The 54,812-nt window shown below is 62.9% G+C and carries 57 protein-coding genes and 1 tRNA gene (1 of these 58 running past the window's edge); 24 read left to right on the top strand and 34 right to left on the bottom strand.

Annotated elements, in window-relative coordinates; all coding sequences use genetic code 11:
* Positions 1-1,403: the 3' portion of a type I restriction endonuclease subunit R gene (locus DC366_RS11140; protein ID WP_108692273.1), read on the top strand. The gene continues 1,690 nt to the left of window position 1, outside the view; the window shows 1,403 of its 3,093 coding nt (coding positions 1,691-3,093); its start codon lies off the left edge, out of view; its stop codon occupies positions 1,401-1,403.
* Positions 1,404-1,649: 246 nt separating this feature from the next.
* On the opposite strand, the gene DC366_RS11135 is transcribed toward DC366_RS11140, so the two are convergent.
* From DC366_RS11135 to DC366_RS11130, 3 genes are all read right to left on the bottom strand, one after another.
* Positions 1,650-2,243: a recombinase family protein gene (locus DC366_RS11135; RefSeq protein WP_108692272.1), complete on the bottom strand. Its 594-nt coding sequence runs from the start codon at positions 2,241-2,243 to the stop codon at positions 1,650-1,652.
* The gene (locus DC366_RS19660) at positions 2,243-2,536 is read right to left on the bottom strand and encodes a hypothetical protein (protein ID WP_133176200.1); all 294 of its coding nucleotides are present in this window, start codon (positions 2,534-2,536) and stop codon (positions 2,243-2,245) included. Before DC366_RS19660 ends, DC366_RS11135 begins: the two co-directional genes overlap by 1 nt.
* A 276-nt stretch (positions 2,537-2,812) precedes the next feature.
* Entirely contained in the window at positions 2,813-3,877 is a 1,065-nt protein-coding gene (locus DC366_RS11130) for an AAA family ATPase (RefSeq protein ID WP_165802886.1), read from the bottom strand.
* Positions 3,878-4,402: 525 nt separating this feature from the next.
* Here DC366_RS11130 and DC366_RS11125 point away from each other — a divergent pair.
* Positions 4,403-5,632 (top strand): DUF5677 domain-containing protein, encoded by a 1,230-nt coding sequence (locus DC366_RS11125; RefSeq protein WP_133176199.1) that lies wholly within the window; start codon positions 4,403-4,405, stop codon positions 5,630-5,632.
* Between the two features lie 379 nt (positions 5,633-6,011).
* Here the strand turns inward: DC366_RS11125 and DC366_RS19655 are convergent, their stop codons facing one another.
* Positions 6,012-7,535: a hypothetical protein gene (locus tag DC366_RS19655; protein ID WP_133176198.1), complete on the bottom strand. Its 1,524-nt coding sequence runs from the start codon at positions 7,533-7,535 to the stop codon at positions 6,012-6,014.
* A 213-nt stretch (positions 7,536-7,748) separates the two neighbouring features.
* Positions 7,749-7,937 carry a hypothetical protein gene (locus DC366_RS19650; protein WP_133176197.1) on the bottom strand — a complete coding sequence of 63 codons (189 nt, stop codon included), beginning with the start codon at positions 7,935-7,937 and terminating at the stop codon, positions 7,749-7,751.
* 122 nt (positions 7,938-8,059) lie between these two features.
* On the opposite strand from DC366_RS19650, the gene DC366_RS20470 reads away from it, so the two are divergent.
* Positions 8,060-8,191 carry a hypothetical protein gene (locus DC366_RS20470; protein WP_279305759.1) on the top strand — a complete coding sequence of 44 codons (132 nt, stop codon included), beginning with the start codon at positions 8,060-8,062 and terminating at the stop codon, positions 8,189-8,191.
* A 364-nt stretch (positions 8,192-8,555) separates the two neighbouring features.
* Positions 8,556-9,590: a tyrosine-type recombinase/integrase gene (locus tag DC366_RS11115; RefSeq protein ID WP_108692268.1), complete on the top strand. Its 1,035-nt coding sequence runs from the start codon at positions 8,556-8,558 to the stop codon at positions 9,588-9,590.
* Between the two features lie 83 nt (positions 9,591-9,673).
* On the opposite strand, the gene DC366_RS11110 is transcribed toward DC366_RS11115, so the two are convergent.
* From DC366_RS11110 to DC366_RS11095, 4 genes are all read right to left on the bottom strand, one after another.
* A tRNA-Arg gene (locus DC366_RS11110) sits at positions 9,674-9,750 on the bottom strand.
* A gap of 63 nt (positions 9,751-9,813) precedes the next feature.
* Positions 9,814-11,193: a sensor histidine kinase gene (locus DC366_RS11105; RefSeq protein WP_108692267.1), complete on the bottom strand. Its 1,380-nt coding sequence runs from the start codon at positions 11,191-11,193 to the stop codon at positions 9,814-9,816.
* 19 nt (positions 11,194-11,212) lie between these two features.
* Positions 11,213-12,631, bottom strand: a complete 1,419-nt coding sequence (locus DC366_RS11100) for a dihydrolipoyl dehydrogenase family protein (RefSeq protein ID WP_108692266.1) — start codon at positions 12,629-12,631, stop codon at positions 11,213-11,215.
* A 4-nt stretch (positions 12,632-12,635) separates the two neighbouring features.
* Positions 12,636-13,367, bottom strand: coding sequence for a TVP38/TMEM64 family protein (locus DC366_RS11095; protein ID WP_243405104.1), 732 nt, complete (start codon positions 13,365-13,367; stop codon positions 12,636-12,638).
* Positions 13,368-13,647: 280 nt separating this feature from the next.
* On the opposite strand from DC366_RS11095, the gene rpmH reads away from it, so the two are divergent.
* From rpmH to yidD, 3 genes are read left to right on the top strand one after another with little or no spacing between them, the layout of a single operon-like run.
* The gene (rpmH, locus tag DC366_RS11090) at positions 13,648-13,782 is read left to right on the top strand and encodes a 50S ribosomal protein L34 (RefSeq protein ID WP_012177012.1); all 135 of its coding nucleotides are present in this window, start codon (positions 13,648-13,650) and stop codon (positions 13,780-13,782) included.
* Between the two features lie 23 nt (positions 13,783-13,805).
* Entirely contained in the window at positions 13,806-14,243 is a 438-nt protein-coding gene (gene rnpA / locus DC366_RS11085) for a ribonuclease P protein component (RefSeq protein ID WP_108692264.1), read from the top strand.
* Positions 14,240-14,461 (top strand): membrane protein insertion efficiency factor YidD, encoded by a 222-nt coding sequence (yidD, locus tag DC366_RS11080; protein ID WP_108692263.1) that lies wholly within the window; start codon positions 14,240-14,242, stop codon positions 14,459-14,461. The genes rnpA and yidD overlap by 4 nt, the downstream gene beginning before the upstream one ends.
* Positions 14,462-14,467: 6 nt before the next feature.
* Here the strand turns inward: yidD and DC366_RS11075 are convergent, their stop codons facing one another.
* Entirely contained in the window at positions 14,468-14,983 is a 516-nt protein-coding gene (locus DC366_RS11075; RefSeq protein WP_108692262.1) for a superoxide dismutase family protein, read from the bottom strand.
* A 94-nt stretch (positions 14,984-15,077) separates the two neighbouring features.
* On the opposite strand from DC366_RS11075, the gene ttcA reads away from it, so the two are divergent.
* From ttcA to DC366_RS11040, 7 genes are all read left to right on the top strand, one after another.
* The gene (gene ttcA, locus DC366_RS11070) at positions 15,078-15,956 is read left to right on the top strand and encodes a tRNA 2-thiocytidine(32) synthetase TtcA (RefSeq protein ID WP_108692314.1); all 879 of its coding nucleotides are present in this window, start codon (positions 15,078-15,080) and stop codon (positions 15,954-15,956) included.
* A 57-nt stretch (positions 15,957-16,013) separates the two neighbouring features.
* Entirely contained in the window at positions 16,014-17,564 is a 1,551-nt protein-coding gene (locus DC366_RS11065) for a putative bifunctional diguanylate cyclase/phosphodiesterase (RefSeq protein ID WP_243405103.1), read from the top strand.
* A gap of 113 nt (positions 17,565-17,677) precedes the next feature.
* Positions 17,678-19,510 carry a membrane protein insertase YidC gene (gene yidC, locus DC366_RS11060; RefSeq protein WP_108692261.1) on the top strand — a complete coding sequence of 611 codons (1,833 nt, stop codon included), beginning with the start codon at positions 17,678-17,680 and terminating at the stop codon, positions 19,508-19,510.
* Positions 19,507-20,253, top strand: coding sequence for an MOSC domain-containing protein (locus DC366_RS11055; protein WP_108692260.1), 747 nt, complete (start codon positions 19,507-19,509; stop codon positions 20,251-20,253). Before yidC ends, DC366_RS11055 begins: the two co-directional genes overlap by 4 nt.
* Entirely contained in the window at positions 20,253-20,906 is a 654-nt protein-coding gene (gene yihA / locus DC366_RS11050; protein WP_108692259.1) for a ribosome biogenesis GTP-binding protein YihA/YsxC, read from the top strand. The genes DC366_RS11055 and yihA overlap by 1 nt, the downstream gene beginning before the upstream one ends.
* A gap of 52 nt (positions 20,907-20,958) precedes the next feature.
* Entirely contained in the window at positions 20,959-21,819 is an 861-nt protein-coding gene (argB, locus tag DC366_RS11045) for an acetylglutamate kinase (protein ID WP_108692258.1), read from the top strand.
* Positions 21,816-22,451: a ferredoxin gene (locus tag DC366_RS11040; RefSeq protein ID WP_108692257.1), complete on the top strand. Its 636-nt coding sequence runs from the start codon at positions 21,816-21,818 to the stop codon at positions 22,449-22,451. Before argB ends, DC366_RS11040 begins: the two co-directional genes overlap by 4 nt.
* Positions 22,452-22,463: 12 nt before the next feature.
* Here DC366_RS11040 and DC366_RS11035 read toward each other — a convergent pair whose 3' ends face one another.
* The 8 genes from DC366_RS11035 to crcB form a co-directional block, all read right to left on the bottom strand.
* Positions 22,464-23,228: an amino acid ABC transporter ATP-binding protein gene (locus DC366_RS11035; RefSeq protein ID WP_108692256.1), complete on the bottom strand. Its 765-nt coding sequence runs from the start codon at positions 23,226-23,228 to the stop codon at positions 22,464-22,466.
* Positions 23,229-23,241: 13 nt separating this feature from the next.
* Positions 23,242-24,540: an amino acid ABC transporter permease gene (locus DC366_RS11030; protein WP_108692255.1), complete on the bottom strand. Its 1,299-nt coding sequence runs from the start codon at positions 24,538-24,540 to the stop codon at positions 23,242-23,244.
* Between the two features lies 1 nt (position 24,541).
* Entirely contained in the window at positions 24,542-25,762 is a 1,221-nt protein-coding gene (locus DC366_RS11025; protein WP_108692254.1) for an amino acid ABC transporter permease, read from the bottom strand.
* 138 nt (positions 25,763-25,900) lie between these two features.
* Complete coding sequence (locus tag DC366_RS11020; RefSeq protein WP_108692253.1) at positions 25,901-26,920, bottom strand: amino acid ABC transporter substrate-binding protein; 1,020 nt, start codon at positions 26,918-26,920, stop codon at positions 25,901-25,903.
* A gap of 197 nt (positions 26,921-27,117) precedes the next feature.
* Positions 27,118-27,834, bottom strand: a complete 717-nt coding sequence (locus tag DC366_RS11015; RefSeq protein WP_108692252.1) for an ATP12 family chaperone protein — start codon at positions 27,832-27,834, stop codon at positions 27,118-27,120.
* Positions 27,831-28,511 carry an HAD-IA family hydrolase gene (locus DC366_RS11010; RefSeq protein ID WP_108692251.1) on the bottom strand — a complete coding sequence of 227 codons (681 nt, stop codon included), beginning with the start codon at positions 28,509-28,511 and terminating at the stop codon, positions 27,831-27,833. Before DC366_RS11010 ends, DC366_RS11015 begins: the two co-directional genes overlap by 4 nt.
* The gene (locus DC366_RS11005; protein ID WP_108692250.1) at positions 28,508-29,551 is read right to left on the bottom strand and encodes an RluA family pseudouridine synthase; all 1,044 of its coding nucleotides are present in this window, start codon (positions 29,549-29,551) and stop codon (positions 28,508-28,510) included. Before DC366_RS11005 ends, DC366_RS11010 begins: the two co-directional genes overlap by 4 nt.
* A complete protein-coding gene (gene crcB / locus DC366_RS11000; RefSeq protein WP_108692312.1) occupies positions 29,548-29,925 on the bottom strand; it encodes a fluoride efflux transporter CrcB in 378 nt (125 codons plus the stop codon). The genes DC366_RS11005 and crcB overlap by 4 nt, the downstream gene beginning before the upstream one ends.
* A gap of 131 nt (positions 29,926-30,056) precedes the next feature.
* On the opposite strand from crcB, the gene DC366_RS10995 reads away from it, so the two are divergent.
* Together DC366_RS10995 and DC366_RS10990 are read left to right on the top strand one after the other, a co-directional pair.
* Entirely contained in the window at positions 30,057-31,334 is a 1,278-nt protein-coding gene (locus DC366_RS10995) for a glycerate kinase type-2 family protein (RefSeq protein ID WP_108692311.1), read from the top strand.
* A gap of 140 nt (positions 31,335-31,474) precedes the next feature.
* The gene (locus DC366_RS10990; RefSeq protein ID WP_108692249.1) at positions 31,475-31,864 is read left to right on the top strand and encodes a hypothetical protein; all 390 of its coding nucleotides are present in this window, start codon (positions 31,475-31,477) and stop codon (positions 31,862-31,864) included.
* A 3-nt stretch (positions 31,865-31,867) separates the two neighbouring features.
* Here DC366_RS10990 and rsmD read toward each other — a convergent pair whose 3' ends face one another.
* Both rsmD and DC366_RS10980 read right to left on the bottom strand, forming a co-directional pair.
* Positions 31,868-32,422 (bottom strand): 16S rRNA (guanine(966)-N(2))-methyltransferase RsmD, encoded by a 555-nt coding sequence (gene rsmD, locus DC366_RS10985; RefSeq protein WP_108692248.1) that lies wholly within the window; start codon positions 32,420-32,422, stop codon positions 31,868-31,870.
* Entirely contained in the window at positions 32,419-33,627 is a 1,209-nt protein-coding gene (locus tag DC366_RS10980; RefSeq protein ID WP_108692247.1) for an NAD(P)/FAD-dependent oxidoreductase, read from the bottom strand. Before DC366_RS10980 ends, rsmD begins: the two co-directional genes overlap by 4 nt.
* 105 nt (positions 33,628-33,732) lie before the next feature.
* Between DC366_RS10980 and DC366_RS10975 the strand changes: the two genes are divergently transcribed.
* Complete coding sequence (locus tag DC366_RS10975) at positions 33,733-34,221, top strand: peroxiredoxin (RefSeq protein ID WP_108692246.1); 489 nt, start codon at positions 33,733-33,735, stop codon at positions 34,219-34,221.
* A gap of 99 nt (positions 34,222-34,320) precedes the next feature.
* Here the strand turns inward: DC366_RS10975 and DC366_RS10970 are convergent, their stop codons facing one another.
* From DC366_RS10970 to DC366_RS10955, 4 genes are read right to left on the bottom strand one after another with little or no spacing between them, the layout of a single operon-like run.
* On the bottom strand, positions 34,321-34,617 hold the full coding sequence (locus tag DC366_RS10970) for a 4a-hydroxytetrahydrobiopterin dehydratase (RefSeq protein WP_108692245.1): 297 nt from the start codon (positions 34,615-34,617) through the stop codon (positions 34,321-34,323).
* Positions 34,614-35,804 (bottom strand): GNAT family N-acetyltransferase, encoded by a 1,191-nt coding sequence (locus tag DC366_RS10965; RefSeq protein WP_108692244.1) that lies wholly within the window; start codon positions 35,802-35,804, stop codon positions 34,614-34,616. Before DC366_RS10965 ends, DC366_RS10970 begins: the two co-directional genes overlap by 4 nt.
* Positions 35,805-35,855: 51 nt before the next feature.
* Entirely contained in the window at positions 35,856-36,623 is a 768-nt protein-coding gene (locus DC366_RS10960) for a glycerophosphodiester phosphodiesterase family protein (RefSeq protein ID WP_108692243.1), read from the bottom strand.
* Entirely contained in the window at positions 36,620-37,081 is a 462-nt protein-coding gene (locus DC366_RS10955) for a RidA family protein (RefSeq protein WP_108692242.1), read from the bottom strand. The genes DC366_RS10960 and DC366_RS10955 overlap by 4 nt, the downstream gene beginning before the upstream one ends.
* A 294-nt stretch (positions 37,082-37,375) precedes the next feature.
* Here DC366_RS10955 and DC366_RS10950 point away from each other — a divergent pair, with 294 nt between their 5' ends.
* Together DC366_RS10950 and DC366_RS10945 are read left to right on the top strand one after the other, a co-directional pair.
* Positions 37,376-38,209 carry an MlaA family lipoprotein gene (locus tag DC366_RS10950; protein ID WP_243405102.1) on the top strand — a complete coding sequence of 278 codons (834 nt, stop codon included), beginning with the start codon at positions 37,376-37,378 and terminating at the stop codon, positions 38,207-38,209.
* On the top strand, positions 38,199-38,804 hold the full coding sequence (locus tag DC366_RS10945; RefSeq protein ID WP_207768697.1) for an MlaC/ttg2D family ABC transporter substrate-binding protein: 606 nt from the start codon (positions 38,199-38,201) through the stop codon (positions 38,802-38,804). Before DC366_RS10950 ends, DC366_RS10945 begins: the two co-directional genes overlap by 11 nt.
* A gap of 103 nt (positions 38,805-38,907) precedes the next feature.
* Here DC366_RS10945 and DC366_RS10940 read toward each other — a convergent pair whose 3' ends face one another.
* Complete coding sequence (locus DC366_RS10940) at positions 38,908-41,142, bottom strand: transglycosylase domain-containing protein (protein ID WP_108692241.1); 2,235 nt, start codon at positions 41,140-41,142, stop codon at positions 38,908-38,910.
* A 193-nt stretch (positions 41,143-41,335) separates the two neighbouring features.
* On the opposite strand from DC366_RS10940, the gene mutL reads away from it, so the two are divergent.
* Positions 41,336-43,168, top strand: a complete 1,833-nt coding sequence (mutL, locus tag DC366_RS10935; RefSeq protein WP_108692240.1) for a DNA mismatch repair endonuclease MutL — start codon at positions 41,336-41,338, stop codon at positions 43,166-43,168.
* A 71-nt stretch (positions 43,169-43,239) separates the two neighbouring features.
* Positions 43,240-44,670 carry a DNA recombination protein RmuC gene (locus tag DC366_RS10930; protein ID WP_108692239.1) on the top strand — a complete coding sequence of 477 codons (1,431 nt, stop codon included), beginning with the start codon at positions 43,240-43,242 and terminating at the stop codon, positions 44,668-44,670.
* A gap of 39 nt (positions 44,671-44,709) precedes the next feature.
* Here the strand turns inward: DC366_RS10930 and DC366_RS10925 are convergent, their stop codons facing one another.
* The 4 genes from DC366_RS10925 to ilvD form a co-directional block, all read right to left on the bottom strand.
* The gene (locus DC366_RS10925; protein WP_108692238.1) at positions 44,710-45,087 is read right to left on the bottom strand and encodes a hypothetical protein; all 378 of its coding nucleotides are present in this window, start codon (positions 45,085-45,087) and stop codon (positions 44,710-44,712) included.
* 31 nt (positions 45,088-45,118) lie between these two features.
* Complete coding sequence (locus DC366_RS10920) at positions 45,119-45,889, bottom strand: DUF6478 family protein (protein WP_108692237.1); 771 nt, start codon at positions 45,887-45,889, stop codon at positions 45,119-45,121.
* A gap of 71 nt (positions 45,890-45,960) precedes the next feature.
* Positions 45,961-46,638 carry a hypothetical protein gene (locus DC366_RS10915; RefSeq protein WP_207768696.1) on the bottom strand — a complete coding sequence of 226 codons (678 nt, stop codon included), beginning with the start codon at positions 46,636-46,638 and terminating at the stop codon, positions 45,961-45,963.
* Positions 46,639-46,646: 8 nt separating this feature from the next.
* A complete protein-coding gene (gene ilvD / locus DC366_RS10910; RefSeq protein ID WP_108692236.1) occupies positions 46,647-48,404 on the bottom strand; it encodes a dihydroxy-acid dehydratase in 1,758 nt (585 codons plus the stop codon).
* 116 nt (positions 48,405-48,520) lie between these two features.
* Between ilvD and DC366_RS10905 the strand changes: the two genes are divergently transcribed.
* From DC366_RS10905 to DC366_RS10895, 3 genes are all read left to right on the top strand, one after another.
* On the top strand, positions 48,521-49,408 hold the full coding sequence (locus DC366_RS10905; RefSeq protein WP_108692235.1) for a CPBP family intramembrane glutamic endopeptidase: 888 nt from the start codon (positions 48,521-48,523) through the stop codon (positions 49,406-49,408).
* 63 nt (positions 49,409-49,471) lie between these two features.
* Positions 49,472-50,437 (top strand): acetyl-CoA carboxylase, carboxyltransferase subunit beta, encoded by a 966-nt coding sequence (accD, locus tag DC366_RS10900; RefSeq protein ID WP_108692234.1) that lies wholly within the window; start codon positions 49,472-49,474, stop codon positions 50,435-50,437.
* Positions 50,434-51,708: a bifunctional folylpolyglutamate synthase/dihydrofolate synthase gene (locus DC366_RS10895; protein ID WP_108692233.1), complete on the top strand. Its 1,275-nt coding sequence runs from the start codon at positions 50,434-50,436 to the stop codon at positions 51,706-51,708. The genes accD and DC366_RS10895 overlap by 4 nt, the downstream gene beginning before the upstream one ends.
* A 403-nt stretch (positions 51,709-52,111) precedes the next feature.
* Here DC366_RS10895 and DC366_RS10890 read toward each other — a convergent pair whose 3' ends face one another.
* From DC366_RS10890 to DC366_RS10870, 5 genes are all read right to left on the bottom strand, one after another.
* A complete protein-coding gene (locus DC366_RS10890; RefSeq protein WP_108692232.1) occupies positions 52,112-52,669 on the bottom strand; it encodes a F0F1 ATP synthase subunit B in 558 nt (185 codons plus the stop codon).
* Between the two features lie 4 nt (positions 52,670-52,673).
* Entirely contained in the window at positions 52,674-53,255 is a 582-nt protein-coding gene (locus tag DC366_RS10885; RefSeq protein WP_108692231.1) for a F0F1 ATP synthase subunit B', read from the bottom strand.
* A gap of 93 nt (positions 53,256-53,348) precedes the next feature.
* On the bottom strand, positions 53,349-53,585 hold the full coding sequence (locus tag DC366_RS10880) for a F0F1 ATP synthase subunit C (protein ID WP_076530926.1): 237 nt from the start codon (positions 53,583-53,585) through the stop codon (positions 53,349-53,351).
* 81 nt (positions 53,586-53,666) lie between these two features.
* The gene (locus DC366_RS10875) at positions 53,667-54,455 is read right to left on the bottom strand and encodes a F0F1 ATP synthase subunit A (RefSeq protein ID WP_108692230.1); all 789 of its coding nucleotides are present in this window, start codon (positions 54,453-54,455) and stop codon (positions 53,667-53,669) included.
* On the bottom strand, positions 54,445-54,807 hold the full coding sequence (locus DC366_RS10870; protein ID WP_108692229.1) for an AtpZ/AtpI family protein: 363 nt from the start codon (positions 54,805-54,807) through the stop codon (positions 54,445-54,447). Before DC366_RS10870 ends, DC366_RS10875 begins: the two co-directional genes overlap by 11 nt.
* Positions 54,808-54,812: the final 5 nt, after the last annotated feature.

Here is a 54,812-nt window from a genome sequence, read left to right as displayed (position 1 = left end):
GCGTGGATGTTTACGAGAGGATCATCGCTGCGCGCCCGGAATGGCATTCGGACACGGACGAGACCGGCGCGATAAAGGTGGTGATGACTGGCAGTGCCACAGACCCCCAGACTTTTCAGCGGCACATTCGAAGCAAGACGAAACTTGAGGCCCTCAGGAAGCGCTACAAGGACACCTCAGACCCTTTGAAGCTCGTGATTGTGCGGGACATGTGGCTGACCGGGTTCGACGCCCCCTGCATGCATACTCTTTATGTCGACAAACCCATGAAGAGCCACGGCCTCATGCAGGCAATTGCGCGCGTCAACCGAGTTTTCGCCGGTAAACCAGCCGGTCTGGTTGTTGACTACATTGGTCTTGCCGCAGACCTGAAAAAAGCATTAGCACATTATTCGCAGGGGGATCAGGCTCAGACCGGAGTTGATGAACGCGAGGCTGTTGCAGCATTCCTGAGTGCACTCGAGGTCGCTCGAGGACTTTTCCACGGGTTCGACTATTCGCGAGTTCTCAGGGGGTCAGCCGCAGATCGTATAGAAATTCTGCCCGCAGCGGCAGATCACGTTTTGCGAAAGACCCGTGAAGAGGGCACCGAATCCGACAAGGACTTCGGAAAACGTTTTCATGATGTTATCGCGGCACTGGCGAAGGCTTTCAAGCTTGCCGCTGGCTCTCCAGAGGCATCGGCTTCTGCCGAAGAGGTCGCCTTCTTCCTGGCGGTCCGCGCAGCCTTGCAGAAGCTGGATGTTAAAGGGGGACGAGGTCGAAATTCCTCACCTGATTTCGCCATCGAACAGCTGTTGAATAGGGCCGTCGCTTCGACGGAAGTTGTGGATATCTTGGAGGCCTGCGGCTTTGACCGGCCCGATATCAGCGTTCTATCGGAAGAATTCCTTTACGAAATACAGAACATGCAGCACAAGAACTTGGCCGTGGAGGCCCTGAAGAAGCTGCTGAATGGTGAGATCAAGGCACGCACTCGGGGCAACGTGGTCCAGAACCAAAAGTTCTCTGAGCGCCTTACGAATGCGATAGCACGCTACCACAACCGGAGCATTGACGCCCTTCAGGTCATCCAGGAGTTGATCGGAATGGCCAAGGATCTCAGCACCGAGCCTAAAGATGACATGTCAGAAGCCGAGCGTAGCTTCTACGACGCCCTTGCTCAGAACGAGAGCGCGGTAGAGGTCATGGACAACGACCAGCTCAAGGTGATCGCCGCAGAGTTGGTCAAATCCCTTCGAGAGAACTCTGGTGTCGATTGGTGGCAGCGCGATGATGTCCGCGCAAAAATGAGAGTGGCGGTCAAACGAATTCTGCGTCGATATGGATACCCACCTGATCTGCAAGCCGATGCGGTCAAACTGGTTATCAAACAGGCGGAAGCGATGGCGCGTATGATTTAAATTTAAGGACTGCTTATTTTCTAAGCTCTCGATGGTTTATAGCTTTGTGTGATATGTTTCTTATTTAGCAGTCAGCGTCCTGTCCCCATTACTCCTCCATCATGTATCAAATTTCCATCAAAAGGTAACAGAAATGTTGAGTTATTTTTTTCATACTTTTTTCAACAAATCTGTTACCCATCTGAGGATTTACGTTACCCAAGCCATGATAGATGGCATCTAAAGGTAGATTTCAGTCACAAAAATTCATAGATTTTTCAATTTAACTGGGGCGATCCCTAACTCGTCCCGAATCCGGTAAACTGATCTTCTACTAATTTTCATTTTCTTGGCGATCGCTGTGACGGTGGCACCAGATGTGAGGTAATCTCTAACTTTCTCACGATCAATCGACTGGCCCCTCCCTTGATAAACACCCCGCGCCTTTGCGCGGACAATGCCTTCCAACTGACGCTCACGGATTAAAATACGTTCAACCTCAGCGACCATTGAGAACACAGAAAATACAACGCCAGAGTATACATCCTTCCGAGGATCGCCTTCAGGATATAGCGACACATTCTCCTTCAAAAAATGCAGAGAAACACCGCGTCCCAGCAAGTCTTCAGAGATGGCCCCTAAATCTCGCATGGAGCGAGCAAGCCGGTCGATGGAGTGAACGTAGACCTCGTCTCCCTCGCGAACTGTCTGCAAAAGCTCATCGAGCGCCGGCCGAGCACGGGTTGCGCCAGAAATCTTGTCCTCAAAGCTTTTCCAAAGCCCCAAATCGTCGAAATTTTGGCGTTCTAGAGACTGGCCAACGCTGGAAACGCGACGATAACCAAATTTTTCACCAGGCATTACTGACCCTCCGGCATTGGTAGCTCAGCGACCTGCTCTCTAGTTAGACCAAGGTCATTAAGACCACTAAACGGAGCATTGAACATGAAACGCTGGAACAATATCACTACCGCCCAATCATGACCAATTTTAAGAGCATCATCCCAGCAGATTGGCGAAGACTGGCCGTGAAATGATCGTAGAAGGCGCCCCGCTCGGGGCGCAGTTCCACCACCACACTTGAATACCTTCCAAAGTGTTTCGACAGCTTCTTTGCAAATTTCATCACGCTCCAATTTTTCTTCTTTCGTCATTGTCATCATAAATCCTTTCCGGTGTAACTTGATGTATAGACTATCCGGCACATGTGAGACAAAAGGCCAATATAAGACCCATATGCCACACACATTTCTTATGCCGGATGGGTATACTCTAATGTCACATTATTTATTTGAGGTTTAACCACTTCAAACTTCATCACGAGCTGACGACATTACGACCCGCCTAAAGGTGCCCAGGGAGAGCGGATCCATGTATGCCAAAGTAGCTGGCGCAGTCCTAAAGGATGCTTGGGCACCAAACCCAGGTGATCAATGGACCATGGGCCGGGCTTGAACAGCCTCGAGACCCTCGATTAGACGCGTGACCGTTCGCAGATTTAGCGAATGATGTCCTTCGGGATAGGAAGCCAGAAGTCCTCTGAGCGGCTCGATTGCGGACTCTTCCAACTTCCGGTCGCATCCGATGTCGTGCGCAGCAAACATCAACTCGTCGACTGACATTCCAGACAGTCGGACAATCCTGCATCGCGTTCGCAGTGGTTCAGGAATTGTGTCCAAACGGTTTGCTGTCATGATCCACGAAATCCGGCTCATGTCGAACGCCAGCTTGTAGAATGGGCACTCCCAAGACCTCGCACTCATTGGCTCGATAAGGCCCAAAAGAGCATGCAGAACACTGGTCGTCGCTCCGTTCGTGCTCTCAATGATCCCTGACTTGCAAATCTCATCAACGGTAATGATTGGGTTGATAATCCGCGAGTCTAGAATGGTTTCGATAGGCCGACCAGGTTCGCTGCTTGACCATCCGCGGGTCATCCCAGCAATGCGGAAGCCATCCGTCGCCGCCCCTACATCTACCACACAGTTCGGCAATTTCGTGAGTTCCGCGAGGCGCGCCGCGAGATGAGATTTGCCGATGCCTGGTGGGCCCACAAGGATCATAGGCCGGAAGCCAATCCGGCCTTCTCTATCGTGAAACCTGTGGAGGTCGTTCATGAGCGGCTCAAGCGCTTCATCCATCCACGGCATCTCTTCGAACAACTGCGAGACGACTTCATCAATTTTATGGTGAGACGTGAATGAACGCACCTCACCACCGCCCACGACATTTTTCAGGCGATCCTTCTCCTGACGCTTAAGATGACCTGTCGATCGAGTATTTACCGGCTTCGGGCCGAGCAAGCGGTCGATACGACGATGAATCTTCTCCATGTCGTGTTTGAGCAATCCGAACGGACCTTTCGTGCTCCTCTCTCTTGACATGAAGCGTAGGTCTTCGGCGTGTTTGACCAATCGAGCCTCAAGCTCATCAGCTCTTTCCTGGCGAGAGTCGTTCAGGTCGCAATTTAGTAGAAATGGTTCGGTATGCGTCATGATCCATCCAATCCAATGCATGAATGGGCAGCCACAGCTCTCATCTTTCAAATATTCTGAAGGTTAGACACGCTAGAAGCTGCCCCGAGTCAGGGCTTACGAATTGAACGGAAATATTCGAAGCGCGCGTGTCATGGGCTTGAAGATGGACCACGCCCAGACGTTTTTCAAGACGGGTATGTGATAAAACTGACCAGTGCTATGCTAGTGTTCTGCACCTGACGCAAGATACCCGCGTGAATACAGGCGTGAGGTTATGAAGCAAGTAGTGCGAGTGAAAACGACAAATTACTGCAGGCAGTCCGAAGCGGACCCAGCCTTGGAGATCACCAAATGGAGGGAGAACACGCAGGTCGGGCGGATTGCTGCCCTTCCCTGCATACTGCATAAATGATTTAGATGAGGGAGAAGCAGAGTTTCCAAACCGAGACGTTACGCAAAAATTGACCCCTGCTATACCAGCAGCATGATCTCGGCACTTAAACTGCTGCCATCAAAACTAAAGGTAACTCTATGGACAAGATAATGAGGGTGCTCGAGACGGAGATCGAGAAAATTCCGCACAATCTCATGCGCCTTGCTCTGGAAAAGAAGCTAAAGGAAAAGGGTGTGGCGGATGAGAGCGCAATTATAGAGATAGTTGATCACATTCTTTCCGGCCAAGACGCGAACCTCGAATGGGATGATGGCACCGAAGAAGAAGTGAATATCGAATTCACGCAACAAGATGAAGACGAAGTCCTTGAGGAAATAAATGATTTTTTGGATGGAGGACTTCAGGACGTCATTCGGGAAACAGTAGACGGCTGCGTCAACAGCACGTTGCAGCAATACCGGAAAATCTCTGGAGAGGTGTTGGACCTAATGAGAAATGAAACAAAGGGCTTTGAAGAACGCACATTCGAACGATGGAAGCCTGCTCTGGATCATCTTGAAATGATGTGGCACATTTCCCAAGAACTGGGCGAAGCTCATTCAAAAGACTTTGACGCCGATCAAGCGGAAGACACGCATGCGATCATGTCAGCGCTCTCTGCAATTTTCCCAAAAGCACTAATTGTCACCCAAGAAATTATTTGCCTACTGAAGGGTGGCTATCCTGATGGCGCTCTGGCGAGGTGGAGATCCTTGCACGAACTAACTTTGTCAGCGATGTATATCTCAAAGGTAGGTGAGGAAGCTGCGCTTAACTACCTATTGAGCTTTCACTTCTCTGCACGCATAGCTGCTCGCCAACTTAACGAATTCGCCGACCGAGCACAAATGGCGCCATTTTCGGAAGAGGAGCTTCGAGCCTTCGACGATAGATGCGCGGCAGCCGAGCTAAAGCTTGGAAGAACATTCGCAAAAGACAAAGCTGGCGAGTGGCCAACCATTAATTTGAAGCACCGAAACTACGCTGATATGGAGAGGCATGTTGAAATGGACCATTGGAGGCCAAGATACAAGTGGGCCTCAAGGCACACTCATGCAGATTTTTCTCCTAATGAGAAGTTGCTGGGCATGTCAGAAGCGAAAAGCCCTGTTGTGTTAGTTGGCGCGAGCAACTCTGGATTTGCGGATCCGCTTATGATGACTGCAATTTCTCTTGCCCAGATTACCAGCACTTATCTCTTGGTGACGCCGAACCTCGATCGGGTAGTGCATTCACAAGTTATCTTGAAATTATCCGACGAGATGAATGATATTGCAATTAAGGCACGGGACAATACCCACGAGGCGTTTTTGGAAAGCGGCCAGAAAGCGCCCGTTTAACGTCCATACTTTGAACGCCCCAAAAAATAAAAACTAAATATCATCCACCCGCACCGACAACAAAATTTCAAAGCCGACACCCTCTGCGGAGGCAGACGGCAGAACTCGATCTCTTGCGTGCGGCCTTTAGAGAAAGAACCAGTCATAGACCGCAAGAGGTCGGAATGTCCGCTTCGGGCCGGTCGTGCTCTCAAGGCAGAAAAGCTGAGGATGAGGCCAAACACACCCAAGGTCGGCCCCAGGAAGAGGTTGAACGCAATCATATAGCCTGGCTTCTGAACCTGATCGACGTATTTCTGGCCATCCATTAGGATATGGGAAAAGGCCCAGATGGGTCCGAGGGCAATTTTATAATGGTCGCGTTGAAGTCTTCCAAAACTCAGAAGGGGACATCATCGAGCGGTCGGGTTTCCAATACCTCCCCGGCATCCTCAAATGGATCACTATTTTCGTTTTTTCCGGGGCTTCCCCGCGGCTCCCGTTCAGTCATTCCCCCACCTTCAGTCGGCCATAAGGCTCGATCACCACGAGGCGCCTGCTCTTCGGCGAGCCTTTCCAAAAGCATCCGAATGTCGGGTGAACAACTTACCGTGTAATAGTGAACATCTGTAGCCGTGAGCGCCTCCACCATCTTGAGCGCTTTGGGCCGCAGAAACTCGATAACGTCGTATTGTCGCCCGGTGTTTATCTCCCAAGCCCGACGTGCGAAGGTATTGTAGTGCTCATATAGTTTAAGACCACCCCTATCACTAGAAGCAGGATCGAAGTTCGACATGACTGCAAATCCGGCTATGTGATTGCCAGGAAGAGCTCTAGGATTTGTCAGCCCGGCAAAAGTGTTATCCCGTCTGCTATCTGATCCCTCTTTTCCTTCTGGTGTCGGTGGTCCACGTTCACTGGAGACTTGGGGTCGTTCAACGTCAGATCCATTGGATTGATAAGAACCATTTTGGTGCTGCGTTCGATCGATGTGAGGTGCTAACCGGACTGGGCTGTTCATGTCCCTCGGCGCTTCCCTAATCACACGAGTTTTGTTAGCACGGATATCACTTCTCAACTTGGAGAATGATTTATGCGATCGAAATAGCCTGGCGCCTTTGATCGTCTCGACATACTTCTTGAAGATCTCTGATTGCCCCGAGGCCGCGATCTGCCACGCCGTTTTTGACGGCTTGATACTGTAATCGATGGCCCGACCTACGGCCCCTTTGGTTATCCATTCAACCTTAAGACCCTTGGTTGAGCCTAGATCAAGCTTCTCTTGGATGCAGTCTTCAAGATCCTGACGAGCCCTTCGACGGCGTGGGATCTTCGCGATAATATGAAAATGGAGGTAAAAGTCGGAAGTTTCCGGATCGAATGGCATTTCTAGACGCGACGTCAGAAATTCGATGCTAGGCATCTTCCTCTCGACCTTTTTCCGAACGCGTTTGTAGTGATCGATTGCCTTTCCAATGCCGGCTTTGAGATCATCAATTTGAATGCGCTCACCAAGCGCTGGCATGATGATCGTTACCAGTTCGCTTTCTGGACAACAGGTTTGATGGAAATAACGCATTTGGTCGCGAATGCATGCATCGTCTTGGAGCGCCAATGATGGCAGTATCTTGTTGTGCTGATACGCCAGCTGATGCTCCGCGAAGTATGAGCCTGCAGGCATAGGAAGCAGGAGCTGCGTTACAGTCTTCACGCCGCGCCGCAGCAAGTTGACACCGTGCTCTTTCCCGAATGCTGCGATCTCATACGACATTTCGCGATAAGATCGAGTGTTTTGATCCGGCAACCAACCGCCGTTGTAAGGCTCCGGCCTGCCAATTTCGCGGATCTTTTCGGGGATTGCGGGATCGCGATGCGTATCCGCCCTGTCACCAAATTTACACTTAGTTTCGTCCGCCTCGCGCACCAATATCACCCCCAAAAGTCGGGAGAGATGTCTGGCAAGTCTTTGCGTTGGCTACGTCAATTCCTTGGCAGAACTTTCACCCGTTTGCGACGACATGGCTGGAGCCGCACAAGGATAAGGCGGCCCCACTGTCGCAAGGGGTGAGGTAGGAATCGGAGGTTTTAGAAAGCTTAAAGTGCTCGATGGCACGCACTAGATACCTGAAACCACGTCTTATTTTTCGGAAGAGTCAGACTCTTGATCCAATTCAGAAGCCTTCAAACCGGCACGTATCAAATCGCGTATGGCTGCCGATCTAGTGCGAATGCGTGCTCGGAATGAATAATCATCAATGGCCGCCAATTCATCCGCATCAAGGGCGATATGGATCCTTTGAGTAGAGCTTTCTGTCCGGTTCGTCATGAGTGACCTCCTACTTTTCTTAGAACCTCACAATACTTGCACAAGCGGGATGTGTCAAAAGCCCACTTGACACATCATTTTGCACACGATACACATAAGGCACACGATTTACAGGAGCGATTATGAAGCGCATTAAAGCAACCTTCGAAGTGCTGAACGACATTTGCTTTATCATTCAAGTTACTGCGGTGCTTTCCACCACGGCGATTAGCTCTACGGGTGATCTTTGGGAATTCGTTGTTCAAACCGTTTGAGCGTCAATCCGGCGGACGATTTTAAAATGGGCGACTCAACTGCCTTTGTATGACCTGGCAGTCATCGACGTGTGGAACACCCACACCCACAACAGAGGTTTCTCCGAAAATTAGGAGGTTTGCGCCTGAGGGTAGAAGCCAAGTTTCTTAAACCCTCACTTAATTATGCTGAGCTAGGGTGATAAAAAATTAAGGAATATAGGATAATGCCCACCCGCCGATCACCATCACTTCCGACGCAAAAACAAATTCGCGACGTCCAAGCAACTGTGACCGAGATGCATCCGAACGCTCGGATTCTTAGCATCGGCCCCAATGGCATCACGTTTGAATATCCGGATGCGGCGATCCCGACAGAGACCCAGTGGCAGGGGAAACCATTCTCGGCGGCAAACTCATGAAAAATCTTGCATATCTTAGATCACGTCAACGCCGCGGCCGATGGTTTCATTACTACCGTCGCGCTGGACAGGAAGTCTCTCTCGGAGTGCATGGGCTTCACCCCGATGACCCAAGGGTATTTGCTGCATATTGCGCCGCGCATGCTCATTATGAGCATCAGCCTGCTGAGGCGACCCGACCTAGCAGCGGCACATTTGCATGGGCTGTCGAATCATACAAAGCATCTCGAGGATGGTCGGAGCTAGCGGAGTCGTCTCAGAAATCACGCTCGGCGATTTTGCGTCAATATATCGAGATTCAGGGTGATCGCCCGCTGTCAACCATCTCATCAAAAGACATTGATGGGGCCCTCTACAGCAAGGGTGGCCACGCAGCCGTCAATCATTACAAGTCGCTAAAGCCTGTTTTCGAGCACGTAAAAAGGTTGGGCATTATTTCAAAGAACCCCATGGAAACCGTGAAAGTTGCACGCCCGAAGACACGAGGGCATCGGACCACGACCATTGAGGAGATCGAGCAGTTTCAGGATTTCTGGAAGCCCGGCACAACGGAACGACTTGTCTTTGATTTGGCCCTCTTCACTGGAGCAGCCAGGGTCGATCTGGCGCGCCTTGGACACCACAATGTCGCTGGAGACGTGCTTAGGTTCCGACGTCAAAAAAGTGATGCGCTTTCTGAAGTGCCGATTACAAATGAACTACGCCAACTGATTGAACGCTTACCTACTACCGATCCGGCCTTCATTCTTACCTCAAGAGGTAAACCATTTACACAGGCGGGCTTGGGAAACTTCTTCCAACGTGCCGCCAGTCAGGCAGGTATCGAAGCTCGTCTCCATGGCCTGCGCAAGGCCTTCTGCGTCTATTGGGCTGAAAAGGGAGCTTCGAGTCGAACAATGATGGCTATGGCAGGTCACATGACTCTATCCGAAGTCGAAAGATACACCCGCGACGCTAACAACACCCGTCTCGTCAAGCTTCTCATCAATGATACGTAAACATGGGACACACCACTAGACGCTTGGGACACGCAACCTCAAGGCACTGATTTTAAACCATAAAATCAACGAAAATATAAATGTGGCGGACCGAGGAGGATTCGAACCCCCGACCCCTTGATTCGTAGTCAAGTACTCTATCCAGCTGAGCTATCGGTCCACGAGGCACGGATTAGCGGCTGCGTTTCACCTTTGCAAGGGCCGATTGGCAGAAACTGCGTCGCTATCCCAAATCGCCCTTCGGAAGCGTGATCAGGAAGGATGTGCCGTCAAGGCCGGTATGTTCCAGGGTCAAGGTGCCGCCGTGGCCGCGCACCAGTTCGGCCGAGATTGTCAGGCCCAGTCCAGATCCGCCCTTGGTGGCGCCGCCCTGAAAGGGCGTGAAGAGATGCTCTTGCGCCTTGGGCGGCAGGCCGGGGCCGGTGTCGGTGATGCGGATGAGCACGGCATCGTCCGTCTCGCCGCCCTGCACACTGATCTCGCCGGGTTTGCCGCTGGCGGCGATGGCCTGTCGCGCATTGCGCACGAGGTTGGCGATTACGCGATAGAGCTGTTCGGGGTCCGCGCGCAGTTGGAATCCCGGGCGGACATCCTCGGAAAAGCTGATATCGGCATCGCCCGCGGACAGCCGCTCGCTGTCGATCACATCGGTGACGATGTCCAGCAGTGCAAAGCGCGACAGGCGCGGCGCGGGCTCCTCGGCCTTGCCATAGGCCAGCGTGGATTCGCACAGGTTGACCGCCCGGCTGATCGAATTGACCAGCTTGGGCGCCATGCGTTTGACCATGGGATCCTGCGACGTCTCCAGACGGTCGGTAAACAGTTGCGCCGATGTCAGGATGTTGCGCAGATCATGGCTGACCTTGGCGACGGCGCCGCCGAGCCCGGCAAGGCGCTCTTTCTGGCGCAGCGCGCTGATCAATTGCGTCTGCATGAGCGCCAGCGTTTCCTCGGCCTCTCGCAGCTCGGTGATGGAGGAGGAGGGCACCATGACGCCGCGCGCGTCCTCGGGCGCGCTGGCATAGGCCTTCATCGAGCGGACGACGCGGCTGATCGGCCTGACAAGAACCACGCGCACCGCAAGAAACAAAAGCACCGCGGTGATGACCGAGATGACGGCGGACAGCACCAGGATGCGCAGGCCGTAATCTATCATCGCCATGCGCAGGGTCTTGGTCTCCATCGTGATCTCGATCAGCATCCCGGCGCTGCGCACGGGCGAGCCGATGACGCGCACCACCTCTTCGCCGGGGTTCCACAGCCGCGCCAGCGCGTCGCGGATCAGCGTCATCGCACCCGCGTCGCGCAGATCATAGGTGGCCGAGATGGCCGAGGGCAGCGGCGAGGACAGCACCAGCTGGCGTGCATCGTTGCGGCGCAGGACGACGTTGTAGACGCCTGCGTTGATCAGCAACTCCTCCTGCAATTCGGGGCTGATGTCATCGCCGGCCAGCCGCGCGAGGGATGCGATCTGCGCGCGTTCGAGCCGCGAGAGCAGAAAATCCTCGCGAAAGCGCGCGATGGACGGCACGAAGATCAGCACTTCGGCCAGCATCACGAAGATCGCCGTCAGGATCAGAAATCGTCCGGAGATCGAGTTCATCTGGCGTCCCGCCCCATGCCTATGGCAGCCAGCGCTGCACCGCCCGAACAGCGCGCCCCACCCACGGGTTGCCAAACAGGCGCGGCGTGAAATAGGCGCCGGCGACGCGTTTGTTCACTTCTCCAAGGGTGGGATAGGGTGCGACCATGGCTGTAATCTGGCTCATCTTCATGTCGTTTGCCAGTGCCAAAGCCCACAGATTTATCAGCTCGCCCGCCTGCGCCCCGACGATGGACGCACCCACGGGGCGGCCGCGCACCACCATCACCTTGATCAGGCCGCTCGTCGTGCGCTCGGCGATGGCGCGATCGTTGTGCGCATATTCCTGCCGGACCACCTGCAGCCTGGTGCCGTGTTTATCGCGCGCTTGCGCCTCGGTCAGGCCGATTTGCGCCAGTTCCGGCGCCGTATAGGTCACCCAGGGAATATGCGCGGCGCTGGCCTTGGCCGGCAGGCCCAGCACGGCAGAGCGCACGACGATGCCCGCGTGATACCCCGCCACATGGGTAAACTGCAGCCCGCCCGCCACGTCGCCGATCGCATAGACGCGGGAATTGGTGGTTTTCAGGCGCTCATCCACCTTGATGCCGGTTTTCGTGGTCTCGATCCCGGCGGCGCCAAGATTGAGGCGCTCCGTATTGCTCTTGCGGCCGACGGCGATCAGCAGATGCGAGCCGTTGAAGACGCGGCCGTCCTTGGCCACCACCTCGATGGCGCCCGCCGTGCCGCGCACCTCGCCTGCCAGCGCATCCTCGGCGATCTGGATGCCCTCGCCGCGCAGCGCCTCCAGCACGATCGCGGCGGTCTCCGGGTCATCATTGCCCAGCGCGCGGGCGCCCTCGATCACCGTCACCTTGCTGCCCAGCCGGCGGTGCGCCTGCGCCATCTCCGTGCCGATGGGCCCGCCGCCGATGATCAGCAGATGCTCGGGCCGCTCGCGCAGATCGAACAGCGTCTCGTTGGTCAGGTAGGGCACCGCATCCAGCCCCGGAATGGGCGGCACCAGCGGGCCGGAACCTGTCGCGATCACGATGCGCCGCGCGGTGATGACCGTATCGCCTGCCCTCACCTCGGTCGGCGAGATGAATTCGCCGTACTCCTGGATGACCTGCACGCCCAGCCTCTCGAACCGCTCGACGCTGTCGATCGGCGCAATCGTGGCGATGACGTCCTGCACATGCGCCATCGCGGCCGCATAATCCACATCGGGGCTCACATCGGCGATGCCGAACTGGCTGGCATGGCGCTGCGCCTGCGCGGCCTTGCCCGATGCGATCAGTGCCTTTGACGGCACGCAGCCGTAGTTCAGGCAGTCACCGCCCATCTTGTGCCCCTCCAGAAGCACAACGCGCGCGCCCATCTGCGCCGCGCCCGACGCGACAGACAGCCCGCCCGATCCCGCGCCGATCACCAGAATATCCGTCTCGATCCGCTTCATCGGCTCAAATACCTTTCTTGCCGCGCACGGCCTTCAACAAGATGGGCAGCGCCGCCAGCGCGCTGAGGCCCAGAAGCGGGCCAATCACCTGCGGCTCCCACAAAAGGCTCAGGTCCGGGCTGCCGCCGCGGTCGAACACCTCGCCCACGCCGACGCCGATCCATGTAAACACCAGCGCGCCCGGAATGATCCCCAGCACGGTGGTAAATGCGAAGTTGCGAAATTTCACTCCGACCAGCGCAGGCAGCAGGTTGGCCACGAAGAACGGCACCGCCGGGACCAGCCGTAAAAGAAAGAGGACGCTGATCTCATTCCGGTTCAGCCCCTCCTTTATTCGTTTCAGCGTGCCCTCGCCCGCATCCATCCGCGCCGCCAGCGACCGGCCCAGCCCCATGCGCGCGGCCTGAAAGATCGCCGCCGCACCCAGCGACGCGGCGATCACGTTGAAGACCGTTCCCCAACCGATGCCAAAGAGGAAGCCGCCAGTGACCGACGCAACCGCCGCGCCGGGCAGCGAAAATGCGACGAGGACAAAATAGATGCCGATGAACCCCGCCACCATCGCGGCAAAATGCGCATCGCGAAATGTCAAAAGCGCCTCGCGGTTTTCGCGCAGCGTCTCGAAACTGACATGGTCGCGCAAGGTGAAGGCGCCGATGGCCGCCACCAGCACGATCACCGCCAGCGGCACGTGTCGCAGGACGGGATGCTTGGGGGTCCGGCGGGCCTTTTGCATGGGCATGTCTCTTTCGATCTGGGGTTGCCTGCCCTAAATGACGTCAAGCGCGCCCGCTGGATAGCCATATCACGCGCCATTGATCGCGCGTGACTGTTTGGGCACTGGCGGCGCGGATGTCGCAACAGCCCGCCCGCAGCGCCGGATTTTATTGCGATAAATGGCGGCGCGGGGTTTGACTTGGGCAAAAGCGCCTACTATAGACCGGGCTTCGGATATACCCGGATGTTGCGCGATTCCCCTGTTTCGCCCCATTCGCACAAAGCTTGGAGACGGAGCGATGAAACGCACCTTTCAACCCTCGAACCTGGTCCGCAAGCGGCGCCACGGTTTTCGCGCGCGCATGGCCACCAAGGCCGGCCGCAAGATCCTGAATGCGCGCCGCGCACGTGGCCGCAAGTCGCTGAGCGCCTAAGCGCCAGCAGACCGGACGCTGAAATGACACCGCCGAAGGCTCCGGATCCGTCGATCGGGCGTGCCTCTTCGGCGGATTTGTCATGTCCGGAGGGTGGATCTCCATCCTGCAGCCCGCTGAGCGTTCTCAAGACCCGCAAGGATTTCCTGCGAGCGGCGCGCGCCGCCCGCCAAGGGACGCCTTCCATGATGGTGCAGGCGCGCCAGCGAACGAGCGACGAGGCGGGGGCAGGCATCCGCGTCGGATTTACCTGTTCCAAGAAGGTCGGCAATGCCGTCGCGCGCAACCGGGCCAAGCGCCGCCTGCGCGAGGCGGCGCGCGCCGTCCTGCCGCATGCAGGCCGTCCCGGCTGGGATTACGTGTTGATCGGCCGCGCCGACGCGACCGCCTCGCGCCCCTTCGAGGCGCTGAAGGGTGATCTGGCCCACGCGCTGCGCAAACTGCATTCGGCGGGCAAATGACCCCTCTTGCGTGGTGCCTTTCGCTGCCGGTCCGCGGCTATCGCCTGCTCTTCAGTCCGTGGGTCGGGCATGGATGCAGATATCATCCCACCTGCAGCGCCTATGCGCTGGAGGCGCTGGCGCGGCATGGTGGGATCAAGGGGGGATGGCTGACATTGCGGCGCATCGGCCGCTGTCACCCTTGGGGCGGCTCCGGCATCGATAACGTGCCGGAGTGATCTGATCTACTTGGTCTGCGTGATGACACCGCAGGCCACGCGCGCGCCCGCCTCGGCATCGGACTGATAGGTATCCGCCCCCTCGTGGATCACGATGGCCGAGCCGTCTTCGTCCATCAGCGGCGCATCACCGCCTGCCACGCTCAGCCGCGCGCTATAGAATTCCGCCATCGCGGTGCCGTCGGAGGCGACATGGATGTTGGGCAGATCGCCCGCATGCGCGCCCTCTTCGTGCAGCAATCCATGGCCATTTTCATCCGGCGCATAGTGACCGCCCGCATCCTCGAAATCGCCCGTGCAGGAGCCCGTCTCGTGCACGTGAAAGCTGTGCCATCCGGGCGCGAGCCCCGTCAGTTCGGCGTGAAACAGCGTGCCGCGGGGCCCTTGTGTCAGCGTGACATGACCGACATCGCCGCCGTCCTGCGCCTTCAGCATCGCCATTGCGCCCTCGCCCTCGGCGACTGCCGCATTTCCCAGCAATGCGAAAACCGCGGCGGCGCTGCACAATCCCAAACGTCTCATGATCTTTCCTTTCGTGGTTGCTGAGGCCCAACGCCCCGGCGGCCCCGCGCGTTCCGATCTTGCCTGAGTGGCGCGCGTGGATTACAGCCTGCGCATGCTGGACAACGCCGACGATATTCACCCGCTCTTTTACGGAGCCCCCCGCAGCACCGAATTTCGCAAGCTGCGCAAACGCATCGTGCGCCTGGCGCGCGAGGCGGTGGATCAATACGGTATGGTCGACCGCGAGGGCCCGCGCGCGCGCTGGCTGGTGTGCCTTTCGGGCGGCAAGGACAGCTATACGCTTCTGGCGGTCCTGCACGAGCTGCAGTGGCGCGGCATGCTGCCCGTCGATCTGCTGGCGTGCAATCTGGATCAGGGACAGCCGGGTTTTCCCGCGACGGTCCTTCCCGAATTCCTTGAGCGCATGCAGGTCGCGCACCGGATCGAATATCAGGACACCTACTCCATCGTGGTTGACAAGGTGCCCGCCGGTCGCACCTTCTGCGCGCTTTGTTCGCGGCTGCGGCGCGGCAATCTTTACCGCATCGCGCGCGAGGAAGGCTGCAGCGCCGTCGTGCTGGGCCATCACCGCGATGATATCCTTGAGACATTCTTCATGAACCTCTTTCACGGCGGGCGCCTTGCGACCATGCCGCCGAAACTGGTGAACGAGGAGGGCGATCTGTTTGTCTACCGCCCCCTCGCCCATGTCGCCGAGGCCGATTGCGAGCGCTTTGCCCGCGCGATGAACTACCCCATCATTCCGTGTGATCTGTGCGGCAGTCAGGACGGGCTTCAGCGCCAGCAAGTCAAACAGATTCTCGACGGCTGGGAGGCCAACAGCCCCGGCCGCCGCCAGGTGATGTTCCGCGCGCTGATGAACGCCCGCCCGTCGCATCTTCTTGATGCGCAGTTGTTTGATTTTGCGGGCCTTTCGCTGGGGTCTGTAAAAAGCGATCAAAGTTTGGACGCGATTCCGAAGCTGCGTTAATCGGCTGTTGAGAGGGCGTGCGTAGGGTGACAGGGCAATCTGAGAAGGCCCTGACCGATGTCCCTGCATTTCCAATCCTTGCTGAAATCCCTCTCGGCGCGGGCGCGTGATGTCGCGGGCGGCCCAGCGATGCTGGCCTTCCTGCCGGCGCTTGCGCTTGGCGGATTCTGGCTGGGCGGCGAAGGGATCCTGATCATCGTCGCACTTGGCGTGCCACTGTGTCTGGCCGCGTCCGGCGTGCTGACACGCACGGCATCTGCCCCGCCCGCCGATTCGCGTATGGCCGAGGACGGGTTCGACCGCGCCATCAATCAGGCCGTGCGCGTCGCGGTCCAGACATCGCGGCGCACCGGATGCATCCTTCTGGGGCTGGACGATTACATCGCCCTGCGCGACCGGTTCGGCGCCGACACCTGCGACGCGCTGATGTCGCAGCTGACGGACCGTCTGCGGTCGGTCCTGCGGAGCCGCGATATCGTCTGCCGCATCGAGGAAAGCGTGTTCGCCGTCTGCATCGCTCCCGTGCGGCAGCTCGATCTGGGCAACATGCTGCACATGGCGGGGCGGCTGCAATCCGCGCTGGAAGATCCCATCGCCATCGATGACGCGACGGCCTATGTCACCGCCTCCATCGGTCTGGCCATGGATACCGGCCTGCAGGGCGCCAGCACGCAAGAGCGCACCGGCCCGGCCCTGCTGAACTCGGCAACCATTGCCCTGGCAGAGGCGAGGCGTCACGGTCCGTCTGCAACCCGCGCCTTCAGCCGCGAAATGCACAACCTGCCCGGCCCGTGCGACGCCGCGATGGTGCGGGAAGCGGCGCAGGCGTTGGAGAACGGCCAGATACAGCCGTGGTTTCAGCCACAGGTCTGCACCGACACGGGCCGCGTCAGCGGGTTCGAGGCACTGGCCCGCTGGCAGCACCCGACACGCGGCCTGATCACCCCGGCCGAATTCCTGCCCGCATTGCAGCAGGGCTCCAGGATGGAGCGGCTGGGCGAGGTGATGCTCTACAATGCGCTGGCGGCGCTGAAATCATGGGACCTGGCCGGGATCGACGTGCCGCATGTCGGCGTCAACTTCTGCCCCGAGGAGCTGCGCAATCCGAACCTTGTCAAGAAGATCGAATGGGAGCTGGACCGTTTCGACCTGTCTCCGGACCGGCTTGCGATCGAAATTCTGGAAACCGTGGTGGCCTCGTCGCCCGATGATACGGTGGTGCGCAACATCGCCGGGCTGTCGCGGCTGGGATGCCAGATCGATCTGGATGATTTCGGCACCGGTCACGCCTCGATCTCGTCCATCCGCAGGTTTGCGGTGCAACGGCTGAAGATTGATCGGTCTTTCGTGATGAAGGTCGATCACGACCCCGAACAGCAGCGCATGGTGTCGGCGATCCTTACCATGGCCGAGCAACTGGGCCTTGCCACGCTTGCCGAAGGGGTGGAAACCTCGGGCGAGCATGCGATGCTGGCGCAGCTGGGATGCGGGCATGTTCAGGGCTATGGTATCGGGCGCCCCATGCCACTGGACCAGACCGTCGAATGGACGCGCACGCATCTGGCCAAGTTGCAGACACCGCCGCCGATTGGCCGCCGGATCAGCTGATCCATGCGGCAAACCGGCCCCGGAATGCCGTCTTGGCGGGAATCTCCTTGACCTTTGGGGCCGCACTCTGTTGAACCACCCGTGACCTCCCAACAGATGAGTGGCCGCCAGGAATGGACGATCAGAACAAGAACCTTATTCTCGCCACCGCGCTGAGTTTTCTCGTCATCATGCTGTGGTTCGTGCTGTTCCCGGCGCCGGACGCTCCGCCTGAAGAGGCGGCGCCCCCGGCCGTGACGAGCCAGACCGCCCCCGTCGGCGACACCGCGGCCGAGCCCGGCATCGCAGCCGCACCCGGCACTCTGGACGGCACCCCGGCCGAGGGCGCCGCGCCGCAGGTCGCCGATGCGCCGCGCGTCGAGATCGACACACCCAGCCTGAAGGGCAGCATCTCGCTTCAGGGCGGGCGTATTGATCAGCTGTCGCTGAAGAACTACCGCGAGACGATCGAGCCCGGCTCGAAAATCGTCGATCTTCTCTCACCCATCGGCAGCAACGCACCCTATTATGCCCTCTTCGGATGGGCGCCGGGCAGCGGCCTGAGCCGCGATCAGGTGCCGGGCGCGAATACGCCCTGGCAGGTCGAGGAGGGCGCACGCCTGACCCCGCAGACGCCCGTCACGCTGAGCTGGGACAACGGGGCCGGGCTGGAATTCAGCCGCGTGATTTCGGTCGATGACAAGTTCATGTTCGACGTTCAGCAATCCGTTCGCAACGCCGGCAGCGATACCGTTTCACTGGCGCCTTACGGCATTCTGGCGCGGCACGGGCTGCCCGAGGATCTGAAGAATTTCTTCATCCTGCACGAAGGCGGCGTTCGCATGGCCGATGGCGAGCTGACCGAAACCGACTACGACGATTTCGACCCGGTGAACGATGTAAAGACCATTGCGGTCGAGCAAAACGGCTGGACCGGCATCACGGATCAATACTGGATGACCACGCTCATCCCGCGCGATACCGGCGGCTTCAACGTCACCACGCTGCACGATGCCAAGCGTGACATCTATCAGACGACCACGCGCATGCCGATCCAGACCCTCGCCCCCGGCGAAAGCGCCAGCACGCGGCTGGAAGTCTTCGCGGGCGCGAAGGAATGGCAAACGATCCGCCATTACCAGAACGAGGACGGCGTCGATCGTTTCGTCGATTCGATCGATTGGGGCTGGTTCTTCTTCCTGACCAAACCGATCTTTGCGGTCCTGCACTATCTTAACAACGTGATCGGCAATATGGGCTGGGCGATCATCGGCCTGACGCTGATGATCAAGGCGCTGCTTTTGCCGCTGGCGTACAAATCCTACGTCTCGATGGCGCGCATGAAAGAGCTGCAGCCAAAGATGGAGAAGCTCAAGGAAGAGGCCGGCGACGACAAGCAGAAGATGCAGAAGTCGATGATGGAGCTCTACAAGAAGGAAAAGGTGAATCCCGCTTCCGGCTGCTTGCCGATCCTGCTCCAGATTCCGATCTTCTTCTCGCTCTACAAGGTCATTTTCGTCACGCTGGAGCTGCGCCATGCACCTTGGATCGGCTGGATCCGGGATCTCAGCGCGCCTGATCCGTCCTCGATCCTGAACCTCTTTGGCTTGCTGCCCTTTGCCGCGCCGGGCGCCGATTCGCCGCTGGCTATCATATCGCTGGGGGTGCTGCCGATCCTTCTGGGCGTTTCCATGTGGCTTCAGCAGAAGCTGAACCCGACACCGAATGATGCGACGCAAAAGATGATCTTTGCGTGGATGCCGTGGGTCTTCATGTTCATGCTGGGTCAGTTTGCGAGCGGTCTCGTGCTTTACTGGATTGCCAACAACACGATCACCTTCACGCAGCAATATGCGATCATGCGCAGCCAGGGCTACAAGCCCGACGTGTTCGGCAACATCCGCGAAGGTTTCAAGCGCACGCCCAAGGATACGACGCCGAAAAAGGCCGGGAAGGGCGACAAATGACAGTCCGCGTCAGCGCGCTCTGGCGGCACCCGATCAAGGCGCATGGCCGCGAGGCGTTGACGCGGGCCACCCTCGCCGAAGGCGCGACGTTTCCGTGGGATCGCCGCTGGGCCGTGGCGCATGACGCGGCGGATGTGCCTGATACCGGCTGGGCGCCCTGCCGGAACTTCACCCGCGGCGCCAGCTCGCCGCAGCTGATGGCCATCAGCGCGGTCGTGGATGAGGGGCGGGGCACCGTGACGCTGCGCCATCCGGATCGCCCGGACCTGACATTTGATCCCGGCCAGGACGAGGAAGGGTTTCTGGCCTGGGTGCGCCCCCTGATTTCCGAAAACCGCCCGGCGGCATCGCGCATCGTGAGCCCCGAGGACGCGGGCATGACCGATACCGATTTTGCGTCGATCAGCATTCTGAATGCGGCGTCGGGGCGCGATCTGGGGCAGCGAATGGGCACCGATCTGGACCTGGCGCGCTGGCGCGGCAACATCATCCTGGACGGGATCGATCCGTGGGCCGAACGCGCGTGGATCGGGCAGACCTTGCGCATCGGGGATGCACGGCTTCAGGTGCGCGAGCCTATCGTTCGCTGCCTTGCCACGACGGCAAACCCCGAAACGGGCGAGCGGGACGCGGACACGCTGGGCGCGCTCAAGGCGGCGTTCGGGCATCAGCAATTCGGCATCTATGCGACCGTCACCCAAGGCGGCGACATCGCCGTCGGCGATGCGGTCGAGGTGCTGTGATGGCCGCCCTTCCCTTCCCGCTGGCCGACCCGCCCGAGCCCGATGCCGCCGAACGGGGCCGCCTGCTCTTTGCCGGTGAGACCGATTTTCTCAAGGGCGTTGTCGCGATGGACGGGCTGCCCGAGGCGGACCGGATCGAGGTCTGCTTTGCCGGGCGCTCCAATGTCGGAAAATCGACGCTGATCAATGCGCTGACCGGCCGCAAGGCGCTGGCGCGCGCGTCGAACACACCCGGCCGCACGCAGGAGGTGAATTTCTTTACCCTCGGCGACAGCCACTACCTGGTCGATTTGCCCGGCTATGGCTATGCCAACGCGCCGCTGCCGGTGGTCGAAAAATGGCAGGCCCTGCTGAAGCGGTATCTGTCGGGGCGCCAGAACCTGCGCCGGGCCTTCGTGCTGATCGACACGCGCCACGGGGTCAAGCCCGTGGATCACGAGATCATGGCGCTGCTCGACAGTGCCGCCGTCACGTTTCAGGTGGTCATGACCAAGGCAGACAAGCTGCGCGGCACCGCGCTGGACGATATTCTGGCGCAGGTCCGGGGCGAGCTGGCACGCCATCCCGCGGCATTTCCCGAGTTGATCCTGACCTCCAGCGAGAAGGGCGAGGGCATCGCCACGCTGCGCGCCACGATCGCGGATCTGGTCTGAGCCTTGCACCGCCCCGCGGTTGCGCGGATAACAGCTGCAACGAGGTTAACCGATGAAGCAACGCGACATGAACCCTGACTGGATTTCCACCGCCCGCACCCTCAGCGAGGCGCTGCCCTATCTGCAACGCTATGACGAGGCGATCGTCGTCATCAAGTTCGGCGGTCACGCGATGGGCGATGATGCGGCGATGGAGACCTTCGCGCGCGACGTCGTTCTGATGCGGCAGGTCGGCGTGAACCCGGTGATCGTGCATGGCGGCGGCCCGATGATCAACGAAATGCTGGACAAGCTGGCGATCAGGTCGGATTTCGTGAACGGCAAGCGGGTGACGGACGCGGCCACCATGGAAGTGGTCGAAATGGTCCTGTCGGGCCGCGTGAACAAGCGGATCGTGCAGGCCATCAACGCGCAGGGCGGGCGCGCCGTGGGCCTGTCTGGCAAGGACGCGCATCTGGTCACCTGCGATCCGGCCGATCCGGCACTGGGGCTGGTCGGCGTGCCCAGCCAGATCGATCCGGGCATCCTGCACACGCTGTTCCGCGACGATGCGATCCCGGTGATCGCGCCGCTCGGCGCAGGCCGGGGCGGCGAGACCTACAACATCAACGGCGACACCATGGCCGGCGCCATTGCCGCGGCTCTGAAGGCGGATCGCCTGTTGCTGCTCACGGATGTGGACGGTGTGCGCGACGCGCAGGGCAAGGTGATCACCGACCTGAAGGCCGATCAGGTGCGCGCGATGACCGCCGACGGCACGATTTCCGGCGGCATGATCCCCAAGACCGAAACGGCGCTGCACGCGATCGAAGGCGGTGTGCGCGCGGTGGTCATTCTAGATGGCCGCGTCCCCAACGCACCGCTGCTGGAGCTGTTTACCGACCATGGTGCAGGCTCGATGATCCGCGCATGAGCGCGCCGGGCCATGATGCGATTGCCCGCGCTGCGGCGGCGCATGGGCTGAACGTCATGGGCGGCGCGCGGGAGGATGGCGGCACGGTGATCCTGCTGGGCCCGTCGCGCGATTTCTGGCCGCTGATGAAGGCCAGCGCCGAAATGCAGGACGGGCGGCCGGATCCGATCGATCGCTGGTCGCGCCGGGTGATCGGTGATCTTGCCGGGCAGCTGGGCGCCGAGGCGCTGTTCCCGTTCGGCGGCCCGCCCTACCTGCCCTTCCTGCGGTGGGCAATGGAATCGGGCCGCGCGTGGCAAAGCCCTGCTGGAATGCTGGTGCATGATGTGGCCGGTCTGATGGTGTCCTATCGCGGCGCGCTGAGGTTTGCGCAGCAAATCGACCTGCCCCGGGCCGGGCAATCCCCTTGCGTGACCTGCGCCGACAAACCCTGCCTGACCGCCTGCCCCGTGGATGCGCTCAGCGCCGCGCGCGGCTATGACGTTGCCGCCTGCCACCGGTTTCTGGATACGCCGCCGGGGCAGGATTGCATGACCCAAGGCTGCAAGGCGCGCCGCGCCTGTCCGGTCTCGCAATCATTCGCGCGCGATCCCGAACAATCGGCGTTTCACATGCGCTATTTTCACCGCTGAGTCGCGGGCGGCTCAATGCCCCAAGATCTGGCTCAGGAACAGTTTCGTGCGCTCGGACCGGGGATTGTTGAAGAACTCCTCCGGCTCGTTCTGTTCGACGATCTGGCCCTCGTCCATGAAGATGACGCGGTTCGCGACCTGCCGCGCAAAGCCCATCTCATGCGTGACGCAGAGCATCGTCATGCCCTCTTCGGCCAGCTCGATCATGGTATCCAGAACCTCCTTGATCATTTCGGGGTCCAGGGCCGATGTCGGCTCGTCGAACAGCATGATGCGCGGCTTCATGCACAGGCTGCGCGCGATGGCGACGCGCTGTTGCTGGCCGCCGCTGAGCTGGCCGGGATATTTGTGCGCCTGATCGGGGATCTTGACCTTCTCAAGGAAATGCATCGCCGTCTGCTCGGCCTCGCGCTTGGGCGTCTTGCGCACCCAGATCGGCGCCAGAGTACAGTTTTCAAGGATGGTCAGGTGCGGGAACAGGTTGAAATGCTGAAAGCACATGCCAACCTCGCGCCGGATCCTGTCGATGTTCTTGATGTCCGACGACAGCGTGATCCCGTCCACCTCGATCGTGCCTTTCTGGTGCTCCTCCAGCGCGTTGATGCAGCGGATCAGCGTCGACTTGCCCGAACCGGAAGGCCCGCAGATGACGATGCGCTCGCCGCGATTCACCGTCAGGTCGATATCGCGCAGGACGTGGAAGGCGCCGTACCATTTGTTCATCTTGCGGATCGAGATCGCGACCTCGTCCAGAACCTTCATTTCTGCGTCGGCCATGTTGAATTTCCCCTTAACGATGCCCGGTTGACAGCTGGCGCTCCAACCATTGCGAATATTGCGAGATGCCGTAGCAGACGACGAAGAACAGCAGCGCGGCAAAGCCGAACAGCTCCCAATAGATGCCTTTCCATTCGGACGCGGCCAGGATCGGACCGCGGATCATCCCGATCAGATCGAACATCGAAATCACCGACACCAGCGTCGTGTCCTTGAACAGGCCCACCGCGATATTGACGATGCCGGGAATCGAGATCTTGAGCGCTTGCGGCAGGATGATCAGCCGCATCGCTTGCGCGTAATCCAGACCCAGACTATCGCCCGCCTCGTATTGTCCCTTCGGCAGCGCGGCGAGGCCGCCGCGCACGACCTCGGCAATGTAGGCGGCGGCGAAGATCGTGATCATGATGATGACGCGCAGGATCAGATCGAACGACGTGCCGGGCGGCAGGAAATAGGCGAGGACCACATTCGCGACGAAAAGCAGCGTGATCAACGGCACGCCGCGAATGAACTCGATAAAGACGACGCTCATCCCCTTGATGAGCGGCATCCGCGACTGGCGCCCCAGCGCCAGCAGCACGCCCAGCGGGATCGACAGGCACAGGCACGTCACGCCGAGGATCATGTTCAACATGAACCCGCCCAGCTCGCGGGACGGCACATGCACCAGCCACGGGCGCGCCGGGGCAATGGCCGACACGATCATGCCGCCGATCCACCATGTCAACGCAGCGGCGGCAATGCCGGCGAAAAACCCGGTCGCAAAAGAGCTTCTGACAAGGCCCGCATAGGCCAGATAGCCCGCGACAAAGCCCAGAAGCGCGACGATGGGCGTCAGGACCGTGCCGCCCCAGATCAGGTAATAGGCGACGAATGGGTAAAGCGCCGTGATGATCAGCAGCCTGCGCGGCAGATTGAAGAACATGACCGGCGCCGCCGCCGCGAACAACAGCACGAACGCGGTGGCAGGCCGCCAATACTGATCCCTTGGATACTCAAACCCGAAGAGCAGCTGATTCCACCGCTCGGTCAGCACGGAAAAACATCCGCCAACCTTGCCCTGAAGCACCTCGCGGCATGCGGTCAGGCTGGGCGTGGTCCAGACGCCGTTGAACAGCCACGGCAGGATGCCCCGGAGGATGAAGAAGATCGCGACAAGCGCCGCGATGGTCAGCAGGGCATTGACCCAGGTGCTGAACAGGTTCTCGCGCATCCAGCGAATAGCGCCCCTTTGCCTGGCGGGCGGTGGCGCGGCGGGGATGGCGGTGTCACGCACGAAGGCGACAGATTGGGCATGTGTGTCCGACATCCTATCGCTCCTTCAGCTTGACGGAGTTGTTGTAGATGTTCATCACGACCGAGATGGCCAGTGAAATGGCCAGATAGAACAGCATGATCAGCAGCACGCACTCAATGGCGCGGCCCGTCTTGTTCAGCGTGATTCCCCCCAGCGTCGCCGTGATGTCGGAATACCCGACCGCAATGGCCAGCGAGGAATTCTTGGTCAGGTTCAGGTATTGCGAAATCAGCGGCGGGATGATGACGCGCAGCGCCTGCGGCAGCACGACCAGCTTCATGATGCGCCGTGGCCGCAGGCCCAGCGCCGCCGCCGCCTCGGTCTGGCCGGACGAGACGGCTTGAATGCCGGCGCGCACATTCTCTGCAATGAAGGCGCCGGTATAGATCGACAGCGCGAACCACAGCGCGATGAACGATGCGCTGATCTGGACGCCGCCCTGGATGTTGAACCGGTTTGACAATGTGTCCGGCGCATCAAATCCGATGGGGCGGCCCATGATGAAATACGCCAGCACCGTCGGCACGATCAACAGCGCCAGCGTCGGCCAGAACGTGGGAAGGATCCGGCCGGATGAAAACAGCGTCTTGGTGACGTGGCGGCGGTAAAGTGCAATCGCGATCAGCGACAGGACGAACACGGCCAGAACCACAGCCGCCCCCGCGTTCCATACCGGCATGGGCACATAGACGCCGCGATTGGTGAACGCCATGACGCCGAACATCATGTTCCGCTCGGGATCCTCGCCCAGATAATCGCGCGCGACCGGAAACGCGTTGGTCACCGCCGCGTAGATGATCAGGATCCAGATCAGGACCGGCACGTTGCGGAACGCCTCGACATAAGCGGCCATGATGCGCGATACGATCCAGTTGTTCGACAGGCGCAGCACCCCTGCGATCACGCCAAAGACCGTTGCCATCGCGCATCCCAGAACCGCGACAAGCAGCGTGTTCAGGATGCCCACCTTGGCCGCCTGCCAGTTGGACGACTGGCTGGTATAGGGGATCAGCGCCTGCTCGACGCCATATCCGGCCTCGCTGCCCAGAAACTTGAACGAGATGTCCAACCCGGCGGCGCGCAGGTTCGATACCAGATTGGCGCCCAGATAGGCAAATGCGACGATCAGAGCGATCAGCGCGATGGCCTGAAAGGTGTAGGCACGGTATCGCGTATCGCTCAACAGTTGCGATACATGAAATCCGCCCTTTTCGGGGTCGGTCATGGTCGTCATCAATACTTCCCTGATTTTTCGCACGCTCTGTTGCGGGGTTGGTTTGTCCGACCCTCACGATGTCCGAAACTTATGTCGGCACCGGGTGCCATGGCGCTGAGGGGCGCGGTCCGTGCCGCGCCCCTCAGCCAAGGATGTTCAGCGGAACGGGGGCGCGTAGAGCAGGCCGCCATCCGTCCATTGCGCGTTCAGACCGCGCGCCAGACCGATGGGCGATGCCTCGCCGATGTTCTTCTCGAAGATCTCGCCGTAATTGCCGCCGGCCATGATGGCGCGCTTGGCCCATTCATTGTCCAGACCCAGCATTTCGCCCAGATCGCCCTCGGTGCCGAGGATGCGGTTGATTTCGGGCGCATCGCCCGCCTGCGCCGACAGCTCGCCGATATTGGCGCTGGTGATCCCGGCCTCTTCGGCGGCGATCAGCGCGTTCAGGGTCCAGCGCACCACATCCGCCCATTCGTTGTCCCCGTGACGCACCAGCGGCGCCAGCGGCTCCTTGGAAATGATCTCCGGCAGCAGCACATGCTCGCCCGGCGCCTCGAACGTGGCGCGGGTGGAGGCAAGGCCCGACATGTCCGTCGTATAGGCATCGCAGGCCCCGGCCAGATATTGCTGCTGGCCTTCGGCGTTCGTCTCGATCGGGACGGGCTCATAGCTGATGTTGTTCTTGCGGAAATAATCGGCAAGGTTCAGCTCGGTCGTGGTGCCGGTCTGCACGCAGATGGTCGCGCCATCCAGATCCTTGGCCGAGCTGACGTTCAGCGCCTTGGGCACCATGAAGCCCTGGCCGTCGTAATAGTTGACACCGATGAATTCGAACTTCAGATCGACATCGCGGCTGAAGGTCCAGGTCGTGTTGCGCGCCAGAAGGTCGATCTCGCCCGAGGACAGCGCGGTAAAGCGCGTCTTGCCGGTGGTCGGCACGAACTGCACGGCGTTCGGATCGCCGAGGACCGCAGCGGCGACCGCGCGGCACATCGAGACGTCAAAACCCTGCCATTCCCCATTGGCATCCGGTGCGCCAAATCCGACCAGGCCGGTGACAACGCCGCAGTTGAGCTTGCCGCGCGCCTTCACATCGTCCAGCGTCCCGGCGGCAGCAGCACCGGCGGAGACCCCGGCAAGTGCCAATGCGCCAAGAATTACTGATTTTTTCATATTTACCTCTTCCTGATTGTCCACCCATTCAGGCCGGGCGGTTTATACGGTCCGGAGCGGACCGAAGCAAAACTGCAAGGGTTTTCCCCTCAGTCTGCGCAAGTTTGGCGGGATTCATTCTTAAAGGTCAAGTGTTGCATGATCAAAAATCATCGCAAGGCGAGGCATTTACCTTAGGTCACTGGCGTCGGTTAAAATCAGCGCGCTTCACTCAAGAGCATAAAAAATTCCCGCGCGTGAAAAAAGGCATCGCGTTTGATCCCGGCGGTTCTTTCGGCCTCTTCATCGGCGCCCCACAGCTCGGCCTGCCATGCCTCGTCGAGGCGCGAGGCTTGCCAAAGCGGCGCGATATCGCGGTCAGGCTCCAGCGCGGCCAGCCCGATCACCAACGATCCCGACAGCGCCACCAGATCATGCAGGGCCGTCAGGGCAAACGCGTCCAGATCATGCACCCTCGTGCGCAGCTTTGCGATCGCGGCCGGGTCCTGTGCGGCGGGCATCACACCCGTGACAACCGTCAGCCGCGCGTCCAGCGCCGACGCAGCCCAGTCCAGCAGCGGATCCCACTCCTCGGACTGGCGCAGGACCAGCTCCCCTGGCGCGGCGGCGCGGTGGAACAGCAGGTCAGTCTCGCCATAGGCCGCGATCATGTCGGCCACGGCCGCATGCTGATGCGCGACCTTGTCGATCGCAGCGTTGGCCGAGCGTGTCATCGGCATCTTGCGCGGGTCGATCTGCTGATCCACGGCGTTCCATTCCGCGGCGATCGCACGGGCAAGGGCACGCGTGGGCACCACCAGCGGCGCCTTGGCCGGGGTCTTGACCGGCCGACCGTCAAGGGCGATGCCGCGGCCCTCGCCTGCATCCGTGACCTCGGCCGCCTTCCAGAACCGCTTTGCCGCCCATTCGCTCATTGCGCCTTCTCCCATATCGCACTCAGCCGCGCGGGAAGATCCGTCCAATCGCTCAGCAGGTGATCGGCCCGCAGATCGGCAGCGGGGTGATACCCCCACTCAACGCCGATGGTGCCGATGCCGGCCGCGCGGGCCATGTCCATGTCATAGGTCGTATCGCCGATCATCACCGCGTCGCCTGCATCAACGCCCGCCTCGGCCAGCGCGGCGTGTATCATCGCCGGATGCGGCTTGGACGGGTGAAAATCCGCGACCTGCTGCGTGACGAACATCGTCTGCAGCCCGTGCCCCTCCAGCAGCTTGTCCAGCCCGCGCCGCGATTTGCCCGTCGCCACGCCCAGCAGCAGATCGTCCCGCGCCGACAGCGCCTCCAGCATGTCCCGTGTGCCGGGAAACAGCGGCGAGGATTGCGCGGCGCCCGCCTTGGCCCGCAGGCTCAGGTAGCTGCGTTTGTAGCCGTCCACGAGCGCGTCATGCGCCGCGCTGTCCAGCTCCGGCGCCAGCCGCGCCATGGCCACCGGCAAGGACAGCCCGATGATGCCGATGATCGCCGCGCGCTCGGGCACCGGCACGCCGAATTCGTCGAACGCATGATGCATGGACGCGACAATATCGCCCTGGCTGTCCACCAGCGTGCCGTCCACGTCAAAGATGATCAGGCGCAGTGGTGCCGTCATTCCAGCTCCTCGAAGGGATCGGCGGGCACGTCGGCCGGCGACCATTGGAACGTGTCCCAGGTGTGCTGCATATGCGGCGGCAGCGGCGCGGTCAGATGCAGCATGGCGCGCGTGACGGGATGCTCGATCTTCAGCGAGCGGGCATGCAGGTGCAGCTTTTTCGAGATGTCGCCGCCCAGCTGCGCGCCCCAGCCATCGCCAAGGTTTTCCTGCCCCGAGCCGCCGTATTTGCCGTCGCCCACCACCGGATGCCCCAGCTCGGCCATATGCGCGCGCAGCTGATGCGTGCGGCCTGTCACTGGCACCAGCGCACACCATGACGCGCGCGCCCCCACCGCCTCCAGCACCGCGTAATCGGTAGTCGCGTGTTTGGCGCCCGGCGTATCCTCGACATCGCGGGGATGGATCGCGTGCATCTTCTCGCCCTCGCCCTTGGCGCCGTGGCCGGGTGCCTTGACCAGACCGAACTTGATCGTGCCCATGCGCGGGGTCGGCACGCCGGCAACGGCGGCCCAGTAGAGCTTGCGCGTATTGCGGTGGCGGAACGCGGCGGTCAACCCCTTGGCCGCCTCGCGCGTGCGGGCCAGCATCAGAACGCCGGAGGTATCCTTGTCCAGCCGGTGCACCAGCCGCGGCTTTTCCTCCATGCCAAAGCGCAGCGCCTCGGCCAACCCGTCGACATGGCGCGTGGTTTTCGAGCCGCCCTGCACCGGCAATCCCGGCGGCTTGTTCAGCGCGATCACATGCTCGTCGCGGTAGATCACGCAGGCGCGGATCATCGCGGCGTCGGCATCGGTGACATGCGCGCGCGCCCGCGCGGTCGCCTCGGCGGCATCGGGCAGCGGCGGGATGCGCACGGCCTGCCCGGCCTCCAGCCGCGCCGCGGCCTTGACCCGGCCGCCATCGACGCGCAGATCGCCCTTGCGGCACATCTTTTCGATCCGGCCCTGCTGCAGATGCGGGAACTGGCGGCGCAGCCAACGGTCCAGCCGCTGATCCGCGTCGTCCTTTGATACATAGATCGTCTGAACGCCGCTCATGCCAGCACCCCCCGCATCACCCATAATCCCAGCGCCAGCGCGCCAATCGACAGCCCCACCGAAAGGGCAACATAGAGCAGCGCCGCGGCGATATCGCCCCGTTCGACCAAGGCCAGCGTCTCAAGCGAGAAGGCCGAAAAGGTGGTGAACCCGCCCAAGATGCCGGTCATCACGAAGGGGTTCAGCGCCTCCTGCCCGCGCTCCAGCGACCAGACCGCGAAGACGCCCATCAGGAACGATCCGAGGATGTTCACCGATATCACGCCCAAGGGCAAAACCTGCACGCCGATGCGCGCGGCCCACAGCCCTGCGCCAAAGCGCAGGCTGGCGCCGATCGCGCCGCCGGCGGCGACCTGAAGAAGGGTCATGAACATGCCCGCTCTGTCGCGCGCTGCCATGCCATTGTCAAGCGCGGCGGCGTGGTACATCTGCCGCACAAACCCCTTGTCGGCAGCGGGATGTGATCGCTAACATGGCCGACACCAGCAACCTGCAAGGCAACATCATGACAGAAACCCCCGCCGCCCTCCTGCGCCGCCTTTTCGATCGCGCGGTCGAGGTGGCAGATCCGATGCAAAGCCTTGCGGCCTGCCTGCCGCCCCGGCCCGAGGGGCGCGTCGTGGTGATCGGCGCGGGCAAGGCCTCCGCGCGCATGGCCGAGGCGGTCGAGGCCGCGTGGGGCCCTTGCGAGGGGCTGGTCATCACGCGCTACGGCTATGCCCGGCCCTGCAAGGGCGTGCGCATCGTGCAGGCCGCGCACCCGGTGCCCGATGCCGCCGGACAGGCCGCGACCACCGAGATGCTGGCGCTTCTTGAGGGACTGGGCGAGGGCGATTTCGTGCTGGCGCTGATCTCGGGCGGGGCCTCGGCGCTGCTGACGGCGCCGAAGGGCGATGTCACGCTGGCCGAAAAGCAGGCGGTCAATCAGGCGCTTCTGGCGTCCGGCGCACCCATCGGCCAGATGAACGTTGTGCGCAAACATCTCAGCCGCGTGAAGGGCGGCAGGCTGGCGACCGCGGCGCATCCCGCGCGCATGCTGGCCCTGCTGATTTCCGATGTGCCGGGCGACGATCCGGCGATGATTGGCTCCGGTCCCACGGTGGGCGATGCCAGCACCCCGGCGGATGCAATGGTCACGCTCGACCGCTTTGGCATCGACGTGCCGCTTTCGATGCGGGCCGCCCTGCGGGGGCCGGGGGACACGGTTGCGCCAGGTGATCCCCGCCTTGCGCATGTGCAGAACGTCATCTACGCCGCGCCGTCGCAATCGCTGGCCGCAGCCGCCGAACTGGCCCGCGCCGCCGGGCTGGACGCACGCATCGGCGCCGACGATCTGGAAGGCGAGGCGCGCGACGTTGCCGCCGCCCATGCGCGGGAGGTTCTGGAGGTGCAGGCACGCATGGCGCCCGGCGACACGCCCATCCTGCTGCTCTCGGGCGGCGAATTGACGGTCACGCGCCGCGGCGACGGGACCGGCGGGCCAAACGCGGAATATGCGCTGGCGCTGGCGATACAGCTGAACGGCGCGCCGGGCATCCACGTCATCGCCTGCGACACGGACGGCGTAGACGGGGCCGCGGACGTGGCCGGCGCGATCATCGGCCCCGAAACGCTGGAGATTGCGGCGCGGCTAAGCGTCGATCCCGTGCAGGCGCTGGCCCGGAACGACGCGCATACATTCTTCGACCAGATCGGCGCGCAGGTCGTCACGGGCCCGACGCTGACCAACGTCAACGATTTCCGCGCCATCGCGATCTATCCCGCGCCCGGCGCAGATGGCTGACGGGCACCCCCCCCGCAGCGTGCGCTTGAATTTGGGCCACATCGCGCTATTTATTCCACCGCCGAGGCGCGGATCATCTGCCCGATTCCACGCCGCGAACGCTGCCTGTTTAGGCCATTGGACAAAAGGACATCACTGCCATGATACGTCGTTTCTTTCTGATTGCCACCGCCGCCTGCGCCCTTCTGACCGGCGCGCTCGCCACCGCGGCGCTTGCGCAAGGCACCGTCATGGAAGCGGCCGAGATCGAGCGCCTCCTGACCGGCAACACCGCCGAAGGGCAGTGGGACGGCGCCAGCTACAAATCCTATTTCGGACCTGGCGGGACGACCGTCTTCGTTCCGTCGGATGGTGCCCCCCTGCGGGGTAAATGGCGCGTGAACCCAGAGACCAACCAATACGAGAGCTTCTTCGACGCCGTCGGCTGGACCGGCTACACCATCCTGCGCACCGACGCGGGATTTGCCTGGGTGCTGAACGACAAGGCCTATCCGTTTGCGGTGATCGAGGGTCGCGCGCTCAGTTTCTGAACCTCACCCCTGCCACTCCAGCAACGTGATGCGCGTGTCGCCATATCGGCGCTGATCGCGCAGCGTGCAGTTCGGCGGCGGCGTGATAGCCTGGCTTTCCTCCCAGACGATCAAAGCGCCCGGCGCCAGCCAGCCACCGGCAATCAGCGCGCCCAGCGCCGCCTCTCCCAATTCGCGGCCATAGGGCGGATCCAGAAACACCAGCGTCGCGGGCGCGCCCTGCGCCGCCCCCAACCTGCGCACATCCCGGCGCATCACCTTCGCCCGGTCCGCAAGGCCGGTGAGGCGGATATTCTCGTCCAGCAACGCCAGCGCCGCGCGACCGTTTTCCACGAATTGCGCCGCCGCGGCACCGCGCGACAGCGCCTCAAGGCCCAGCGCGCCGGTGCCGGCAAAGACGTCCAGCACCTCGGCATCCTCGATTACGCCAAGCCCCGTCAGTACGCTGAAAAGGCTCTCGCGCACGCGGTCCGATGTGGGGCGCAGCTGCGCCGCCGCGTCCCCCTTGCCCACGGAGGCCAGACGCCGGCCGCGCGCCTCTCCGGCAATGATCCTCACCTGAGCAGCGATTTCAGGTCGGTGCCGGGGTCCGCCACGGCCGCCGCGGGCGGCGACTTGCCCGCGTCGATCAGGCGTTTGCCGACCATGTAGGCGCGCGGCTCGTTCATGGCGTCCACGGCCAGCAGGTCATCGCCGCGATAATACCAGAAAGAAGCCGACCGCGCATCGCTTCCGGGGCGCGAGACGACGCGGTCATACCCCAGGTTCAATCCCGCCATCTGCAGCTTGACGTCATACTGATCCGACCAGAACCACGGCTGCGGCACGTATCCCTTGCCCGCGCCCATGATGTTGCCCGCCACGCATTCGGCCATGTCGATGGCGTTCGGCACGCTTTCCAGACGCAGCCGCACGCCGTTGTACGGAAACGACGCGCAATCCCCGGCGGCCCAGATCGCCGGATCGCTGGTGCGCCCTTCGGCGTCCACCTTGATGCCGTTGTCGATCTCCAGCCCGGCCGCCTCGGCCAGGCCCGTGCACGGCGCGATGCCGACGCCGACGATGACGAAATCCGCCTCGATCCGCGTGCCGTCGCTCAGCAATGCGCCGGTGACGTGCCCCTCGCCCAGCAACCGCTCCAGCCCAACACCTTCGCGGATATCGACGCCGTGCGCGCGGTGCAGCGCGCGGAAGAAATCGGACGTCTCCGGCGCCGCGACGCGCTGCAGGATGCGCTCGGACATCTCGATCACCGTCACCTGCAGCCCTTTCCTGGCCGCAACCGCCGCCGCCTCCAGCCCGATATATCCGCCACCGACGATCAGCACCCGCGCGCCACTGCCAAATCGCGGCCCCATCGCATCGGCATCCGCCAGATCGCGCACCACATGCACGCCGTCCAGATCGCCGCCGATCGCGTCAGGCAGCCGCCGCGGCACCGATCCCGTGGTCAAAACCAGCGTGTCATAGGAAATCGCCTCGCCGTCCAGATGCACAAGGCGCGCATCCCGGTCGATCCGCTGGGCGGGCTGCCCCAGACGCAGGTCGACGCCAACCTCCTGATAGTAATGATGCGGGCGCAGATAGAGTCGCTCCAGCTCCATTTCCCCCAGCAGATAAGCCTTGGACAGCGGCGGGCGCTGATAGGGCGGCGAGGGCTCTTCGCCGATCAACGCGATGCTCCCGTCAAACCCGTCCTTGCGAAGCCGCGCGATCAGCGAGGCACCCGCCTGCCCCGCGCCGATGACAACGATATCCGCCATGTTGCGCTCCTCTTGCTCTGGGCGTCCGCATTTTGGCTTGGCCCCGACAGCGCTTAACCTATATCGGTCAGGCATATCAGCGCAATCAACAGTCAGGATGCAATCATGTCCATCTCCAAGGGTGACAAACTGCCCGCCGCGAACCTTACCCACCTGGGCGCGGACGGCCCCGAAACCGTCGATCTGGCGGCCAGGACAGCCGGGCGCAAGGTGGTGATCTTCGCGGTGCCGGGCGCCTATACGGGCGTTTGCACCACCGCCCATGTGCCCAGCTTCGTGCGCACGGCCGATCAGTTCGCCGCCAAGGGCGTGGACGAGATCATCTGCATCTCGGTCAACGATCCCTTCGTCATGGGCGCATGGGGCGAGGCGACAGGCGCCGCCGCGGCAGGCATCACCATGCTGGGCGATGCCGAAAGCACGTTCACCAAGGCGATGGGCATGGATTTCACCGCACCGCCTGCGGGCCTCATCAACCGCTCCAAACGCTACGCGATGCTGGTCGAGGACGGCACCATCACCCTGCTGCACGAAGAGGATAACCCCGGCCAGTGCAACGTCTCGGCGGGCGAGGCGCTTCTGGACGCGATGTGACCGCCCGTTCTTCTTGCTGAAAATATCCCGGGGAGGAGCCGCATCGCGGCGGAGGGGCAGCGCCCCTCTCCCTTTCCTGTCACCCTGCGGCGCGCCGGATCAGCCCGCCAGAATATCCATCTTGCGGGCCAGCTTTGCGTCCAGCGTGCTCAGGCCGTCCACGTCATGCGTGGTCAGCGTCACCGAGACCTTGTTATAGACGTTGCTCCATTCGGGGTGGTGGTTCCACTTCTCGGCCCAGACACCGGCGCGCACCATCCAGCCCAGCGCATCGGCAAAATCGGAGAACTTGAACTCCTTGCTGATCGCATCGCGCCCCTCGACCAGGCTCCAGCCATCTCTCAAAAGCGGCTCGATCATTGTCGTGCGCGCCGTATCGCTCAGCTTTTCGGTCATTGGTGATCCTCCTTCGGTGTTTTCCTGAACGGCCCGTAGGACGTCAGTATCTCGATGTCCTGCTCCACGGCGGCGCCTTCCGCGCGCAGATATTGCGCCACCGCTTCGGCAAAGCCCGCATCGCGGATCCAATGCAGCGAATGCGTGGCCACCGGCAGATATCCGCGTGCCAGCTTGTGTTCTCCTTGCGCGCCGGCCTCGACGCGGGCCAGCCCGTGCTTCAGAGCGTAATCAATCGCTTGATAATAGCACAACTCAAAGTGGAGGCACGGGTGATCCTCGGTGCAGCCCCAGTAGCGGCCATATAACGCCGACGCCCCGATGAAGTTGACCGCGCCCGCCACGGGCCGGCCCTGCCGCCGCGCAAATATCAGCAGGATGTCGTCCCGCAGCGTCTCGTGCGCGATGTCAAAAAAGGCGCGCGTCAGGTAGGGCGTGCCCCATTTGCGCGCGCCGGTATCCTGATAGAACTCCCAGACGGCGTCCCAATGCTCGGGCCGGATCCGGGCGCCGGTCAGCTGCACGATCTCGCCGCCGAAATCCTGCGCGCTGCGGCGCTCCTTGCGAATATTCTTGCGTTTGCGCGCGCTGAGCGCCGCGAGAAAGGCGTCGAAATCGGCATAGCCCTCGTTCAGCCAGTGAAACTGTTGCCCGGTGCGGCGCAAAAGGCCGATCCGCTCGCCCGCCTCGGCCTCGGCCCCGGTGCAGAAGGTGATGTGCAGCGACGAGAGCGCATTGCCTTCGGCGATCTGCACGGCGCCCTGGATCAGCGCGGCGCGCCCGGTCTCCTCATGCCCCGGACGGGTCAGGAACCGGCGGCCGGTCACGGGGGTAAAGGGCACGGCCAGCTGCAGCTTGGGATAGTAACGCCCGCCGACCCGCTGATAGGCATCCCCCCACGCGTGATCGAAGACGTATTCGCCCTGACTGTGCGATTTGGCGTAAAGCGGCGCGCAGGCGATGATCTGTCCATCCACCTCGGCGGTCAGGTATTGCGCCTGCCAGCCGGTGCGCGGCCCGACCGAGCCGCTGTCCTCCAGCGCCTTGAGAAAGCGGTAGGTGGTGAACGGATCGAAGGGGCGGCCGCCCTGCGCCGCCTCGGGGCAGGCGCAGGCATCCCAATCGGCGGCGGCGATACCGCTTAGATCGCCATGCGCGCGGATGGTGATGTCACTGCCGGATGTCATGGATTCGTCGCCTCGCTGCCCACGCTCAACCTGTGCCTTTCGGCGCGCGATTCAAGACGGCTGATCGGGCAGATACCGCTCGAAGGTGATATTCGCGGCGATGCGCCGCGCCGCGCGCTCGGCCTCCGGGCTGCGGATGGTCCAGCACAGGATCGCGGCGCCCCCGGCGGCCAGCTCGGCCACGCGCGGGCGGTCCAGATCGTCCCATTCGTGACTGATGAAACAGGCGCCGACGCGCGCATAATCGGGAATGCCGCGCAGCCGGTCCCGCACATCCTGCGGCAATTCGGGGCAATCCTCCGCCCTGTAGGCGCAACTGACGATGCCGCGCGGCACATCCGGCGCGGCGCGCCGCAAGGCATTGACCGAGTGGGGGTTGAACGACATCACCGCGAACGGCCCGTCATATCCCGCCAGATCGCGGGCCACCGCCGCCTCCAGCACGCCGTCGACCGGGCCCATCTGCCCGTGCTGGTCCTTCACCTCGACCAGCAGCGGCACGCGCCCGGCAACCAGCGCCAACACTTCGGCCAGCGTCGGGATGCCCTCATCGCCACCCGTCAGCGCGATGGCAGCAAGGCCCGCGGCGCTGCGGGCGCGAATCGGGCCAGTGGCATCGGTCAGGCGGTCCAGATCGTCGTCATGGAACACCATGGCGACGCCATCGGATGACATTTGCACATCGATCTCGATGCCATAGCCCGCATCCACCGCCGCGCGGATCGCCGCGCGCGAGTTTTCAGGCCGGCCCGCCTGCAGATCGTGCAGGGCACGATGTGCAAGCGGCCGGCGCAGGAAGGCCGGGTCCAGCGCTGTCATGCGATCTGGAAGATACCTTCGATTTCCACCGCAACGCCCAGCGGCAAAGACGCGGCCGACACCGCGGCGCGCGCATGTTTGCCCGCATCGCCCAGCGCTTCGGCCAGCAGATCGGACGCGCCGTTGATGACCTGCGGCTGCTCGGTGAAATCGGGGGTGGAGTTGACGAAACCGCCCAGCTTGACCACCCGCACCAGACGGTCCAGATCACCGCCGCACGCCGCCTTGACCTGCGCCAGCAGCGATATCGCACAGCGGCGCGCCGCCGCGGCGCCTGCCGCCGTGTCCAGATCATCGCCCAGCTTGCCCGTCAGCAGGCCGCTGTCATCGCTTGAGATCTGGCCGGAGACATAGACCATGTCGCCCACCTGCACATACGGCACGTAATTTGCCGCAGGCGCCGGTGCGTCGGGCAGCTTCACGCCCATTTCGGCCAGCTTCGTCTCGAACTTACCCATCTGTCGCATTCCTTCGTGCTGTTTTTTCACCGCCGGACGCTATCTTGCCGCGCGGCGGATTGAAACGGCAAAAACGGGGCGCATGCATGCGTCCGGCGCACCCGAATACTTGCGCGCGAACGCGTAAAACGCTACGTCGCGGGATGGGGATGAGCCGGCGCATGCCGGTATGCGCGCTGCGTGCCATGGCTTTGATCGCCGAAATTGGGCGCCGGTTCGACACGGCGCCGCGCGTTTTAGGAATTTTGCGTCGCTTCGGCGGCAAAACGTCATGGCTGGCCCGAAGGTGATCTTTTGAACCAACTCTCTCTTGTTTTCAAACCCTTGGCAGTGCGGGCCGTTCTTTGTGCCGGTCTTCTAGGGCTGCTGTCGGCCTGCGCGCAGCCTGATCCGGCAGTCACGCGCGGTGCGCCCCACGATCCTTACGAGCAATCGAATCGCCGCACCCACGCGTTCAACAAGTCACTAGACAAGGCGCTGCTGCGGCCCGTGTCGGAGGGATACAGCGCGTTCGTCGCCGATGATGTCGAGACGGTGATCAGCAATTTCTCGACCAACCTGACGCTGCCCGGCTCGATCGTGAACAACATGCTTCAGGGCAACGGGCGCGGCGCGACCAGCGATTTCTATCGCTTTGTGGTCAACACAACGCTGGGGCTCGGCGGGCTGTTCGATACCGCGACGGATCTGAACATGTCGGCCCATACCGACGCCGATTTCGGCAAGACGCTGTATGTCTGGGGCGTGAACGAGGGGCCGTATGTGGAACTGCCGGTTCTGGGGCCGTCGACCAGCCGCGCGGCGGTGGGCCGGGTGGTGGATCTGTTTACCAATCCGCTGGACTTCGTGATCGAAGACCCGGAGGTCTATTATGCCTTGGGCGCGCGCGCCTCGCGCGGCCTGACCGGGCGTGCGCGCTATAGCGACACGATCGACTCGGTGCTGTATGACAGCGCCGACAGCTATGCCGCGGCGCGGTCGCTTTATCTGCAAAATCGCCGCTTCAAGGTGGGAAATGGCGGCAGTGAGGCCTATCTCGATCCCTACGACACGGACGGCGGCGCCCCGGCGGCCGCCGCGCCCCCCGCAGCAGTCAGCGCAGATTACGAGGATCCCTATGACCAATAAAATCTCCCGCCGCGGCGTAATGGCGGCCGCAATCGGTGCGGCCTGCGTGGCCACGCTTCCCCGCAGCGTTCTGGCGCTGACGCAAAGCGGCGCGAGAACGCTGGTCGACAGCCTTGTTGCCGAGATCAACCGCGTCATCGCCAGCGGCGCGTCGCTGAACGCGATGATCGGCCAGTTCGAGGCGATCTTCCGCCGCTACGCCGATGTCGATCTGATCGCGCGCAGCACCTTGGGCGCGGATGCCAACCGCGCGAGCGCCGCGCAGATGCGCGCCTATACCGAGGCGTTCCGCGGCTATATCGCGCGCAAATACGGCAAGCGGTTCAAGGAGTTCGTCGGCGGCCAGATCGAGGTGCAGAACGTGCGCGCCGTCAAATCCTGGTACGAGGTGCAAAGCCGCGTCAACCTGCGCGGCGAGGCCCCGTTCGACGTGCGCTTCCTCGTGTCGGACCGGTCCGGGCGCGATCTGTTTTTCGACATGGTGATCGAAGGCATCAGCCTGCGGCTGAGCGAGCGGACCGAAATCGGCTCGATGCTGGATCGGCGTCAGGGCAATATCGACGCGCTCATCGCGGATCTGCGGCGGGCGGGATAACCTGCACCGCACCGGCCCGCCGGGATAGGGAAAAGGCGCGCAGCCCTCGCAGCAGGGCGCGCGCCTTTTTTCATGGGCCGCGCCTTGCGGCGGCCGCGAGTGTTCAGCCGCCGAGCAGCTGGCGCAGGATGCTCTGGATCGGCCCCTCGCGCTGCTGCGGCTGCGGGCGCGGCTGCATCTGGCCGGGGCGGTCCTGCTGCAGCGTGTTCGGTTCCTGGCTGCCCTGCTGGCCCTGGTATCCCTGATATCCCTGGCCCGGTTGCTGATTGACGATCTGCGGCTCTGCCGGGCGCTGGACCGGGCGGTCCATCGGCAGGGGGGTGGCGGGCATGCCCTCCTGCACGCGCACCATCACCTCGCGCCAGATCTCCGCCGGCAATCCGCCGCCCGTCACGCCGGTCAGGGGGGTGTTGTCGTCATAGCCCATCCAGACGCCGGCCACGTAATCGGCGGTAAAGCCCAGGAACCACGCATCGCGCGCCGCCTGCGTCGTGCCGGTCTTGCCCGCCGCCTCGCGGCCCGGCAATTTGGCCCGCGCGCCGGTGCCGCCATCGACGACCTGGCTCATCATCCAGGTCAGCTCGCGCGCCGCATCCTCGCGGATCACGCGCTCGCCAATGCCGCCGCCCGCGCCCATGACGGGCTGATCCTGGCCCAGCAGCTTCAACTCGACGAGGCCATAGGGCGTCACCGACGAGCCGCCGTTGAGGATGCCGGCAAAGGCGCCCGTCATTTCCAGCAGCGTGCTTTCGGACGCGCCTAGCGCCAGCGCGGGACCGGCGGCCAGATCGCTGTCGATGCCGAAATCGCTGGCCACCTTGCGCACCAGATCGAGGCCGACCGCTTCGGCCACCTTGACGGCGGGGATGTTGTAGGACCTCTTCAGCGCCTCGGCCAATGTCACGCGGCCGTGAAACCGGTTGTCGTAATTGCTGGGACACCACTGGCCCGAGCCGGGAATGTTCAGGCAATATGGCTCGTCCACGACGGTATCCATGCTGGAGTGTCCCAGCTCCAGCGCGGTGGCATAAACGAACGGCTTGAAGCTGCTGCCGGTCTGGCGCTTGGCCTGCGTTGCGCGGTTGAAGGCGCCCGATACCTTGGTCTGGCGCCCGCCGATCATCGCGCGCACGGCCCCGTCCGAGGACATGACCACCACGGCGGCCTGCGCCTTGGACCCGTCGCGCAGCTTTTCGTCGAAGACGGCGCGCAGCCCTTCCTCGGCCGCGCGCTGGATGCGCTGGTCGAGCGTGGTGCGGATGATGACATCCTCCGTGGTGTCGCGCGTAAAGAATTCGGGGCCCGACGACATCACCCAATCGGCGAAATATCCGCCCGCCTGCCGCTCCGCCGCCTCGGACAGCTCGGCCGGGTTGGCCTGCGCCACGGCGGCTTCGGACGGGGTCAGGAAACCCTGGGCGCGCATCAGGCCGATCACCACCGATGCGCGGTTCTGGCTGCGCTCGATATTGCTGGTCGGCGCCAATGTGGACGGCGCGGTCAGAAGACCCGCCAGCATGGCGCCTTCGGACGGGTTCAGCTGGGCCGCGTGTTTGCCGAAATAGCGCTGCGCCGCCGCCTCGGCGCCGTAGGCACCGCCGCCCATGTAAGCGCGGTTCAGATAGATCGAGAGGATTTCTTCCTTGGAATACTTGGCCTCCATCGCCAAGGCATAGATCGCCTCCTTGGCCTTGCGGCTCAGCGAGCTGCGGCGGCAATCGGCGATGTAATCCGCCTCGCTCTCCCATTCGGACTCGACATATTCGCGCCCCACGCACAGCAGTTTGGCCGTCTGCTGTGTCAGGGTCGAACCGCCGTGGCCCGACAGCGGCCCGCGCCCCTCGCGCAGGTTGATGCTGATCGCGCTGGCAATGCCGATGGGATCGACGCCGGGATGCATGTAGAACCGCTTGTCCTCGGTCGCGATCACGGCGTTGCGCAGGTGCTTGGACACCGCCTGCGCGTTCACCGCCCCGCCGAACTGATCGCCGCGCCACGCAAACACGTCGCTGTCGCGATCCAGCAGCGTCACCGAGCCGCGCGCGCGCCCGTCCAGCAGCGCCGATACCTCGGGCAAGGTGGTGTAGGTATAGGCGGTCATCACCCCCACGATCAGCAGCACGATCGCCGTCAGCCGCCAGCCGATCCCCCAGACGATGCGCCAGACCCAGCGAAACAGCCCGAAGATGCCGCGCGTGACGACGTTGCCGCCGCGCGGCCGAGCAGGCGCGCGTTTGCGGGCCTTGCGCGGGGTCGATGCCGCCTTCGGTTTCGTCTTTGCCTTGGTCTTGCGCCTGTCGGCCACCAAAGGTGGCTTGCGCCGTCCTGAATTGCTCATCTATGCCCTGCCCGGCCCTGATCGGGGTGCGCCCCCATGTTTGGGCGCCATACTAGCGCTCTATATCGCCAATGTAGAGACCGCACATCCCCGCGTGGCGTTTTTTGAGGTTTTGAGCAATCGCCCGCGTCCGGTTCTGCGCAGCTTGCAATCCGGTGGCCGAATCGCGCGCGCGCATGCTAGGTCTTGTGGCATGAACGAACACGCCCCCCATATCGGCCACTCCGCGCCCGTGATCCGCCAGCTTGACGAGGCGGCGATCAACCGCATCGCGGCCGGCGAAGTGGTGGAGCGACCCGCCTCCGCCGTCAAGGAACTGGTCGAGAACGCCATCGACGCGGGCGCGCGGCGCATCACCGTGGAGATTGCCGATGGCGGCAAGACGCTGATCCGCGTGAGCGATGACGGCTGCGGCATGGCGCCGGACGATCTGCCGCTGGCGCTGGCGCGGCACGCCACGTCCAAGATCGACGGGAGCGACCTGCTCAACATCCACAGCTTCGGCTTTCGCGGCGAGGCGCTGGCCTCATTGGGCGCGGTCGGGCGGCTGACCGTCACGTCGCGCGCGGCCGGGCATGACGGCGCCGAAATCGCGGTGTCGGGCGGCAAGGTTGGCGCGGTGCGCCCCGCCGCGCTGAACGGCGGTACCATCATCACATTGCGCGATCTGTTCCACGCCACGCCCGCGCGGCTGAAATTCATGCGCACCGACCGGGCCGAGGCGCAGGCCATCGGCGACGTGATCAAGCGGCTGGCGATGGCCGAGCCGCAGGTCAGCTTTACCTTGCGCGACGTGTCGGGCGGCGGCGAAGGGCGGCAGACCTTCCGCGTCGATGCCGAAACGGGTGATCTGTTTGATGCACTCCACGCGCGGCTTGCCCGAATCATCGGCCGCGATTTCGCCGACAACTCGATGCGCATCGACGCCGAGCGGGACGGGTTCCACATGACCGGCTGCGCGGGCCTGCCAACCTATTCGCGCGGCGCCGCGGTGGCGCAGTTCCTGTTCGTGAATGGCCGCCCGGTGCGCGACCGGATGCTGATCGGCGCCCTGCGCGCGGGCTATATGGACGTGCTCAGCCGTGACCGGCACCCGGTGGCCGCGCTTTTCATCGACTGCGCGCCGACGCTGGTGGACGTCAACGTGCATCCCGCGAAATCCGAGGTGCGGTTCCGCGATCCCGGCACCGTGCGCGGGCTGATCGTGTCGGGGCTGCGTCACACGCTGGCCGAGGCGGGGCACCGCGCCTCCTCGACCGTGGCGGCGGGCACGCTGGGCGCCTTCACGCCCGAGCCCACCGGCGCGCGCGTCTACCAGATGGACCGCCCGTCCGCGCAGGCGCGCGCCGCCAGCTATGCCGCGCAGGCGCCGGGATTTTCGGAGATGCAGAGCAGCTACAGCGCCCGCGCCGAGCCGGAGCCGCAGCCGGAAGCGGCGCAGACCTCGGCCCCGCTGGGCGCCGCCCGCGCGCAGGTGCATGAGAACTACATCATCGCCCAGACGGACGAGGGTATCGTCATCGTCGATCAGCACGCCGCGCATGAGCGGCTGGTCTATGAGCGGCTGAAACGCCAGATGGACGAGCGCGGCATCGCCGCACAAGCCCTCCTGATCCCCGAGATCGTCGATCTGAGCGAGGCCGATTGCGCCACGCTCTGCGACGCGGCGGCGGAGCTTGCCCCGCTGGGCCTGAGCATCGAGCCCTTCGGCGGCGGCGCCATCGCGGTGCGCGAAACCCCTGCGATCCTCGGCAATGTGGATGCGCGGGCACTGATCCTCGATGTGCTGGACGAATTGACCGATCAGGGCGGCAGCGACACCTTGCGCGCGCGGATCGACGCGATCCTCAGCCGCATGTCCTGCCATGGCTCGATCCGGTCGGGCCGCCGCATGCAGGCCGACGAGATGAACGCGCTGCTGCGCGAGATGGAGGCGACGCCGCTCTCGGGCCAGTGCAATCACGGGCGCCCCACCTATGTCGCGCTGAAGCTGAGCGATATCGAACGGCTGTTCGGGCGCAGCTGAGGCGGATTGCGGGTTGCGCGCGCGGCGCTCTTGCCCTCAAATGGGAACAAAGGCCGAACAAGAGGATTGGCATGGAGCAGTATCTGGATCTGACCCTCACGCAGTGGCAGGCCGCTTGCGCAGGCGCGGCCGCGCTGGCACTGATCCTTGGCGTCATGGCCGCCCTTGCCGCCCGCCGCGCCCGCCGTCACGAGGCCGAGGCGCATGATCTGCGTCATCATCTGGCCGCGCTGCAGCCCGTCGCGGACCGCGTGCCGGTGCTGGAGGAACGCGCCGAGACGCTGCGCGCCGAGTTGCTGGACGAGCAGGTGCAGACCGCCTCGCTGGCGCAGCGGCTGGAGAGCCTGCAGGAAACGCATACGCAGCGCATGGCCGATATGGCCGACATGAAAAAGCAGCTGGAGGACCGCTTTCACTCGCTGGCCTCCGGCGCGCTTTCGGCCAATTCCGAGAAATTCCTGTCGCTGGTCTCCGAGCGGTTCAAGACGCACAAGCAATCGGCCGACGAGGATCTGAACCGCCGCCACGCCGCCATCCGCGATCTGGTCAAGCCTCTGGATGACCGGCTCGGCAAGTTCGACGAACGCATGGGCGAGATCGAGAAGGCCCGCAACGAAGCGTATGGCACGATCAAGCAGCAGGTCCTTTCGCTGAGCGAGGGACAGGCCAATCTGGGTCAGGAAACCCGCAGGCTGGTGCAGGCCCTGCGCGCGCCCAAGACGCGCGGGCGCTGGGGCGAGATGCAGCTGCGGCAGGTGTTCGAGATGGCCGGCATGACCGAGCGCGTGGATTTCGACCTTGAGAAAAGCTTCGATACCGACGAGGGCAAGCGCCGCCCCGACGCCATCGTGCACATCCCCGGCGGCAAGAGCATCGTCATCGACGCCAAGACGCCGCTATCGGCCTATCTGGACGCGCTGGACGCGGACACGCCCGAATTGCAAAGCCAGTTCATCAAGCAGCACGCGGTGCAGGTGCGCAAGCATGTGAACGAGCTGTCGTCGAAATCCTATCACGACAACCTCAGCACCGCGCCCGATTTCGTGGTGATGTTCATCCCCGGTGAGACCTTCGTTTCCGCCGCCGCCGAGGCCGATCCCGGCCTCATCGAATACGCATTCGAGCGCAAGGTGCTGATCGCCACGCCGACCACCCTGATGGCGCTGGTCAAGGCGATCGCCTATGGCTGGCAGCAGGACAAGATGGCCGAAAACGCCGAAGAGGTGCAGAAAACGGCCAAGGAAATCTATGACCGCCTGCGCGTTTTTGCAGAACATCTGGGCCGCGTCGGCCGCTCCTTGGGCCAGTCGGTGGATCACTACAACAAGGCGCTGGGATCGCTGGAAGGGCGCGTGCTGCCCTCGGCCCGCAAGTTCGAGCAGCTGGGCGTCGTGTCCGCTACCTCCGACAAGGTCGAAAAGCCCGCAGCGGTCGAGCATGAGCCGCGGCGCCTGACCGCACATGAATTCACCGCCCCCGATGAGCCTGCGGAAAACGCCTGAAACGGGCCCCGATCTTTCGCGAAAAATCGCGCGTGCGGCTCAGGTCGTCTCCAGACAGTGACGGCGAAAGGCGCGTTTCAGCATGTCCAGCTCTTCGCGCAGCAGCATCATCTCGGCGCGAATGTCATATCCCAGCGCATCGCCCGACATCAGCGCGAAACTGTCCAGCGTCACCCCGGCCCGCCTGTCGCGGATCAGGAAGGTCTGGACACCGTCGGCGATCACCTCAGGCGGGATCGGGACCCGCAAGGTCCAGAAACTGCCGTCCGCGGCCTCGGTCACCTCGACGCCGCCGATGGGCCGTTCCAGATGCGTGACCTCGATATCGGGCTGCATGTTGCCCTCGCCCTCATGGGTCAGCTGGCCTTCCCAGACCCCCTCGAACAACCGGGTTTTGGTAAGTGTCAGGTCGCTCATCGCGTGATCCTCATGTCCTGGTCCTTCGAGTTCAGAATTCAGCGCGCGGCCGACGGCTGAAGGTCAGGTCGCGCAATGTCACCTGGCTCATTTCCGGGTTCTCGAAAATGAGATCGATCCACGCCCGCTCGATCCGCTTTTCGTTGAGGCTGGTATAGGCCAGATCGAATTCGACGATCGCCTCATCCTCGTGCAGGGGCAGCTCGCGCACGATCTGTTCGGTGTTCGGCCCATGCTTGATATTCAGCCGCGCGAATATCTCGAGCGGCTTTTCAAGCTCGATGATGGTGGACATGCGCAAAAGATGGCTCTTCTTCAGCCCGTCAACGGCGCCATGCGGCAGGTCGAGGACCACCGACAAGAAAGATCCGTCAAATGCGAACACATCCATCCGCAGACCGAAAGGCGCCAGATCCGCCTCGCGGGTGTTGCGAATCTGCCGCAATGTCAGCTCGGATCTTGTGCAATCGTGAAACAATGTTAGCTCATCGCCCAGTTTCGATTTGCTGGGCGCCGATGACATGCCGGGACTGGCCAGTGGCAGGCACCAAAGCGATGGGCGCCAGGACCAGTCGGTGCCATGCGGCTTGGCAAACGCGTTCGACCCGATCATCGGCAGCGCCAGCCGGCTGTCAGCGATGGCCGCCATTTCGTGCAGCGAATATAGCAGCTTGCGTGCCATGCTGCGCTCGTGGCGCAGCTCGGCCAAGGGCATTTCAGGTGCGCGGCGGGCGGCCCTCGCCCATCGGCGCACGGCGCGCCGATGCACGATCCAGTCCACCACTGCGCTGCGCAATTGCATATGTCGCCACCCCTGCCTGCCTGGCCCGTTTCTATCCTGCCTTGGCAAAGCCTTCCAATAAATTAAGCCGTTTATTGAAACAATCCCGGCCCGGTGCCCGAAGATCCGGCGCGCGCGGTCTCGGCGGCGATCTCCTCGGGGGCGGGCGCCCGACGCGGGCTGGCGGCCAGCATCGCCTTGGCGGTATCAAGGAGCAGTGCCTTGCCCGCATCCCCGGACACTTTCGCGCCCGCGTCGCCGTAGATCGCAAGGCCGATCAGGTGGCCGTTGATGAGCATGGCCCCGCGCCAGTGCCGCGGATCTCCCGCAGGCAGCAGGCTATCGCCGCCGCGTTCAACCTGGATCAGCGCGATCCCGTCGCCATCCACCTGTTGCGCGACGCCGACATTCACCCAGGGCCCGGCGATCTCGCGCGCGGACGGCATCCGCGCCCGCGCATCGCGCGGCAGGACCGAGACCGTGATCACGGCCGCCGGCACATCACCCGCCGTCGCCGTGCCAAGATGGCCGCAACTGGCCATCAGGGCGAACCCACTGCCACCGCGCCGCTGAACGCTCTTGGGATCCACGCAATAGCCGGGCGGACCGGCGACGATGACGTCGCCGCCATAAAAGGCTATGCGCTGCACGGGTTTCGGCGGCTTGCCGTCGCCCCCCGGCGCAAGTCCGGCGCCGCCCATGCAGGCAGCGAGGAAGAGGATGAGCGCCGCGGATATCGCGGCGCGCGTGATGCGGTGCCGGGTGCGCATGGGCCGCGTCAGATATCCATGTAGATGTGACGCTCGGCCTCGGCGCCGGGATGGGTGACGGCGCCCTTGTAGGTGGCGCCGACCAGCTGGGCGAATTTCCAGATCGCACCGGAGGCATACATCGTCTCGCGCGGGCCGGGCCATGCGTCCTTGCGCTGCGCCAGTTCGTCATCGCTCAGATCGACGCTCAGCTCGCCCTTGATCGCGTCGATGGTGATCATGTCGCCATCCTTCAGCAGCGCAATCGGCCCGCCATAAGCCGATTCCGGGCCGACATGGCCGACGCAGAAGCCGCGCGTCGCGCCCGAAAAACGCCCATCGGTGATCAGCGCCACCTTCTTGCCCATGCCCTGCCCCGACAGCGCGGCGGTGGTTGACAGCATCTCGCGCATGCCCGGCCCGCCTGCGGGGCCCTCGTTGCGGATGACGATGACGTCGCCCTCGGAATAGCCGCGGTTCTGCACGGCCTCGAAGGCGTGCTCTTCGCTCTCGAAAACGCGGGCGGGGCCGGTGAAGACCTGATTTTCGGGCGCAATGCCCGCGACCTTCACGATGGCGCCCTCGGGCGCCAGATTGCCCTTGAGGCCGACGACGCCGCCGGTTTTCGTGATCGGCGTCTCGATGGGGTAGATCACCTTGCCGTCTGCCTCGCGGTCGATCAGGTCCAGCTCCTCGCCGATGGAGCGGCCGGAGGCGGTGATGCAATCCTCGTGAATGAGGCCGGCCTTGCGCAGCTCTTTCATCACGACGGGGATGCCGCCGACGTCATACAGGTCCTTGGCCACATGGTTGCCGCCCGGTTTCAGATCGACGAAATAGGGCGTGTCACGGAAGATGTCGCACACATCCTCAAGGAAGAAATCAATCCCGGCCTCATGCGCAATCGCAGGCAGGTGCAAGCCCGCATTGGTAGACCCGCCGGTGCAGGCCACGACGCGCGCGGCGTTCTGCAACGATTTGAGCGTCACCACATCGCGGGCGCGGATGTTTTTCTCCAGCAGCGTCATCACGGCGCGGCCCGATGCCTCGCCATACTGATCGCGGCTCTCATACGGCGCGGGCATGCCGGAGCTGTTCATCAGTGCAAGGCCGATCGCCTCGGACACGCAGGCCATGGTGTTGGCGGTAAACTGCCCGCCGCAGGCGCCGGCGCTGGGGCAGGCGACGCGTTCCAGCACATCCAGTGCGGCGTCCGACATGGTGCCGTTCTGGTGGCGGCCCACCGCCTCGAACATGTCCTGAACAGTCAGGTCGCGGGTGCGGAAATCCTCGGGGATCTCTTCGATCTGCGGCGCGCGGCCCGGCAGGATCGACCCGCCGTAGATAAAGACCGACGGCGTGTTAAGACGCACCATCGCCATCATCATGCCCGGCAGCGATTTGTCGCAGCCCGCAAGGCCGACAAGCGCGTCATAGGCATGGCCGCGCATGGTCAGCTCGACCGTGTCGGCAATCGCCTCGCGGCTGGCCAAGGATGAACGCATGCCCTCATGGCCCATGGCGATGCCGTCGGTGACGGTGATGGTGGTGAACTCGCGCGGCGTGCCGGCCGCCGCCTTGACCCCCATCTTGACCGCCTGCGCCTGACGCGACAGAGCGATGTTGCACGGCGCGGCCTCGTTCCAGCAGGTGGCGACGCCGACCAGCGGCTGGTGGATCTCTTCCTCGCTCAGGCCCATGGCGTACATGTAGGATCGGTGGGGCGCCTTCGAGGGGCCTTCGGTGACATAGCGGCTGGGCAGTTTGGACTTGTCGAACTTGGTCATGGGGCCTCGCAAGGGACTGGGCTGAGAATGTCTGGCCTTGGAATATGCGACCGGCGCGCAGGGCGCAAGCGCGGGGCGCGATTGCGCTTATGCGCCGGGGCGGCTAGCGTCGCGCAATGCGTTACCGTGCCCATCAGAACCTCACCGTCGCCGCGCTGCCCTCTGCCGCCCTGTGGCGTCTGCTGCTTGGATGCGTGTTGACGACGGCGGTGTTCCTGGTCCTGTCCTTCTTTTACTCGCAGCTGTGCGACATCGCCCTGCCGGATGCCGCATGGGGCCGCGACGGCAAGGGGCTGGCCGAGGCGACGACGCCCTGGGGCGCGCTTGCCAATCTGTTTCTCTTCGGCCTGCTCATCACCGCGCTGGCGCTGGTTCTGCCGCTTCTGCACCGTCGCAGGCTGCGGGGGCTGCTGGGCCCCGCCGCGCTGGCGGTGGGCCAGGCGGGGCGCGCCGGGGCGTATATCCTGGGCATTTATGTGCTGGTGTCGCTGCTGCCCGTGCCGGAGGGTCTCGACATCCTGCCACAGGTGCCGGTTCAGACGTGGCTGATGTTTCTGCCTGCCACGCTTCTGGGCCTGCTGATACAGGTCAGCGCCGAAGAGATCGTGTTCCGCGGCTATATCCAAAGCCAGCTTGCCGCGAGGTTTTCGCATCCGGCGGTGTGGATGGTGCTGCCCTCGATCCTCTTCGGCCTGCTGCATTACCAGCCCGGCGTCATGGGCGAGACGGCGTGGCTGATCGTGGCCTGGGCCGTTCTGTTCGGCCTCGCCGCCGCCGATCTGACCGCGCGCAGCGGCACGCTGGGCCCGGCGATCGCGCTGCATCTGATCAACAACTTCAGCGCCATCGCGCTGATCGCGCCGCACGGCAATTTCGACGGTCTGGCGCTGTTCACCTTCCCCTTTGGACCGGACGACACCGCCCTGCTGATGCAATGGATGCCCGTGGACCTGATGGTGCTTCTGTGCTCGTGGCTGGCGGCGCGGCTGGCCTTGCGCGTCTGATTGCATTTCCCGCCCGCGCGGCTTATTTCAAGGCCGAACCGCAATGTCCCAAGGCGAAGTCACATGAACTGGATCACCAATTACATGCGCCCGCGCATCAACTCGATCTTCTCGCGCCGCGAGATGCCCGAGAACCTGTGGAGCAAATGTGACGAATGCGGCACGATGCTGTTTCACCGCGAGCTGAGCCAGAACCTGAACGTCTGCACCTCCTGCGGCCATCACATGAACATCGCCCCGCGCGCGCGGTTTCAGGCGCTGTTCGATGGCGGCACCTTCGCCGAGATCACCGTGCCCGCGCCCAAGACCGATCCGCTGCATTTCCGCGATCAGAAACGCTATCCCGACCGGCTGAAGGCGGCGCAGAAGGCAACGGGCGAGAAAGAGGCGATGCTGGTCGCCACCGGCGAGATCGGGCGCACGCCCATCGTCGCCGCGGCGCAGGACTTTTCCTTCATGGCGGGGTCTATGGGGATGTATGTGGGCAACGCGATCATCGCCGCCGCCGAGACGGCGGTAAAGATGAAGCGGCCGCTGATCCTGTTTTCGGCTGCCGGCGGCGCGCGCATGCAGGAGGGCATCCTCAGCCTCATGCAGATGCCGCGCACGACCGTCGCGATCCAGATGCTGAAGGAGGCGGGGCCGCCCTATATCGTGGTGCTGACGCATCCCACGACGGGGGGCGTCACCGCGTCCTACGCCATGTTGGGCGACGTGCAGATCGCCGAGCCGAACGCGCTGATCTGCTTTGCCGGGCCGCGTGTCATTGAACAGACCATCCGCGAGAAACTGCCCGAGGGCTTCCAGCGGGCCGAGTATCTTCTGGATCACGGCATGCTGGACCGCGTCACGCCGCGCCCCAAGATGCGCGACGAGCTTATCACGATCACGCGGATGCTGCTGGGCCTCAGCCCCGCCATCGCGGGCGATCTGCCGCCCCCGACGCTGACCCAGAACGAGCCGGCAACGCCCAAGGCACCGCTCGCGGGCGCCAAGGCGGCGAAACCCGAGGCACCGGCCAAGAAATGAGCGCGCAAGGCTCGGACCGCATCCTTGAGCGGATGATGGCGCTTCACCCCAAGATCATCGACCTGACGCTGGACCGTGTCTGGCGCCTGCTGGAGGCGCTCGGCAACCCGCAGGACGCGCTGCCGCCGGTGATCCATATTGCCGGCACGAATGGCAAGGGCAGCACGCAGGCAATGATCCGCGCGGGGCTGGAGGCGGCGGGCAAGCGTGTCCATGCCTATACCTCGCCCCATCTGGCGCGGTTTCACGAACGCATCCGCCTTGCGGGCGATCTGATTTCCGAAGACGCGCTGACCGAGGTTCTGGACGAATGTTACCGCGCCAATGGCAGCGGCAGCATCACCTATTTCGAGATCACCACATGCGCCGCCCTGCTGGCGATGTCGCGCACGCCGGCCGATTACACGCTGCTTGAGGTGGGGCTCGGCGGGCGGCTGGATGCGACCAACGTCGTGGCGCAGCCCGCGCTGACGATCATCACCCCGATCAGCATCGACCACGAACAGTATCTGGGCGACACGCTGGCCAGGATCGCTGCCGAAAAGGCCGGGATCATCAAGCGCGATGTGCCCTGCATCGTCGGGCCGCAGCCCGATGAGGCGATGGAGGTGATCGAACGGATCGCGGCCCGGCTCAACGCGCCGCTGCTGGCGCAGGGGCAGCACTGGCATACCAGCGCCGAAGCCGGCCGCATGGTCTATCAGGACGAGCGGGGCCTCCTGGATCTGCCGCTGCCCAACCTGCCCGGCGCGCATCAGATCGAGAATGCCGGCGCCGCCCTTGCGGCGCTGCGTCATCTGCACCTTGGCGATACGGCGGCGGAGGCGGCGGTCACGCGCGCCCAATGGCCCGCGCGGATGCAAAGGCTGGACAGCGGCGCGTTGGCGGACGCCGCGCCCCAGGCCGAACTTTGGCTGGACGGCGGCCATAACGCGTCGGCGGGGCAGGCTATCGGGCGGCATCTGGCCAGTCTGCCGAAACGCCCGACGCATCTGATCTGCGGTATGCTGAACACCAAGGATATCGCCGGATATCTGCGCCCGCTCGCCGAGGTGGCAGACAGCCTGACGGCGGTTTCGATCCCCGGCGAGGCCAACACCTTGCCCGCCGAGACCACCGCCGAGGCCGCCCGCGCCGCCGGGCTGCCCGCCAGTTGCGCGCCGGACGTTCGCGCCGCGCTCGCCGCCATTCTGAAGCAATCGCCGGACGCGCGCGTGCTGATCTGCGGATCCTTGTATCTGGCGGGGCATGTCCTGCGCGAGAACGGCTGAAAATCGGAAAAAACTTTTTACCGCCAAATATCGGGATCGATTCGATTTTTTGCCCCAAGGGTTGCCCGCATGCGCCCAAAGCCGAACTTCACGGCCTTCTACGTGTTGACCGATTCGCAAAACTCCCTCTATATCTTGCGTTGACATCTATATCTTAGGCTTCCGAGGGCGATTTGCCCCAAGTCAAAAATGTCAGCGGCATGTCTGATCGGCCAAAGCCTGATCATGCCGCCCGGAAGTTAAGGGACGACGGACGACAGGCAGAAGAAGACGGAACGAGCGAAGCAGAAGCGACTGAGGGGCCGGTTCAACGGCCCCCTTTCCTTTTCCGGGATGGGGAAACACGAAAAAACCCGGCTGCCTGTTGGCTGCCGGGTTTTGCGTTACTCTTGACAGCGCCGTGTCAGTGCAGCTTGGCTTCGACGGTCTCGATGCCGCTGTCGATCAGCTTGTTCGCCTCGGTCGCGGTCATCTGCTTGGCGATCACCTCGCGCGCGGCGGCGACGGCGATGGTGATGGCACGGTCGCGGACCTCACGCACGGCCTCGGCCTCGGCCGAAGCGATACGGTCTTCGGCGGCCTGCAGGCGGCGGGCGATGGATTTCTTCAGATCCTCGCGCGCCTGATCGGCCGCGGCGGTCGCTTCGGACTTGGCCTGGGCGACGATGCGGTCGGCCTGATCCTGAACGTCCTTTTGCTTGCGCTCATAGGTCGCCAGCAGGGCCTGCGCCTCTTCGCGCAGGGCGCGGGCCTCGTCCAGCTCGGACTTGATGCCGTCCGCGCGCTTGTCCAGCATCTCGCCGATCTTGCCGGGCACCTTCATGTAGACCAGGAAGCCGACAAAGAGGATGAAGGCGATCGTCACCACAAAGTTGGTGTTCGACAGCGAAAAGAAGGGGCCGGTGGCGGCCAGCGCGGGGCTGGCGGCAATCGCGGCGATCAAGGTTGCGATCATGCGCATGGCGTTATCCCTTCATCTGCGAGGTGACGGCGGCATTGACGGTCTTGGCATCGGCCTGCCCGCCCATGGCGGCGACGATCTCGCGCGCCGTGTCCTTGGCCACTTCCTTGACGGCGTCCAGCGCGCCGGCGCGGATCTCGGCGATCGCCTTCTCGCCTTCGGCGGTCTTGGCGGCGATCTCGGCGTCGGCCTTGGCCATTGCGGCGTCAAGATCGGCTTTGATGTCGGCCTTGGTCTGCGCGACAATGGCCTGCGCGTCGCTGCGCGCGTCGGCCAGCGCCTTGTCATAGGCGGCCTCGGCCTCGCTTGCCTTGACCTTCAGGTCCTCGGCGGCGGCGATGTCATTGGTGATCGTGCCCTGCCGCTCGGCCAGAACCGCGGCGATGCGGGGCAATGCGATGCGCGACAGCACGAAGAAGATGATGACCAGCGTGACCGCCAGCCAGAAAATCTGATTGCCCATCCAGTCGGGGCAAAGCTGCGGCAGGCCGATCGCTCCGCCATGAGAGTCGACGCAGATGCCGGCCTCTTCGAGGGCGATGGGGCTGGCTTGCCCGCCCGTTGCGGCGGCGGTCTCGGTAGCCATGTGTGACGTCCTTTCCTAAGAACCTGTCAATCGGAGAGGGTGAAGGGCGCGAGGCCCTTCACCCATCCCGTAAGGATCGGTCTGCCGGTCGTCTTAGACGGCGAACATCAGCAGAAGCGCGACGAGGAACGAGAAGATCCCCAGCGCTTCGGCGAATGCGATACCGATGAACATCGTGGCAGTCTGGCCTGCGGCGGCCGAAGGGTTGCGCAGGGCGCCGGACAGGAAGTTGCCGACAACGTTGCCCACACCGACGGCTGCGCCGCCCATGCCGACGGATGCCAGACCTGCGCCGATGTATGCGCCCATTGTTGCGATATCGCCTTCCATGTGATCTCTCCTTACTGTGGAATTTGCGGTATTTCGGTCGTTCGAGCGGCGGGACGCGCCCGCCGTGTCAGTGCCTGCGGATCAGTGCGCCGGGTGCAGCGCGTCCTTGAGGTAAACGCAGGTCAGAATGGTGAAGACGTAGGCCTGAATGAAGGCCACGAGCACCTCCAGCGCATAGATCGCGGCAATCGCTAGGATCGACAGCGGCGTGACGACAAGGCCGATGCCTGTCGAGATGATGATCATCGGCGCGAAGGCCGCGAACACCTTCATCACCGCGTGGCCGGCCATCATGTTGCCCGCCAGACGAATGGAGTGGCTGACAGGGCGCACGAAGTAGGAAATCACCTCGATCAGGGCCAGGATGGGCCGCAGCGGCAGCGGCGCCGCGCTGATCCAGAAAAGGCTGAGGAACCCGGCGCCGTGCTTGACGAACCCGATGATCGTGACCGAGAAAAACACCAGCAGCGCCAGCACGGCGGTGACGCCGATATGGCTGGTCGAGGTGAAGGCGCCCGGCAGCAGGCCGACGAAGTTCGCCATGACGACGAACATGAAGATCGTCATGATATAGGGAAAATACGGCAGCGCATCGCGGCCGGCCACATCCTCGACCATCTTGCGGATGAAGCCATAGGCAAGCTCGGCGATGGACTGCATGCGCGTCGGGATCGTCGAGCGGCTGGATGAGCCCAGCACGAGCAGCGCGATGGTCGCCAGAACGGTGATCGCCATCCACAGCGTGATGTTGGTCACGGTAAAGATACCGACGCCGCCATCACCGAACAGCGGCTTGATGATGAACTGGTCCATCGGGTGGAACACCAGCCCGCCGGACTGCTCTGCGGCCCCATTCACATCAGTCGCCATCTTTATCCCTCACGCCCGCGCCGCCGGATGGCGGCTTGTCTGCGGCCTCATCGGCCATCTGTTTTTCCTGGATCTCCTGCGCGCTGCGGATCATCACCTTGATCCCTGCCGCGAGGCCCAGCAATGTAAAGAACACCAGAAAAATGGGCAGCGTGCCCAACAGGCGATCCAGCCCGTATCCGATGCCGAAGCCGATCAGCAGACCGGCCACCAATTCGATCACCATCCTCCAGGCCAGCTGCGCCTGCGAATAATGCTCGTCCGTATGCGGTTTGACCTTCTTAGGGGTCTTGAGGGCGTTGATGCGGTCTTCGAGATCGCGAAGCTTTGCGCGCTCATCGGGGTCTGTCACAACAC

This window comes from Pelagivirga sediminicola, assembly GCF_003072125.1.
Lineage (GTDB): Bacteria > Pseudomonadota > Alphaproteobacteria > Rhodobacterales > Rhodobacteraceae > Roseovarius > Roseovarius sediminicola.
This window is presented reverse-complemented; position numbering and strand designations above follow the sequence as displayed.

What these genes read in the sequence shown, in the direction of transcription:
- DC366_RS11135 (WP_108692272.1), bottom strand. Translation starts at nt 2,243, where the DNA reads ATGCCTGGTGAAAAATTTGGTTATCGTCGCGTTTCCAGCGTTGGCCAG.
- DC366_RS19660 (WP_133176200.1), bottom strand. Translation starts at nt 2,536, where the DNA reads ATGACGAAAGAAGAAAAATTGGAGCGTGATGAAATTTGCAAAGAAGCT.
- DC366_RS11130 (WP_165802886.1), bottom strand. Translation starts at nt 3,877, where the DNA reads ATGACGCATACCGAACCATTTCTACTAAATTGCGACCTGAACGACTCT.
- DC366_RS11125 (WP_133176199.1), top strand. Translation starts at nt 4,403, where the DNA reads ATGAGGGTGCTCGAGACGGAGATCGAGAAAATTCCGCACAATCTCATG.
- DC366_RS19650 (WP_133176197.1), bottom strand. Translation starts at nt 7,937, where the DNA reads ATGACGAACCGGACAGAAAGCTCTACTCAAAGGATCCATATCGCCCTT.
- DC366_RS20470 (WP_279305759.1), top strand. Translation starts at nt 8,060, where the DNA reads ATGAAGCGCATTAAAGCAACCTTCGAAGTGCTGAACGACATTTGCTTT.
- DC366_RS11105 (WP_108692267.1), bottom strand. Translation starts at nt 11,193, where the DNA reads ATGAACTCGATCTCCGGACGATTTCTGATCCTGACGGCGATCTTCGTG.
- DC366_RS11100 (WP_108692266.1), bottom strand. Translation starts at nt 12,631, where the DNA reads ATGAAGCGGATCGAGACGGATATTCTGGTGATCGGCGCGGGATCGGGC.
- DC366_RS11095 (WP_243405104.1), bottom strand. Translation starts at nt 13,367, where the DNA reads ATGCAAAAGGCCCGCCGGACCCCCAAGCATCCCGTCCTGCGACACGTG.
- rpmH (WP_012177012.1), top strand. Translation starts at nt 13,648, where the DNA reads ATGAAACGCACCTTTCAACCCTCGAACCTGGTCCGCAAGCGGCGCCAC.
- rnpA (WP_108692264.1), top strand. Translation starts at nt 13,806, where the DNA reads ATGACACCGCCGAAGGCTCCGGATCCGTCGATCGGGCGTGCCTCTTCG.
- yidD (WP_108692263.1), top strand. Translation starts at nt 14,240, where the DNA reads ATGACCCCTCTTGCGTGGTGCCTTTCGCTGCCGGTCCGCGGCTATCGC.
- DC366_RS11075 (WP_108692262.1), bottom strand. Translation starts at nt 14,983, where the DNA reads ATGAGACGTTTGGGATTGTGCAGCGCCGCCGCGGTTTTCGCATTGCTG.
- ttcA (WP_108692314.1), top strand. Translation starts at nt 15,078, where the DNA reads ATGCTGGACAACGCCGACGATATTCACCCGCTCTTTTACGGAGCCCCC.
- DC366_RS11065 (WP_243405103.1), top strand. Translation starts at nt 16,014, where the DNA reads ATGTCCCTGCATTTCCAATCCTTGCTGAAATCCCTCTCGGCGCGGGCG.
- yidC (WP_108692261.1), top strand. Translation starts at nt 17,678, where the DNA reads ATGGACGATCAGAACAAGAACCTTATTCTCGCCACCGCGCTGAGTTTT.
- DC366_RS11055 (WP_108692260.1), top strand. Translation starts at nt 19,507, where the DNA reads ATGACAGTCCGCGTCAGCGCGCTCTGGCGGCACCCGATCAAGGCGCAT.
- yihA (WP_108692259.1), top strand. Translation starts at nt 20,253, where the DNA reads ATGGCCGCCCTTCCCTTCCCGCTGGCCGACCCGCCCGAGCCCGATGCC.
- argB (WP_108692258.1), top strand. Translation starts at nt 20,959, where the DNA reads ATGAAGCAACGCGACATGAACCCTGACTGGATTTCCACCGCCCGCACC.
- DC366_RS11040 (WP_108692257.1), top strand. Translation starts at nt 21,816, where the DNA reads ATGAGCGCGCCGGGCCATGATGCGATTGCCCGCGCTGCGGCGGCGCAT.
- DC366_RS11035 (WP_108692256.1), bottom strand. Translation starts at nt 23,228, where the DNA reads ATGGCCGACGCAGAAATGAAGGTTCTGGACGAGGTCGCGATCTCGATC.
- DC366_RS11030 (WP_108692255.1), bottom strand. Translation starts at nt 24,540, where the DNA reads ATGTCGGACACACATGCCCAATCTGTCGCCTTCGTGCGTGACACCGCC.
- DC366_RS11025 (WP_108692254.1), bottom strand. Translation starts at nt 25,762, where the DNA reads ATGACGACCATGACCGACCCCGAAAAGGGCGGATTTCATGTATCGCAA.
- DC366_RS11020 (WP_108692253.1), bottom strand. Translation starts at nt 26,920, where the DNA reads ATGAAAAAATCAGTAATTCTTGGCGCATTGGCACTTGCCGGGGTCTCC.
- DC366_RS11015 (WP_108692252.1), bottom strand. Translation starts at nt 27,834, where the DNA reads ATGAGCGAATGGGCGGCAAAGCGGTTCTGGAAGGCGGCCGAGGTCACG.
- DC366_RS11010 (WP_108692251.1), bottom strand. Translation starts at nt 28,511, where the DNA reads ATGACGGCACCACTGCGCCTGATCATCTTTGACGTGGACGGCACGCTG.
- DC366_RS11005 (WP_108692250.1), bottom strand. Translation starts at nt 29,551, where the DNA reads ATGAGCGGCGTTCAGACGATCTATGTATCAAAGGACGACGCGGATCAG.
- crcB (WP_108692312.1), bottom strand. Translation starts at nt 29,925, where the DNA reads ATGTTCATGACCCTTCTTCAGGTCGCCGCCGGCGGCGCGATCGGCGCC.
- DC366_RS10995 (WP_108692311.1), top strand. Translation starts at nt 30,057, where the DNA reads ATGACAGAAACCCCCGCCGCCCTCCTGCGCCGCCTTTTCGATCGCGCG.
- DC366_RS10990 (WP_108692249.1), top strand. Translation starts at nt 31,475, where the DNA reads ATGATACGTCGTTTCTTTCTGATTGCCACCGCCGCCTGCGCCCTTCTG.
- DC366_RS10980 (WP_108692247.1), bottom strand. Translation starts at nt 33,627, where the DNA reads ATGGCGGATATCGTTGTCATCGGCGCGGGGCAGGCGGGTGCCTCGCTG.
- DC366_RS10975 (WP_108692246.1), top strand. Translation starts at nt 33,733, where the DNA reads ATGTCCATCTCCAAGGGTGACAAACTGCCCGCCGCGAACCTTACCCAC.
- DC366_RS10970 (WP_108692245.1), bottom strand. Translation starts at nt 34,617, where the DNA reads ATGACCGAAAAGCTGAGCGATACGGCGCGCACGACAATGATCGAGCCG.
- DC366_RS10965 (WP_108692244.1), bottom strand. Translation starts at nt 35,804, where the DNA reads ATGACATCCGGCAGTGACATCACCATCCGCGCGCATGGCGATCTAAGC.
- DC366_RS10960 (WP_108692243.1), bottom strand. Translation starts at nt 36,623, where the DNA reads ATGACAGCGCTGGACCCGGCCTTCCTGCGCCGGCCGCTTGCACATCGT.
- DC366_RS10955 (WP_108692242.1), bottom strand. Translation starts at nt 37,081, where the DNA reads ATGGGTAAGTTCGAGACGAAGCTGGCCGAAATGGGCGTGAAGCTGCCC.
- DC366_RS10945 (WP_207768697.1), top strand. Translation starts at nt 38,199, where the DNA reads ATGACCAATAAAATCTCCCGCCGCGGCGTAATGGCGGCCGCAATCGGT.
- DC366_RS10940 (WP_108692241.1), bottom strand. Translation starts at nt 41,142, where the DNA reads ATGAGCAATTCAGGACGGCGCAAGCCACCTTTGGTGGCCGACAGGCGC.
- mutL (WP_108692240.1), top strand. Translation starts at nt 41,336, where the DNA reads ATGAACGAACACGCCCCCCATATCGGCCACTCCGCGCCCGTGATCCGC.
- DC366_RS10930 (WP_108692239.1), top strand. Translation starts at nt 43,240, where the DNA reads ATGGAGCAGTATCTGGATCTGACCCTCACGCAGTGGCAGGCCGCTTGC.
- DC366_RS10925 (WP_108692238.1), bottom strand. Translation starts at nt 45,087, where the DNA reads ATGAGCGACCTGACACTTACCAAAACCCGGTTGTTCGAGGGGGTCTGG.
- DC366_RS10920 (WP_108692237.1), bottom strand. Translation starts at nt 45,889, where the DNA reads ATGCAATTGCGCAGCGCAGTGGTGGACTGGATCGTGCATCGGCGCGCC.
- DC366_RS10915 (WP_207768696.1), bottom strand. Translation starts at nt 46,638, where the DNA reads ATGCGCACCCGGCACCGCATCACGCGCGCCGCGATATCCGCGGCGCTC.
- ilvD (WP_108692236.1), bottom strand. Translation starts at nt 48,404, where the DNA reads ATGACCAAGTTCGACAAGTCCAAACTGCCCAGCCGCTATGTCACCGAA.
- DC366_RS10905 (WP_108692235.1), top strand. Translation starts at nt 48,521, where the DNA reads ATGCGTTACCGTGCCCATCAGAACCTCACCGTCGCCGCGCTGCCCTCT.
- accD (WP_108692234.1), top strand. Translation starts at nt 49,472, where the DNA reads ATGAACTGGATCACCAATTACATGCGCCCGCGCATCAACTCGATCTTC.
- DC366_RS10895 (WP_108692233.1), top strand. Translation starts at nt 50,434, where the DNA reads ATGAGCGCGCAAGGCTCGGACCGCATCCTTGAGCGGATGATGGCGCTT.
- DC366_RS10890 (WP_108692232.1), bottom strand. Translation starts at nt 52,669, where the DNA reads ATGCGCATGATCGCAACCTTGATCGCCGCGATTGCCGCCAGCCCCGCG.
- DC366_RS10885 (WP_108692231.1), bottom strand. Translation starts at nt 53,255, where the DNA reads ATGGCTACCGAGACCGCCGCCGCAACGGGCGGGCAAGCCAGCCCCATC.
- DC366_RS10880 (WP_076530926.1), bottom strand. Translation starts at nt 53,585, where the DNA reads ATGGAAGGCGATATCGCAACAATGGGCGCATACATCGGCGCAGGTCTG.
- DC366_RS10875 (WP_108692230.1), bottom strand. Translation starts at nt 54,455, where the DNA reads ATGGCGACTGATGTGAATGGGGCCGCAGAGCAGTCCGGCGGGCTGGTG.